The sequence below is a fragment of the Enterococcus sp. AZ067 genome (assembly GCF_051715005.1).
Classification (GTDB): domain Bacteria; phylum Bacillota; class Bacilli; order Lactobacillales; family Enterococcaceae; genus Enterococcus_D; species Enterococcus_D casseliflavus.
In genome coordinates this window covers 2,665,001-2,722,671 of the sequence record NZ_JBIOSY010000001.1, presented here as the reverse complement: position 1 = coordinate 2,722,671, position 57,671 = coordinate 2,665,001, and the positions used below count along the sequence as shown (strand labels likewise).

Here is a 57,671-nt window from a genome sequence, read left to right as displayed (position 1 = left end):
AAAAAGACCAATCCCAATTGCTTGATTGGGGGGAATATCCAAACGGTATTAGAGGAAACTTACGACGTGCTGCAAAAGAAAATCGAGCAAGAGATGAGCGCTATCTCGCTACAATCCATCATTGACGGCATTCAAGTAGAAGCCAATCATTAAAAGTGTCACATGGAAGGCTGTAAAAAAAGAACTTTCACCTGCTAGGCAAATTCTTGACAGGGAAGAAAGTTTCTTTTATACTCTAGTTGTAACTTAATTAGTAACAACTGATTTTGAAAAAAACAAAAGTAGGAAGGATGATCATTATGAAAATCGGTATTATTGGCGCAACAGGGAATGCAGGTTCAGCAATTTATCAAGAAGCAGTACAGAGAGGACACGAAGTGACTGCTATCGTGAGAAATGAAGCGAAGGCCAAAGAACAACTTGGTGAGACGGTCAAAACACTTACAAAGGATGCTTTTTCTCTCACAGAAGAAGAGCTCAGTGACTTTGATGTGCTTGTTGACGCGTTTGCGACAAGTCCTGACAAAGCTTACTTGCATGTGGATCTGGCAGCAAAATTAGTGCACCTGTTTCGAGAAAAAAACACTCGTTTGTTCTTCATCTTAGGAGCCGGCAGTTTATTCAATGAAGCTGGGGAACGTAATCTCTCTGAGTTGAAAAAAGCACCAGGAAGCGAAAGTTGGATTGCGATTCCAGAAAATCAGCTAGACGAATATCTCTTTTTAGAAACAGTCAAAAATGTCCCTTGGGTGGGGATTTCTCCTGGGAATGTCTTTCAAGAAGGACCAGCTAAACCAGCGATTTTAGGGAAAGATCACTTACTATTCAACGAACAAAAGCAATCGGTGACATCTAGCGGTACGTTAGCTAAGGCAATTATCGATGAGATCGAAACAGTACAACATGAAAACACCCGCTTTACTGTGATTGATGCCTAGTAAGTTTTCAAAGACGACTGAGAAGGAAATGCCATGAGTAGCGTTGACTATTGGTACGAGTGGATGGATAGGCTATTTTAGGCAACAGTTCTTTTTTCACATTATTGTTTCCCATACTCAGTAATTTAGACAAGACAAATCCTCTGTCTTTGCTTATAATCAAGGACAGAGGTGAGAAAATGAATAAAAAAATCGAAGCGTATGAATTGATGCTTCTGCAATTAAAAGGATTACTAGAAGCAGAGAGTAATTGGATCGCTAATCTAGCAAACTCTTCTGCTTTATTAAATGAAACATTGGAAGATACGGTGTTTGCCGGCTACTATTTGTTTGAAGAAGGCGAACTGATCTTAGGCCCGTTCCAAGGAAGAGTATCTTGCACCAGAATCACTATGGGCAAAGGGGTTTGTGGAGAGTCAGCGGCAAAACAAACGACATTGATCGTCCCGAATGTCAAAGAACATGAGAACTATATCTCTTGTGACTCGGCAGCTATGTCTGAAATCGTTGTTCCTATGATAGCTGATGATCAATTGATTGGTGTGTTGGATATCGATAGTGGCAAAACGAACAGCTATGATGAGATCGATCAGAAATATCTTGAAGAATTTGCGGCGATCCTAGTAGCGAGTCGTAAATAAATCGTCATTTCTTAATAATTAGCAAAAAACAATATAACGTTTACAAAGCAAGTGTTCATTGAATAATGGGCACTTTTTTCATTTTTGTTTTAAATAGACATGCATATCGCTTTATTTTATTAGAATTAGATGATAAGATGATAATACAATTAGAGAAACGAGTAGTAAGGAGCGCATTATGGAAGCAGAAACAATTGTATTAGGTAAAGCATATGAATGTAAACCAGTCGGCTTAGAAAGCCGCGTTATCGGAGAAGTGGTCAGAAAAATGGAACGTTGTGCCGTTTTGCATGTGATCCGTTATGAAGAGACTGATCATGACGAGCTTGAAGAACGTTGTGGAAGAGTTGTGGCAAAATACAATGAGATCTATCAACCAGCATTGGTTGAATGCTTTTCTAGCTAAGGGTTAATCCCAATCAAACGAAGCCATGCACGTAAACCAATTCCCTTAACAAAGGGGCTGTTTCTTGGAAGCAGCCTCTTTTTTTGATTCTTGGACACCGCTGCGTAGAAAAATACATGCTATAATGGGCGAGAAACTAGCAGAAAGCAGGGAGCGAAATGGAATTAGAAAAAACGGTCATTGATGACAAACAGATGCTTTTTGAATTGCCGAAGGAAGCAGGGCAACTGCAAATTGTTAAAGGAAAACTTATTGAAACAAAAGACAATACCGTCCTTTTAGCCATAAAAGAAGGCCAATTACTATCAGTTGCAGATGAGAAAACATTTGATAACAAGCAAGAATATGATCGCTTAATGATCCTTACACCACCTTGGGAGATCATGGCGCCATACTTAGCAGCCTATTATCAAGAGAAATATCAACTGTCCAATGCTTCCAACGCACCTATCGTGATTCCACAGGAACTGCAACAAGGGGTCGCTATTTGTGCGGAACCATTTGATTGCTTGATCGATTTTCTGGGTTATGTATCTACCAGCAAAAAGGAAACGAAAGCTGTGAAAAAAGGGGGTAAGCCTCGTCATAAATGGTCAAAAGAATTACAAGATGAACCCTTTATGGTGGATTATCAAGGAAGTACAGCAACGGTCTATTGGCAGAAACGCAACGAGGTTCGAATTGAAAAAGGCGCTACCTTGCGTCAAGAGGTTCCTTTGAACAAAGACGGCTCGGTGGGCTTTTCAGCTCGATTAGCAGAAAAGATACGGCAAGAGAATCAATCAGCGATCAAAGAGGGACGAACGATTAAAGACGTCGTATTAAAAAGTGTCAATGAGGTCGGCATGTTTCTTTACTATGGGGGAACCAATGGCTGGCTTCAATTAAAAGATCAGCAAGGAAGAACCCTGAACGAGCGAACGGTGGTATAGAAAAGAAAGACACTGAAAAAGAAAGCGATCCACCAAAGCGAACAGAATCAGCTTTGGTGGATCGCTCGTATAGGTTAACTAGGAGTAGGCTCTTCATCGATCAAGACAAATTCTTGACCTGTTTTGGACAAAACAAGGCTCGGTTTTGCAGTTCCTTCCTTTTCTGCTCGATACGCCTCTCGGTGCTTTTGCAGATGTTCGGGGCGTTTTAACCAAGCTTGAAATGCTTTTTTCTCAGTCCATTTTGACACCAACTGGAAAACGAGGCGGTCTTTTGATTCTGAAAACCAAGCTTCAGCAGAGTGACAGCCAGCAAATGTTTTCATTGAGGCGGTATCTTTTTTCATTTTAGCAAGAAAGATGTCTTTGCCTTCTGGAATGACTTCAAATGCGACGGTACGGATATACATGAAATTCCTCCTTTGACTGTGAGTGATTTCATTTAGTATAGCGCTAATTGAGAATCATTGTCAATTAGCGTAAGGAATTTGTACGTTTTTATCGATTTTCACTTTTTGATTAAATCATTCAAAAGCCTTGAACAAATGAAAAAAGTACGTATAATTAATATACGTACTGAAGAGTCCGAAGAGTATTGGAGAAAATGGATACTTGGGGAAGTCTTTCTTTTCTCACGTGCAGTACTCTTCGTTTGTTTAGTGTACCACTCACATTTTAAAATAGATACGTTTTTTTTACTTTCTGAGGAGATTTCTTTTATTCCTTGAGTTGAAAGGCAAAAAAGTGGGAAGGCTCTGAGAAAGCGCTATGAAGACGAAATTTATGTCTTCTTTTTTTGTGTGAAAGGGAAGGAAAATTAAGAAAGTTTTTTTATCCATTTTACCTGCGAAATGATGTATAAGAAAGTATCAAAAGTTCTGATTACTAGAAGATCAGGACTTTTTTGTATGCTTTCTTGGCACGACTCCTTTCAACGATATTCAGTATAAAGTCGCTCTTTTCTACTTTTTACATTCAGAAGAGCGCTTCTGACACAACCGTGTAACCTCTTACATTTTTTGGTCGTGTTAAATTGACAGGCTGCATAAACATGCGGTAAACTCGGTACAACAAACAGAATTTTTTGAATTATCTGAATGTTAGAAGGAGATGAGTAAAAATGGGGAAACGTAGCAAATATGCAGTATCGCTTGTGTTACTAGGCAGCTTATTTTTAGCAGCTTGTCAAAATGGCAATGAAGATAACGAGACGGATTCATCAGCCGCTTCTTCTGCAGAGCAAGTGATCAATGTGCAATTTTCGGCAGAGATGGGCAGTGCAGATATTTCTTTAGCAACCGACTCTTACAGCTTTATCACGTTAAACAACGCCTATGAAGGTCTTTATCGCTTAGATGAAAACAATGTTCCTGTGATCGCTGGTGCAAGCGAAAACGCTGAAGTTAGTGAAGATGGGCTTTCTTACACCATTTCACTGCGGGAAGAGGCAAAATGGTCCAATGGCGATCCAGTTACTGCAGCTGATTATGTTTTTAGCTGGCAACGCACCGTTGATCCAGCCACTGCTTCCAATTATGCTTATATGCTGGCACCAGTTAAAAACGCTGCCGCTATTTCAGATGGTACGCTAGATAAAAGCGAGTTAGGGATCGAAGCAGTCAATGATCATGAATTGAAAATCACGTTAGAAAAACCGACGCCTTACTTTTTATCTTTACTGGCTTTTCCAACTTTCTTCCCGCAAAACGAGCGTGTCGTGGAAGAGTTCGGTGACCAATATGCCTTAACCAGTGAAAACGCGGCGTACAATGGACCATTCCTATTGACCAATTATGCTGGACCAGGCACCGACATCCAATGGACATTGGCGAAAAATCCCGATTATTGGGATGCCGATTCGGTCAAACTTGAAACAATTAACTTTGATGTCGTGAAAGACTCATCGACCGCTTATAACTTGTACGAAAGCGGACAAGCCGATGACATTATTTTAAGCGGTGAATTGGCGATGCAGAATGTGAATCATCCTGATTACATTGTTCAGCCTAGTGCAACCACTCAGTATTTAGAAATGAATCAAGCACCAGAAGATTCGCCTTTTCGAAATGCAAATCTGCGCCAAGCCATTTCGTATAGTATGAATCGACAACAAATCGTTGACAATATTTTAGGCAACGGCTCCTTACCGGCGGTCGGTTTTGTTCCTTCTGACCTAGCGTTTAATCCAGAGACAAAGGCTGATTTTGTCGAGGATGCGGCAACCACGTTAGCCTTTGACGAAGAAAAAGCCCAAGAATATTGGGAAAAGGCAAAAGCTGAACTGGGTATCGATACATTGTCTTTTGAACTGTTGACATCAGATACCGATCAATCGAAAAAAATGGCAGAATACATTCAAGGCACCTTGCAGCAAACACTGGATGGGCTGACTGTCGAAGTCACAAACGTTCCATTTTCTGTGCGCTTGGATCGTTCAAATAGCGGCGATTTTGAGATGGTCATGAACAACTGGATCGGGGATTATGCAGACCCAATCAACTTTTTGGAATTGTTCAAAAAAGACAGTTCCTATAATCGTGGAAAATGGCTAAATGATGACTACAATCAGTTGATCGAACAAGCCTCCAATGAAAATGCTAACGATCCAGAAGCCCGTTGGGAAAATATGGTAGCAGCAGAAAAAATCTTAAACGACGACTTAGGCGTTATTCCACTCTTCCAAAGTGCTGAAGCACATCTACGGTCGCCAAAAATCAAAGGCCTCATCGTTCATAGTGTTGGCGCGGCCTATGATTATAAAAATGTCTTTGTCGAAGAATAAGGAGAAAAAAGCTCCTTTTGTCTATTCATTGTCTGACTTCGCCAAAGAGGGCAGCAGACGAGAAAAACGTTACTAGAATGTTTAGCAACTTGATAACAAGGAATAAAGCAGTTCTTTTTCTAGCAGCGAACAATGACGTATTCATTTTAGCTAGATAAGAACTGCTTTTCTTTTTGGGAGGAACACCAATGAAAATCACAGCAGTTGAAACCAAACGAATTCCGATCCAGCTGAATGCACCCTTTAAAACGGCGCTCAGAGAAGTGCACGCCGTCGAAGTGATTCGAGTGCTGCTTTTTTTTGATAATGGGATCGTTGGCATCGGAGAAGCAGCACCTACCGAAGTGATCACCGGTGATACAAAAGAAAGTATTTTAAAAGATATCGAAACGGTCTTTGCCCCGTTCCTGTTAGGCAGAAAGGTAGATGCCCAATTGCTAGTAATGGATGAGCTTCATGCGCTAATCCAGCATCATACGAGCCCTAAAGCGGCGATTGATATCGCGTTGCATGATGCACTGGCAAAAGCGGCCAACTTGCCTCTTTACCGCTATTTAGGTGGTTCTGCCAATACACTGACAACCGACTATACGATCAGTGTTGGCTCACAGGAGCAGATGCTGCATGATGCCCAAGCGAAAGTCCAGGCGGGATTTCGCTCCTTGAAAATCAAACTAGGGGCAGGAACGATCGAAGAGGAAGTTGCGAAAATTCGCCGCATCAATGAACGCTTGGCAGGAAAGATTCCCTTTCGAATTGATGCGAATCAAGGCTGGACCAAAGAAGAAGCGGTGCAGATTTTAGACCAATGGCAAGACATTCCGATCGAGTTTGTTGAACAGCCAGTAAAAGCCCATGATTTTGCTGGACTCAGCTATGTGACTGCTCGTACGACGATTCCAATCATGGCTGATGAAAGTCTTTTTTCCTATGAGGATGCCAAGCGTTTGATTGCTGAAAACTGCTGCAATTATTTGAACATTAAATTGATGAAAAGCGGCGGGATCAAAGAGGGACAAAAAATTTATCACTTGGCAAAAGAGCATCAAATGCCAGTGATGGTCGGTTCGATGATTGAAGGGTATGGGGGAATGGCGGCAGCCGCCCATTTTGCCTTGGGGATGGCCGACGTCCAATTTTATGATCTGGACGTTCCTTTTATGTGGGAGACCCAAACGACTTCCCCTGAAATGCAAGGGATTCTTCAGCGTCCAGGAAGTTTGAGAGTCACCGAACGCATCGGTCTAGGAATCAACGAATAAATAGTTATGAGAGGAGCAAAGATGAAACAAATTGTTCAGGCTGGCTCTTCCTTCTTATGGAAGGAACCCAAAGAAAACAAAGTACTAGCAAAAATCAAAGCATTTCCTTTGGAAGCGCTGCACACTTTTTTGACTGATGAAGATACGATGCGGCTTTATCAGGAAAGCTTAGTGGACTCCGAAGTATTATATGGGACGATAGTAGAAGTCTTCACCCAAACGGATGGTTGGTCCCATGTGATCGTCTTGGATCAAAAAAGCAATAAACACCCACTCGGGTATCCCGGTTATCTGCCGAACGAGGTATTGAAGCCATTGCCACCAGATTATGCACCAGCTAAAAGAAGGATTGGGGTGATTGCAAAAGAAGCCGTGCTTGTTTTTGACTCGACCACACGACTTGTTTCTTTTGGAACAGTTTTACCACTTGTTGGGGAAACCGCAGATTCCTATCAAGTGGCTACGCCTAATGGACCAGCAACGATCGCTAAAGCTTTTGCTCACGTCCTATCGGACACATGGGCAAAGCTCCCAGAAAAAATAATAGCCTTAGCAGAACAATTTATAAACCAGCCCTATGTCTGGGCAGGCATTAGCGGCAGTGGCTTTGATTGTTCTGGATTCATGTATTCGCTGCATCGACTTCATGGTATTTTAATCCCCCGAGATACGATCGAGCAAGCACAACAAGCAAACATCGTACCTTACAGTCAGGCACAACCAGGGGATCTGCTGCTGTTTGCTTATGAAGAAGGAAAAGGCGAAGTCCATCATGTCGGTCTATATTTGGGGGATGACGAAATGATTCATTCAAGAACACCTGGGTCACGGGTCATGAAAACCAAAATCACTGGCTCTAATTATGAACCAGAACTCGCAGTTGTGGCGCGTTATTGGCAAAACCAGCCGAATGCATCACAGGAATGCTCATGAACATTCTTTTCATGATCGTAAGGAAAGGGGCATTTGATGGGAAAAGATGACTTGCGTGTAGCAATTAAGCCTATCCTAAAAAACTATCAGACAACCTTGGAAATGGGTTTATGGATCGGTACGCCAACGGAATGTCTCATTGACTATCAGAGTCAAAAGTCGTTTTCGGCAGCGAGTATCAGTAAGCTTGTTTTGTATGCCTATTATCTTGAACAGATTATCGAAGAAAAAATCGATCCGCAACAGCTGATCGGTGTGAACGCCGTTGATCTGACAGAGGGTGCTGGGGTGATCCGTCTTTTTCCTCAGAAGAAAGGTTGGACCATCAGTGAGCTTCTCACGGCGATGATCGCCGTATCTGATAATACTGCGACCAATGTACTATTGGACTTAGTAGGGTTGCCCACGCTTCAGGCCTGGATTCAGGAGCCAGAGATTCAATTTGAACGGTATATGATGCGACCGATCAAAGACAAAGAGAACCGCTTGACCCCCTCGGCGGCTGCTAAACTACTACTAAGGTGTGTTAAACGAGAAGAAGCTGCACTAGGGTTTTCACCCTTAAATCAGCAGCAATTTCAAGAAGGATTAGCGGGAAATTTTGCGGAAACTGCGTATCCTGCTTGCCGCATTTTTAATAAGACAGGCCGTCTTGACCGCATCGAACACGATGTAGCGTATTTACAAGCCAATGAAACGACGATCATCATTGCGGCATTTTCCTATGATAAAACCGGTAGTGGTCAAGGGATCAGTTGGCTAAGAGAAATTGGTCAAACAGTCTATCAGCAATATTTTTAAGTAAAATGCGCTGCGTATCGCTCCTCACTCAGAGGCACTTGATCCGCAGCGTATTAATTATTTACAACAATAAAATCCCCCATATCATAGCGGTGCCGTGATTGGGAAAATTCAAAAGGCGTCCCATCGCCGAGGTAAACTGTTTGCTCAACTTCTAAAATGGGATCGGTGGCAGCACAAGCTAAGTATTGCTGGTCATAGGTGTCTGCACGATCCGCTTTGATACGACGGACAGATGTTCCAATCGAGGAGTGGAGTTGGTTCGTGATGTAGCTATAGACTGAAGAGGATAAGACTTCTTCGGTAATGCCAGGAATGACATGAAGCGGCATGATGGTATACTCTAAAACAACGGGTACATCGTCAAATAGACGCAGACGAACGATATCATAAATTTGCTGGTCACTGCGAATTTTTAGTTTTTCTTGTTCTTTCTCATCGGGAAAAAGAATGGCAAAAGAAATGATCTTGCTGGTGATTTTTCCTGTCTCTCCAAGGCGCTTCGTCAGCCCGCGATTGATCTTGGCGTTGTAATCGAAGGTTGAATAGGAATCACTGATAAACGTACCCGTGCCTTTTTTACCGTAAATAATGCCTTCCATTTGTAAAATATTCAATGCTTTTTGAATCGTCACGCGGCTCGTTTGATAATCCGCAGCCAGTTCGGATTGCTTCGGCAATTTTTTCTCTTCTTCGTAAAACCCGTGATTGATTTTGCTCCGTAAATCGGCAGCGATGTCATGGTAGTTCGCCATTTGCTTCACCTCAAAATAATAATAAATGATAAAACGAAGTATGTAAACTTGGAGCTTTACATACCCTGTTTTGAAGGCTTTTCCTGCGTTTACATTCTTCAGCAAATGAATTACATTTGTAATGTAATCGTTTTCTAAAAATTGAAGAATAGGGGTATAGGAGGGAGTTTTATGCAAGGATTTATGGATCGACTCGCTGACGTTTTAGGAAAGTTTGCCAATAGGATCAACAATTTACGCTACATCATGGTCATTAAAAATGCCTTTGCTGCTTTGATTCCAGTAATCATTACAGGGGCATTTGGTACATTGTTTTCAGCAATGGTTTTTGATGCTGAAAATGGATTGGCACAAATCGAGGCACTGCGCTTTTTAGAAAGTTTAAAACCGATCTCATCTGCGGTCAGTTATGTGACGTTGAGTTTCTTAACGATCTATGCAGTGTTTCTGATTGGGATTGAGCTAGCAAAATTAAATAAGATTTCTGGGGTCTTTCCAGGAATCATCGCAGTGATGTCTTATCTTTCTGTTAATCCAATGATCTTTGAATTTTTGCACGAAGATGCGACGGTGGTTGCCGAAAACGTGCTGGCTAAGCAATATACTGACACGAAAGGCCTATTTTTAGGCATGTTCGTTGCGATCGTTTCCATCGAGCTTTATGCGTGGTTAGGAAGACAAAAACGGCTGCAGATCACGATGCCTGATAGTGTTCCAGGGAATGTTTCGGCAAGTTTTTCGGCATTGTTTCCAACGATTTTCACCGTGACCATCATCGCCACCGCTGGTTTTGCTATCAAAGCACTCACAGGGATGTATGCTTACGATATCATCTACAATGTCGTCCAACGACCACTGGAAGGGATCGTCCAAGGATTACCAGGTATCTTGTTGTTGATGTTTATCGCACAAGTTTTTTGGGTCATCGGGATTCATGGGAACCAGATGGTCAAACCCATTCGCGAACCATTGTTGCTGGCAGCGATCGCTGTTAATACGGAAGCTTTTGAAGCTGGAAAAGAAGTACCCAATATTATTACGATGCCGTTTTGGGATATGTATATGAGTATGGGCGGCTCTGGGGTTACGATTGGGTTGCTGATTGCGATTTTGATCGTCGGCAAGCGGGAGGACATGCGCCAAATCACTAAATTGTCATTAGCACCTGGGATTTTCAATATCAATGAGCCAGTGATCTTCGGAATGCCAATTATGCTGAATCCCATTTTGGCGATTCCCTTTATCCTGACACCGTTAGTAACAGGAACGATTGGGTACGTGGCGACAAGTCTAGGCTTTGCCGCTAAAGCGGTGGTAATGGTCCCATGGCCGATGCCACCGATCGTCAATGCTTATCTAGCTACTGCTGGGGATATCGGGGCTGTGATCACGCAAGTGATCTGTATTGTCGTGGCAATTTTGATCTATCTACCTTTTGTTTTGGTAATGAATCGTACGACCAATGAAGTTGCATAAAGGAGTTTTAAAAAAATGGTAAAAATACCTGAAACATTTATTTTAGGGGCTGCTTCGTCTGCTTGGCAGACAGAAGGCTGGCAAGGAAAGAAAGAAGGGCAAGATTCGTATCTCGACCGCTGGTACAAAGAAGAACGCTTTGTCTGGCATAATGGCTACGGGCCGGCTGTTGCGACGAATTTTATGGAAAAGTTTTCAGAGGATGTTCAACTGATGCAGGAGGTTCATTTGACCCATTACCGAACATCAATCAACTGGGCGCGCTTCTTTACCGACCATGAACAGCTGATCGTTGATGAGGATTATGCTGCTCATATCGATCAGCTTATCGACCAATTGCTTGCGGCTGGGGTCGAACCGATGCTTTGTTTGGAACATTATGAACTGCCAGCTAGTTTGATGGATGCCTATGATGGCTGGAGCTCGCGGAAAGTGGTCGATCTATATACTCGTTATGCCGAAATCGCCTTCGAGCGTTACGGTGATCGAGTCAAACAGTGGTTTACCTTCAATGAGCCGATCGTTATTCAGACTCGTTGCTATCTCGATGCGATCCGCTGGCCCCATGAGCAAAACACAAAAAAATGGATGCTTTGGAATTATCACAAAGTATTGGCATCCGCCCAAGCGGTGGCTGTCTATCATGAAAAAGGCTATGAGGGGCGCATCGGTTGTGTGCTAAATCCAGAAATGGTTTACGCACGATCTTCCTCACCAGAGGATCAAAACGCGCAAAAAATGTACGATCTTTTTTTCAACCGAATCTTTTTTGATCCAATGGTTAAGGGGCATTATCCAGATGAACTTATCACACTTTGCCAAACCTATGACATCTACTTTGATCCGACAGAAGAAGATTTGGAAACGATCCGCACCCATACGGTGGATTTCTTAGGTGTCAATCAGTACTACCCGAAACGCGTGCGGACACCACGATATCAATGGCATTCGGATACACCATTTCATCCAGAAATGTTTTATGAGACCTTTGATTTGCCAGGAAAACAAATGAATAACTCCCGTGGCTGGGAAATCTATCCGAAGGTCATGTACGATATGGCAAATTATCTTAAGGAGAATTATGGCAATATTCCATGGCTGATCACTGAAAATGGTATGGGGCGGGAAAATGAAGAACAGTATATGGATGCCACAGGTCAAGTCCAAGATGACTATCGGATTCAGTTTATTACCGAACATCTTTACTGGCTGCTAAAAGCCGTCGAGGAAGGCGCCAACTGCGAAGGCTATATGCTTTGGGCATTTACCGATTGTGTTTCACCTATGAATGCGTTCAAAAACCGCTATGGTCTTGTACGAGTCGAGCTAAATGAAGAACGGACTCGGTCATTAAAAAAATCAGCCGCTTGGTATCGTTCCCTGATTGATGAACGGTGGCTTCCATTTGAAGAAAAACCATTGATTCTGTAATAAAAACCCACGCCGATTTCCTCATCCTAAAGGAAATCAGCGTGGGTTTTCAGTTAAAAGGGTTGTTTATGAGGAGCAAGTTTCTCCCAGTCAAAGGTGACGCCAATCCCTGGTTCTTCTGGTGCAATCGCACAGCCATCGGATGGATCGATCACTAACGGTCTCGTGGTGTATTGATCGATTGGGAAACTGTGCATTTCGAGATACCCAGCATTAGGCATCGCTGCTAGTAGACTAACGTGCAATTCTTGCATGCCATGTGTAGAAACAGATAAGTTACTTGTTTGTGTTAAGGCAGCAATTTTCAACCAGCCGGTGATCCCACCGCAATTGGAAGCGTCGGGTTGCGGAAAATCGACATTGCCATATTTGATCATATGAGCAAATTCGATAGGGGTGCGCAAGTTTTCTCCGCCTGCCACCGCAATTTGCCCTTCTTTAGCGATACGAGCGTAGCCTTCGTAATCTTCGGGGATCGTTGGTTCTTCAAGGAACAAAATGTCATAAGGCGCCATCAGTTTGGCGGCTTTGATCGCTTTTTCAACAGACCAGCTCATGTTGGCATCCACCATAAAGACAACATCGGGACCAATCAATTCTCTGACCGCTTTTATTCGAGCAATATCTTCGGCAAGTGTTTTTTGTCCCAATTTGATTTTGACCGCTTTTAATCCCATGTCTAAATATTTTTGATTATTGGCTAAGAGTTTTTCAAGAGGAAAGTTTAGATCAATCGCACCACCATAGCATTTTACTTTGTTGCTTGCGCCGCCTAAAAGTTTGTAGAGGGGTTCTTGTGCTTTTTTCGCACGTAAGTCCCACAAGGCGATATCACAAGCCGCAATGGCGAAACTTGCTAAACCGCCTCTGGCAACATAGTGGATGCCCCAGTTCATCTGATCCCACAAGGCTTCCACACATGCTGGATCTTTCCCTAAAAGGATCGCTTTTAGTTCTTTATCGATCAGTTTGGCGATCGATTCGCCACCGAAGCCACCAGTATACGTATAGCCGACCCCTTCACGTCCATCATCAGTAACGATCTTGACGATAGGCACTTCAAAGTGGGAGTGTAGGCCATGCTTCGCATCTTCCATGATTTCTGGAAGAGGTATCCGATAATACGCTGTTTGTACATCTGTAATTTTTGCCATTAAAAATCCTCCTCAAATTAATGTTCACGTGTGCATTTTAATGTTAACGTTTGCATAATCATGGTAGCATGGGAAGGCGAGATTGACAAGGCTGAATTTTCTCAAATTCAAAACTTTAAAAGAAGGAGGATCGCTATCGAAGGAATCGCATCTCATCAACTGATGCTTCATGGAACCATTTAGAATATAAACAGATATAGGGAATATTAGCTAGAAATGAAGTGAAACCCCTATAAATTGTCACAAAATAGCATTTTGTTTATTTTTAAAGCATAGTTATTGAATAAAAATCATTTTTGTATTATGATTATCTTAACAACGAGCAATGAAGAGTACTGGGGCAAATGAAAGCTTGGGGAAGTCTTTTATTTGGGATACCCAGTACTCTTATCTTTGTTAAACGACAAGTGAAATACAAAAGAACGACTGAACTTCTTTGGTTCAGTCGTTCTTTTGTATTTCATAAAGCGAGCGAGAGTAACTTATCGTAAGGAAGAACAAGTTTTTCTCAATTGACAAAGGAATAATCATTGGCGGTTAAAACAGTACGAGCTTGTTCTACCTGATGTTCCTTGATTAAAATATAATCAGTATTGAAGGTAGAAACAGCAAAAATACTGATTGACTCCTCGGCTAGAAGGGAAGAGATTTTTGCAATAATGCCAATTAAGCTAAAATCCAGCACACCAATTATTTTCATCGCTTTCCATCCATCTTCTCTGTTTAGTGTTTCAGCTGGAACCTTTGCCGTTGGTAACACCAAAGAAAGTTCTTCTGACGTATGGGCAAAAAATAGAGGAACGATCTTCAGTATCGAAGGATCAATACGCTCTACTTGGATGACAGAAAAAGAGGGTGCCAATAAGGTCAGTTTCATTTAATCACGTCCTTCGTTTGATGCAATCATCATATCAAAGGATAAGAAAGAAGGGAAGGCGATTATCATTTGATCACGTATGATTCTAAGCGTTGTGTCGTTTCTGCGAGACGTAACAGACGGGTAGATTCTATACAGAAGAAAATAAGCGGTTAAAACTGATGGGTATACCTTTGTTTCTGGAGAAGAAGAAATATCAATTGGATCCGCAATCTATGCTGAATCAGATTTGAAATCAATCGAGTTAATAGAAGATAAATAGCACTCAATCATAAATCAATGGTTGAGTACTATTATTGTACATAAAATTATGGTGGACAGAGGAATGGAATATAAATCACTAATTGTTTGATTGGAAGAAAAATTGATACTGAGGATCATAAAGAGAAGAAGGAACATGCTAAATTTTACGAAGACCTTACAAGATTCAAGGAGAAGGTAAAGAACGCTCTGTAATATTTTGATAAACTTTAGTCAAGGAGGTGTGATAAATGGATAAATTTTTCAACTTTATTGAAAAAGGACTTTCCGAAGAAATTAATTTTTTTGTGTTTTCCATAGATTTGGAACATTATTTAGTCGATCACTACGAGGAAATGTATACCGAAAACAAAGAAGCTACATTGTACCTGAATGATTTACTTCCTGATGAGGCTCAGAAAATGGAACCTGGAATGAATCCAGATAGTTTTTGTGAACGAGTAAAGGAAATTGTAGAGAAATCGAAATCACTTTAATTAGCACTTTTTTTGCTGAGGCAGAGTCAGATCAAGCCAGCAACGAACTATCATAGATTGTTGATGATCAAGCAGATTATGAAACTTACATCAAGCTTTGATGATAAGAAACATCTTCAAAAAATTTCATGCGATGAGGCAGGGAAAATAACTATTCTAGAAGCAAAGAAAGCCGTTGAGAACGCAAAACAGGAGTGAAAAAAAGTGTATCTAAAGATACTAAGGAGTAAAAAGCCTTAAATCAAAAATAGAGTAAAAAAATCAGCCCAAGAAAAACTCGCAAAAAAGAGATTCGTATACAATTTGGTGAAAAGGTACGCCATTGAAGAGCATTGATTGCTTAAAAAAAGCATCTGACTTCACTTGAACAATTAATGTAGGTTCAATCGGTATAAGAAATACAATCTAAGAAAAGCGAGGAATAGCACATCGGTTTAAAGCTGATAATTAACCACCATTTGACTACCAAACAAGAAAACTACGAAAAACATTGTGGAACTGAAAATACAAAAAAAGTGTTCAAAACCTCTTTAAATCAAGGCTTTGAACACTTAGGAAAAACTACGAAAATCTTCTCGATTTTAGTCTATGGAGATGGCGGGAGTCGAACCCGCGTCCAAACATATTGCTACCTAAAAATCTACGCTCATAGTCAACTCATTTGAAGGTTCGCTTTACAGCTTGCCGAGTGACAGGCAGTCTGTATCGCTAGTCTGATGCTCTCTTTTTTATCTTACAGACGGAAAGATAAAACGTATCCCACTTAGAATAGGACCCTTACTCGAGCACATGGGCGATGCCGAGAGGATCTACGCTAACTGTTTTTAGGCAGCTAAAGCGTAAGAGTTTTCGTTTTTAGCAGTTATATTTAACTGTAACGTTTTAACGTAGACGTAACCTACGAAGCGCAATTCAGGCTCAACTATGCCTGTCGAATCCGTAACATCCCCTTGATAAAAGGGGTATCGCTACCATTCATTAGTATACCATAGTTTTGCCTGTATGCAAAGAATCAGATTAAGTCAAAGTGTTTCAGGGCGTGCACGATCCCGCCTTCGGTATTTTTCAGGGTCACGAAGTCTGCCAACTCTTTCAACTCTTGAATTCCATTTCCCATTGCAATTTTGTGGTCGCAGGCTTCTAAAAGAGCGAAGTCGTTGCTGCCGTCACCAAAGCCGAAGGTAGGTACATCTTCTAGACCCAACAATTCTACCAAGGTTTTTACGCCCGTCCCTTTAGAGGTGCCAGATTTTACGACATCGATGGAAAAGGGGGTATTACGATAAAAAGTTAATTCTGGAAAACGCTCATGATAATAAGCATCGTTGCCGACACCTAAAACCAACAACATATTGGTCCGATCTGTTTCATAATGCAGAGGATCGATTTCTGGTAAAGGGCTGCGGACATAGTTGTACGCACCAATCATTTCCTCGGTATGTCCAGTCGCCCAATAGCCTTTCTCATTGTAATAGCACAGTTCATCACCATTGTCTTTGACTGCTTGGAACATCCGTGCGCAAAGTTCAGGTTCAAGGGTATCGGAAAAAACTTCTTTGCCGTCAATACGGATAAAGGCGCCGTTCATGACGATGTTCGAGGTGATCCCAGCTGCTTCACGAATGGCGGTAACTTCAGGTTCGGTTCTTCCTGTTGCAATGATCGGCAGTACTTGGTTTTTTCGCAACATCGCCATCGCTTCAGCGATTTCGGATGTGATTTGCGAGTGTTCATCTAAAAGCGTACCGTCAAGATCAAAAAAAGTTAATGCTTTATAGGTCATGTATCTTACTCCTAAGGTTTATAGTCATAGTCCACTCACAATCTTATCAAAGATTGAAAAAAAGGCAAACCTTTATGAATAATCGGTGAAGTTGTTGGTAGAAGAAAGAAATTCGAGTATACTATAGGAAGAATGGAGTGAAACGATGATTTTTTTAGTAATTGGCATCATTTTTTTCTTGATTGGTCTCACTTTTTTTCTTTTTCCATCAAAAAAAATGAACCTTATTTATGGCTACCGTTCCTATTTAGCAAAACAAAATGAACGCAACTGGCGGCATGCTCAGAAACTATGCGCCCGTTATTTTCTGCTTTTTGGCGGAATCATGGCGGTCATTGGGTTTGTCTTGAAATGGCAAGAATGGACCAATTTTTTCCTAGTTGAAATGATCGCGATCCCTTGGTTCATCGTGCCGATCTTTGGCCTGATCGAAGAGAATCTGCAACGATTTGATAAAGAACATAGAGGTGAAGAAAATGAATATATTAATGATTGAAGACAACGAATCTGTTTCTGAAATGATGCAAATGTTTTTCTTGAATGAAGGATGGGAAGCGGCTTTTAAGTACGACGGCAAAGAAGGGCTGGAAGCCTTTGCTGCTGAACCAGACAAATGGGACATGATCACCCTTGACTTGAACCTTCCTTCCATGGATGGCATGATGGTGGCGCGCGAAATTCGCAAAATCTCCAGTACAGTACCTATTATTATGTTGACAGCCCGTGATTCAGAAAGCGATCAAGTCATCGGGTTGGAGATGGGGGCAGATGACTATGTGACGAAACCATTTAGTCCACTGACCTTGATCGCGCGGATCAAAGCCTTACACCGCCGCAGTGAATTGGTTGAAAAAACAACGCCTGAAGCTTCCGATGCAACTTTTGATGTTGTGACCGATCATTTCAAAATGAACACAAAAACACGGGAAGCCTATTTAAATGGCAAACCCATCGATGGGTTGACGCCGAAGGAATTTGATTTGCTTTATACGTTAGCGAAAAAACCGCGGCAAGTCTTTTCACGAGAGCAATTGTTAGAACTAGTTTGGGATTACCAATATTTTGGTGATGAACGGACGGTTGATGCGCATATCAAAAAACTAAGACAAAAAATAGAAAAAGTGGGACCTCAGATCATTCAAACCGTCTGGGGTGTGGGGTATAAATTTGACGATGCAGGTGCTGCTTAATGCGCTACTTGTATCAACAGCTGATTGCGTTTTTTGTTGTGATTTTCGTGATTTTGATGACGATTGGTATTGCGTTTACACAAATGACGCGCCAAACGTTACAAGAACGAAATTATGAGCAGTTAATGGGGTATGCTTCGTCGGTCGCGACGATTTCGCAAATCAGCGATTCAGAATATTTGCAGCAAAATATGACGCGAGATGGCTATCTGCAATATTCTCTGCATTTGGCTGAAAATATTTTGAGCAACCAAGACATTTCTTTTGCTTTCTTTAAAAGTCCTGATGACATTATTTATCCGTTAGACACTGCTCGTGCGGTGGATTTTCCAATTTCTGAAAAAGACTGGCAATCCTTAGAAAACGGGGCGCGTCTGCAACTGACGTCGCCTACGAATCTATATGGGGAAAAAGAACTGACTTCCTATGTTTTGATTCCTTTTTCTGTCAACCGAACGGATTTTTACGGGGTGATGGTGGTTTCGCAATCGGCAAGCAGCATCTTGAATCTTGTCAGTGCTTTTAACCAAAACTTGTTTAAAGTATGTTTGATCTCGATCGTCGTTTCCTTATTGATCAGTTACCTATTTGCTACGTTCCAAGTAAGGCGGATCAATCGCATGAAACGAGCAACCAAGGAGATCACCAATGGCAATTTTGATATCTTCTTGCCAGTGCATAATCGGGATGAATTTGATGAGTTAGCCGAAGATTTTAATTTAATGACGAAATCCTTAAAAGAGTCGCAAGAGGAAATTGAACGACAAGAAGAACGTCGTCGACAATTTATGGCAGACGCTTCGCATGAGATGCGTACGCCTTTGACGACCATCAATGGCTTATTGGAAGGGTTAGAGTACAACGCGATTCCTGAAAATCAAAAGGACAATGCGATCCGTTTGATGAAAAATGAAACCAATCGCTTGATTCGATTAGTCAACGAAAACCTTGACTACGAAAAAATCCGAACCAATCAAATCTCGATGGTCATCAAAAAATTCGATGCAACGCAAACCATTAAAAATCTGCTGACGCAACTTGAGAGCAAGGCAGAAATCGCCAAAGATGTGTTGATTTTAGAAACAACAGAGCCAATTGACGTCTATGCCGACTACGATCGTTTCGTCCAAATCATGGTCAATATTTTACAAAATGCGATCCAGTTTACGGAAGATGGAGAAATTCGGGTTCGAATCGAAAAAGGCTACTTGGAAACGATCATCGAAATCAGTGATACGGGAATCGGCATGTCTGAAGAACAAGTCAAGAATATTTGGGATCGTTACTACAAAGTCGATCCTTCCCGTAAAAACCGTCAATTTGGTGAATCAGGTTTGGGCCTATCGATTGTTGAACAGCTCGTACGCCTGCACAAAGGAAAGATCAGTGTAGAAAGTGAACTTGGCAAAGGCACGACGTTTAAAATCTCTTTTCCTGATATCGACTTAAATGAAGAATAGCAATCGACCGGCAGCAATTCGCTTAGCCGGTCGATTTTTTTTGCGGTTCAGTGGCAGCAGACCAAACAAAAAGACCTGCTTTTGCAAGCAAGCCTTCTTGTTTGGGGGCTATGTAAACTATAGATAAGTAGTATAAGGGGTATGGGCAAAGCATTCGTCTTCATGAATCAAATAGATGGCAACAGCAAATTGTTCGGCGATTTCTTGACACAAGGGCAACAGGGTTTGAACCTCGTTCGTTGTTAATGTGCTCAAGACATTTTCGATTAAAAGGGTTTCTCTTTCTGAAAGTAAAGCTAAGAGCAGTTGAATTTTGAGCTCCTCAAAGGGTGTTAACTCTGTTCGATCTTTTTTCAAAGCCGATAAGGGAAGCTGTACATAAGGTAGCACTTCCTCTAAATCGCCCCCTTTTTTATTTGCAAGAGATACATTGTCCATGACCGATAAAAAGGGGACGGAGGGCCACTGTGCGCGAATCAAGATTGCTTTTTTTTGTGAAAGCAGCAAACTTAATTCAGATGTTTTTGTTTCATTGTCTTTCGCAACATAAAAGAAACCAATTGATTTCGTTAGCTGAGTTGGTTTTTCCATTGTTTTTTCCTCCAATACAGACTATGTCCGCTAGCAATCAGACCAGTAAAGCTGGTAACAGCGGCAAGCAATACGATAAGTGTGTGGCGCGTACTTTCAAATAAAATAGCCAGCCAGGTGGTGCTGTTCAAGTCAACATTTTGGACAAGAATTTGACTGTTTTGTGGGATCGTAATGGCGAATTCTTGACCAGGAAGACTTTGAACAGCCTCCCAAAAGTGATCCGAAGCACGCTCACGATCAAGAGCGATGATATGCCCGCTAAGCAATTCTCGCTGGAAATAAGGCTGGAAGAGCAGCAATAACACAAAGGCGATCACGGCAGCTGCTAAAAGCGGCAAGAGCATTTCAAGCAACTGCATCGCCACCCATTGCCTGGTGGTGGCACCACTTGCTAACCAGGCAGTGTATTCTGAGCGTTTCGATAATTGGTAATAAACTTGAAAGCCGATAAAGACCAGTGTAAAGGCGCTAAAAATCAAATAGAACAGTTGATGATAGATCGTCGTGACTGGTTGGATCTCTTCCGCTACTTTCGTTTGCAAATCTTCTGTTGTTAAGAGATCTCTGGTTTGAGCGATCACTTGATCCATTGAGTAGATCAAGGCGAAGGTCACGATCAAGCCAATCACGGCAAAGAAGGATACAAGCGTATAAAGCACCATGGCTTTTTTATGATAAAATATGCTGGCAATCGCAAAATGTATAGTTTTCATCTAGTTCACCTCATCCTATTTCATAGTATAAAAGGGGAGTTTGAATAAAGTATGAAGTTCTTGTAGTAAAATATCGAAGCTAAAAAAGCAATAGAAAAAATCGGGTTTTTACGAACAAAACAGCCGAAAAAAATCCAGCAAAGCATCCGCCTTGCTGGATCGATCTTGTAGTACTTATAGGTTATTCTCCGCTATCTTGTTCCGTCATCTGCTGGTATTCTTGGAAGGTTTTTGTTTGGTACAGATCGACGGTCGATTGATTGCCGTTTTGAGAAAAGGCGCTGGTTGAATCACTGCCTAGATTCTTTTCAATGTCCATCATTTGCTGAAGGGCGTCTTTGTAATTATAGGTCGAAGGATCGACTTCTTCTAAACCGCTCTTCGCGTAGAAACGTAAGAGATCACCATTGTTGATCTGATCAGAAACTGACAGCTGTTTGTCAACTTTGGCTTTCCACTCATCGACTTTCGCTTGCAGTTCATCGGATGGATCGTTGATCGGCATGCCGGTACGATTGTCATACAATGTACTGCTGTAGTAGGTGTAGTCTGGTGTCACAAAGTCGCCATCGCGGAAGGCAACCAGTTGTTCGTTTTGATCAGAGAATAAATCTTGTCCTAATTGGATATAGTTTGATGTATCCACACCCAGTAAGTGCAATAGGGTTGGCAAGGCATCGACTTGGCCACCATACGTATGATTGATGCCGCCGTTTGATTGTCCTGGAATATGAATCATATAAGGCACACGTTGTAACGAGGCATTGTCAAAGTTTGTCCATGTAGAACTTGTTTTTCCAAGCAATTCTGCTAAGTTACGGTTACGAGAATTGGAAATTCCGTAATGGTCACCATATAAAACGATGACTGAGTTTTCGTACAAGCCGCTTTCTTTCAAGTAATTAAAGAACTCTTCTACGGCTTTATCTAAATAATTCGCGGTTGCGAAATACCCATTGATCGTTTGATCAGAAGTGTTCGCTAGCGGGAAGCCGCCTTCTTCATTGGTAAATTCAGAATATGGGTAGTGGTTAGAAACTGCAATGAATTTTGAATAGAACGGTTGTTGCAGACGTTCTAAGTATTGTACCGATTGTTCAAAGAACGGTTTGTCATGTAAACCGTATTGGAATGAATTTTCATCATTGACATCATAATACGATGCGTCGAAGAAATAATCATAGCCAAACCGTTTGTAGGTTTCATTTCGGTTCCAGAAGGTACCCGTATTTCCGTGGAAAACCGCACTGGTATAGCCTTGGGTTTGACCTAAAATATCTGGTGCTGCCTCAAAGGTATTTTTCCCACCCAGTTGAGTGAATAATGCCCCCTGATTCAATCCAAACAAGGAATTTTCGAATAACGTTTCCGCATCACTGGTCTTCCCAGCTTTTACTTGATGGAAGAAGTTATCGAAACTAAAGGTGCTATCGCTATGATACAAACTATTGATAAATGGCATAACTTCATGTTCAACACCATCTTCATCTTTTAATTTATAATCGATCAAGAATTGCTGAACACTTTCTAAGTGAATATAAATGACGTTCTTGCCTTTTGCGATACCGAACAGATCGTCATTCGGTTCCGCGTAATGTTCTCTGACATAGCTTTCTACTTCGTTCATGTCGTTGGGACTTGCTTCGGCACGTACTTGCGAAGCTTGATAGGTTTGCACGCCATCATAAACCGTAAAGGCGTTGATCCCAAGGTATTTCACTAAATAGTCACGAGAAAACGTTCGAGTAAGCAGTTCAGGACGATCCGCTTCTGCTAAGAAAAGATTGGCAGAAAAGACCATGACAGCTAAGGTTGAGATCGCAAAAGCCATCCGTGCCCGCACAGGACGAGTGTCCATTTTGATTTTTTTCATTGAAAAGGCTGCAATCAGCACGATAAAGTCAATGAAGTACAACACATCGTAGGGACGGAACAAGCGAATTGCGCTTTCTCCTAGACCACTTGCTACTTTTCCTACACCGAGCATCGTGTTGATGGTGATAAAGTCAGTGAATTCTCGATAGTACGAAACATTAGAGAACAACAGCAGAGTCATCAAGAAATAGATCACAAGCATCGTGATATAAGCTGCTTTGGTTCTTCTTACGTACAATGCGATCGACAGCAACAACAAAGTCGTTGCGATCGGATTGATGAATAAGATGAAGTACTGAATGCTGCTTTCAATACCTAGGTGGAAGTCCACCATATAGGCAAAGATATTTTTTAGCCAAAATAATAGGGCTAATAGGAAAAAAAAGCCCATTCTTGTATTCACAAAGGTGGATACTTTATTTTTTATCAAAGGAATCGTCCTCTCTTTTTCCAGTATAACCGGTAAATTACGATTTTACATCACAGTACATTTTACTAGGCTGTGAAAGACGTGTCAAATGAATTCCTTGTCATGACGCGGAATTAAGTATTTCTTTACTTTCAAGGATACAGACAATACAGTCGCTTTTTGCTATACTAAAAAGGAGAATGAATGGAGCAGATGAACATGAAAATAAAACTAACGAAGCAAGGATCAGCGAAGCTTCGCAAAAAGAATCCGTTGATCCAACGAGAAGATCTTCAACAAGCAATCGAGACGAAGGAGTGGGTCACCTTTATTGATCAGGCCAACCATTTCTTAGGTGTCGGCTATCTTGGGGAACAAAATAAAGGGATCGGATGGGTCGTATCCTTTGAAGAAACAGTGATCGACCAAGCATTCTTTGCGCAACGCTTTGCGAAAGCAAAAGGCAAACGCAGTGCTTACTATCAAGATGACCTGACAGATGCCTTTCGTCTGTTTAATGGCGAGGGGGATCAATTGGGGGGACTTACCGTAGATTTGTATGGCGAGTATGTCGTTTTTTCATGGTACAATGCCACCCTTTATCAACATAAAAAAGCGATCGTGGCGGCTTTTCGTCAAATCTTTCCCGAGATCAAAGGGGCATATGAAAAAATCCGCTTTACGTCTGATCTGCCTGAATCAGCATGGGTCTATGGAAAAACGGCACCTGAACCCTTACTGGTGAAGGAAAATGGCGTCACGTATGCGACGTATTTGAACGAAGGATTAATGACGGGCATCTTTTTGGATCAAAAAGAAGTTCGTGGGCAACTTGTTGATGGCTTGGCAGCTGGCAAGACGGTTTTAAATATGTTCAGTTATACGGGGGCGTTTTCTGTCGCTGCTGCTGTCGGTGGCGCTGCTCAAACAACGAGCGTCGATTTGGCAAAACGCAGTCTAGAAAAGACCCGCGAACAATTTGCAGTCAACGGCATTGATCCAGATACCCAGCGTATCCATGTCATGGATGTTTTCAATTACTTCAATTATGCCAGCAAAAAAAACTTGCGCTTTGATGTGATCGTTTTAGATCCGCCGAGTTTTGCCCGCAACAAGAAAAAGGTCTTCTCGGTTGCGAAAAATTATGGCGACTTAGTCACTGATAGTTTGGCGATTTTAGCGCCTGATGGCTTGTTGATCGCCTCAACGAATGCGGCCAATCTTTCACCGAGGAAGTTTCAAGAAATGATCGAAGCATCCTTAGAGAAAGCACACGTTGCTTATGAATGTATTCAAAGTTATCGTCTACCAGCTGATTTTGCGGTAGATAAGCATTTTTCCGAAGGGAACTATCTGAAAGTATTCTTTTATCAAATGAAAAAGGAGTGAAGTAGATGAGCCGATCAAAACCAGTAACGTTAGACGGGAAAACACCGTTGATTTGTGTGCCATTGATTGGGAAAACCAATGAAGAGATCTTGAAACAAGCCATTGCTGCTGAGGAATCAGAGGCACAGATCGTCGAATGGCGTGTTGATCATTACAAACATGTCGAAGACCAGCAAGCGGTCTTAGATGCGTTATCACATATTCGCACGACATTAAAGCACAAAGAGCTGCTCTTCACTTTTCGAACCTTGGAAGAAGGGGGCGAGCGGGCGTTCACATTGACCCAGTACAAAGAATTGTGTTTAGCTGCTGCTGATTCAGGCTTGATCGATTGGATCGATGTCGAATTAGAGAAAGCTGAATTTTTAGGTCGAGCCTTTATTCAAGAAATCAAAAAGGCACAGGTAAAGCTGATATTGAGCAATCATGATTTTGAGAAAACGCCAGAAGATGCTGTGTTGATTTTAAAGATCGGCGTAATGAATCAATTTGGTGCCGATGTTGGCAAGTTAGCGATGATGCCCAAGCAAGTCCAAGATGTTTTACGTTTGATGGGGATCATTACTAAAGCGCGTGGCTTCAACCAACTGCCGTTGGCGATCATGTCGATGGGGGAGCTGGGGAAAATCAGCCGGGTTAGTGGGGCATTGACTGGTTCGGTCTTTACTTTTGCTTCGTTGCAAGGTGCTTCAGCACCTGGACAAATACCGATCGAACGAATGACCAACTACTTACAAGAATTTTCACTCAATGAGTAAGACCAGCCAAGGCCTTCTCTTAAAAGAAACCAAACAAAAGAGGGATAAAATGGCGAAGAAGAAACAAAAAACCAATGCGATCCGTCAAGTAGAACAACAGAAAATCGCTTATAACGAATACACCTATGAGTGGTCGGAAGACCATCTCGATGCGCAATCCGTCGCTGTGCAACTAGCACGCCCGCAAGCCATCTACAAAACGCTGGTGGCAGTGGGCAACAAAACAGGTCCGCTGGTGGCTGTGATTCCTGGAAACAGAGAAGTGGATCTGAAAAAGTTAGCCAAAGTCAGTGGAAACAAAAAAGTAGAGATGCTGCATCTGAGAGATTTAGAAGAAACGACTGGCTATATTCGCGGCGGCTGTTCGCCGATCGGGATGAAAAAGCTCTTTCCTACTTATATTGATCATAAGGCAGAGACACTGGAAGAAATCGTGGTTTCTGCAGGAAAGCGCGGGTTGCAGATGGGGCTTGCCCCACAAGCGTTGCAACAATTGACTAGGGCGGTCTTTGCCGATTTGTTGGCACCTGAACACGAATAAAAAATCCCCGTGAACCATCTTGAAATGCCGTTCACGGGGATTATTTTGTACTATTTTATTCCATTACTTCAATATCGAAAACCTCAATATTTTCTAAACCACCATAAAAGTCAAACCATGGAGTGGCATATTGTTTTAGAATGGCGTTTAATTCTTCAACATTTTCTTTCCCTTGGGTGTCCAGCCATTCCAGTAATGCTTTGGCGCCTTGCTTCCCATAGATTTCCACACTATCGCGCCAAGTTGCTCGTCCACCTAAGATTCCTGAGAATTTAGCACCATGTTGACCAGCAAAGGTCAATTCATCGCGAAAGACATTCGCTGGGACACCCGCACTCAAATAGATAAATGGTCGCGTCGCAGCGTCACTAGCTTCTTTGAAGTAATTGGCGGCTTCTTCTTGCGTATAGACGGCCTCTAAGCCTTCTTTTTGGAAACCTTCAACTAAGTCGAACTGAACCGGTACTTCGACTTTCAAAATATCGATATGGTAGTGATCTTTCGTCAGTTCCTGAATGGTTCGGATGACCTTGCTCGGTTTGATCTTGGCAAAAGCAGGTGATTTGTCATCTGTGATCTCATCGTCGTAAACGATTGGCTCTACAAATAACGGAATATCGGCCGCTTGTGCCTCCGTACCTAAACGTTCTAAAAACGCATGTTTGGTATCTAAAATCTCTTGCGGTTCATCTGGATTATAATAAACCAAGACTTTCGCAGCATCTGCCCCTTTTTTCACTAAGCGCTGCAGCGATTCATTGGGTAGAATTTCTGGCAAACGACCCGGCGTATTGACATCATACCCTGTTTTTTCATAGGAAAGGATCAAGCCAGCGTTGGGATTCTTTGCTTCGATCCCTAAGAAGCCATATTCCTCGTCTAACAAAATACTGCTGACATATTTGGTCAATTCTTGGGAAACCAACTGCTTGAATTCATAAATGTGTTCCATCGTAAAGTCATCCGGTCCAGTTGCCGCCTTCATCATTTTTTTCATGGAACCACGTTGGTCGATCGCTAGTGCGGCAATCACACCATCCTCATTTGAAAGTTTTTGCATTCGTTCAAATTTACCTCTTGAAATTCGTTTCATTAAAAAAACCTCCCTCGATCTTGCTATCTTTAGTCTACGCCTACTTTGAGAAAAACCCAACTAATAAGCAAAAAGAGAGGAGACCCAGATGTTGGTAGCAACGGCAAGGATATTGCTGCCAACACCTGGGTCATCGATCAATAACTGAAATAACTAGCTGTTTCTGCTGCGTTTTTCCCTGAAACATGTCCAGTACAAAACGCTGCTGTAATGTTGAAACCACCTGTATACCCATTGATATCCAATAATTCACCAGCAAAATACAAGCCGTTGATTTTCTTGCTCTCCATGGTTTTTGGATTGATTTCTTTCAGATGGACCCCGCCACCAGTCACGAAAGACTTTTCTAACGGGAACGTGCGAACGATAGTGACTGAAAAGCCTTTGATCAAGGAAGCGAGCGCAGCCAACTGTTCTGGTGAGGCTTTTTCAGCAACCAGCTCATGCAGGTCTAGCTGCTGCAAAAAGAAGGTCATCAAGCGCTCAGGCAAAAAGCCAGCTAAAGCATTCGGCAATTGTTTCTTCGAAGCCGCAGACTGAATCAATTCCTGGGTCAAGGCTTCATGGGATTTTGCTGGCAGACAATCCAGAACAACCGTCACGGGTTGTTGCTTTTTCAATTCTTGGTTCACAAAAGAGGAACAGCGTAAAGCAGCTGGACCAGATAACCCAAAGTGGGTAAACAAAAGATCCATGGTATGGGCGACGATGGGCTTTCCTTTTTGATCCAAGACACTCAACGTGATGTCTTGCAAGGAAATGCCTTGCAACGTCCGCTCTTGAATAAAGGAGTCTTCTGAAACAAGCGGCGATTCGGTTGGATAAAGTGGCGTAATGGTATGGCCGACTTTTTTTGCCATCTTATAGCCGTCCCCCGTTGCGCCCGTGGAAGGATAGGTGCGGCCACCTGTCGTCAAAATCACACTAGGGGCAGAGAACTCATCGGTTTCGGTTCGCACGCCGCGAATTTGACTGCCGTCATGGATCAGCTTTGTGACGACCGTGTTCGTCAATAGGGTGACGTGATGATCGTTGATTGCTTGAAGCAACGCTTCGACGATGGTTTTTGATTTGTTCGTCACAGGGAACATCCGTCCGTGGTCTTCTTCTTTTAAGACGACACCTAAGTCTGCGAAAAACGCCATTACATCATAATTATTGAATTGAGAAAACGTGCTATACAAAAACTTGCCGTTTCCTGGAATATGAGCAACTAAATCATCTACCGGCCGATTATTGGTTACATTGCAGCGTCCGCCGCCAGTCATCAATAATTTCTTGCCGATTTTTTTGTTTTTTTCGATTAATAACACCCGCGCACCTTGTTTGGCAGCAGTGATCGCAGCCATCATGCCGCTCGTACCTGCACCAACAACAATGACATCATAGGTTTTTTCCATTCTTTTCACCTCTTTGGGATTGTAACACATCGGCTATGAGTGCTGAAAGGATTGGTCGATTTTTTTCGAATAATAAAAAATTCTGACAATTCTAAAAAAAAGCGTGCAATTTCAGAAAATTTCTTTAAAATAGAAAATATCTTAAAGGAGGTAATGCACTATGACCAAAGCTTCAGCTTACGTGAAAGAAATTCAAGCGAAGATTCATGAGAAAGACCAACACCAACCGGAATTTCTTCAAGCAATTGATGAATTTTTACCTACGATCGTTCCCTTTTTAGAGGAGCATCCAGAATATATTGAATCAAATATCCTTGCACTCTTAACTGAACCAGAACGTTTTATCCAATTCAGAGTCCCGTGGCAAGATGATCAAGGCAACTGGCAAGTAAACCGTGGCTATCGGATTCAATTCAACTCGGCAATGGGGCCTTACAAAGGCGGCTTGCGTTTTCACCCAAGTGTAAACTTGAGTATCTTGAAGTTTTTGGCGTTTGAGCAAATCTTCAAAAACAGCTTGACAGGTCTGCCGATCGGCGGCGGCAAAGGCGGAAGTGATTTTGATCCAAAAGGCAAATCCGATGCCGAAGTGATGCGTTTTTGCCAAAGCTTTATGACGGAGCTGTCAAAACATATCGGACCTGACTTAGATGTTCCTGCTGGCGACATTGGTGTCGGAGGCCGAGAAATCGGCTATTTGTTTGGTGCCTACAAACGATTGAAACAATACGATGCTGGTATTTTAACTGGTAAGCCATTAGACTTCTGGGGCAGTAAAAACCGCACAGAAGCAACGGGTTATGGCGCCGTGTATTTCGTTAAGCATTTATTGACAGACCTAGGTGAAACCTTTGCAGGCAAAAAAGCGATCGTTTCTGGAAGCGGCAATGTTGCGATCTATGCAATTGAGAAATTGCAAGAATTAGGTGCGATCCCTGTCACGTGTTCTGATTCCTCTGGCTTTATCTATGACAAAGACGGCATTGATCTGGCCTTGTTAAAAGAGATCAAAGAAGTGAAGCGTGAACGGTTGACGGCTTACGCCAAGGAACGTTCATCAGCCGAATATCATGAAGGGGCATCTGTCTGGGATTTTGATACACCAGCGGAATTAGCCTTTCCTTGCGCGACCCAAAACGAGATTGATCTCTCACAAGCCAAACGTGCAAAAGCCAATGGTGTCCGGGTCGTTTCTGAAGGCGCGAATATGCCTAGCTCATTAGAAGCAGCAGAATATTTTATTGAAGAAGGAATTTTCTACTGCCCAGGAAAAGCAGCCAATGCTGGCGGCGTAGCCGTTTCTGCTTTAGAAATGAGTCAAAACTCCCAACGATTGCAATGGGAAAAAGCCGAAGTCGATGCCAAATTGGATGATATCATGAAGTCGATCTATGAAGCATGCCGTGATACAGCTGAAACCTTCGATCAAAAAAATAATTTTATGTTAGGTGCGAACGTCGCAGGCTTTGAAAAAGTTGCTAAAGCAATGTTTGCTCAAGGACTTGTCTAAAATCACCTGACAGGCTATCTATCAGGAATTACTTGAAAAAAGTTGGAAAAAAACGTAAAGTAGGTAGTGTATGAAAAACTATTTTTTCAAGGAGGACAAATCATGTCACACATCAAGTTTGACTATTCGAAAGTAGCACCATTCGTGAACGAATACGAATTGAGCTACATGCAAAGTCAAGTTACAGCAGCAGACAAACAATTACGCGAAGGAACAGGTGCTGGTAGCGACTTTTTAGGTTGGATCGACCTTCCTAAAAATTATGACAAAGATGAATTTGCGCGTATCAAAAAAGCGGCTGAAAAAATTCAATCTGATTCTGAAGTACTAGTCGTGATCGGGATCGGCGGATCTTATTTAGGAGCGAAAGCAGCGATTGATTTCTTAAATCATTCTTTCTTTAACTTGTTACCAAATGAAGAACGCAAAGCACCACAAATCTTTTTTGCCGGTAATTCGATTTCTTCAACTTACTTAGCAGATTTGATCGAAATCATTGGTGACCGTGACTTCTCTGTGAATGTGATCTCAAAATCAGGAACAACTACTGAGCCAGCGATCGCTTTCCGTGTTTTCAAAGAACGTTTGATTGAAAAATACGGCAAAGAAGAAGCCAACAAACGGATCTACGCAACAACGGATAAAGCGAAAGGTGCAGTAAAAGTTGAAGCAGATGCCGAAAACTGGGAAACCTTCGTTATTCCAGATGACGTCGGCGGCCGTTTTTCTGTATTGACTGCTGTTGGTTTATTGCCAATCGCTGCCAGCGGAGCGGATATCGATGCCTTGATGCAAGGGGCAGCGGATGCTAGCGATGCTTACGCAAGTGACGACCTTGAAAAAAATGAAGCGTATCAATATGCAGCAATGCGTAACATCCTTTATCGCAAAGGCAAAGTAACGGAATTGCTGATCAACTACGAACCAGGCATGCAATACTTTTCAGAATGGTGGAAACAATTATTCGGCGAGTCAGAAGGAAAAGACCAAAAAGGGATCTATCCTTCAAGCGCAAACTTCTCAACAGATTTGCATTCTCTTGGTCAATACATCCAAGAAGGCCGTCGCAATATCTTTGAAACTGTCGTAAAAGTTGAAAAACCACGCAAATCAATTGCGATCCCTACACAAGAAGCAGATCTTGATGGTCTTGGCTACTTAGAAGGAAAAGAAGTTGATTTTGTTAATACGAAAGCCTTTGAAGGAACGTTACTTGCCCATACAGATGGGGATGTACCTAATCTGTTAGTAAAAATTCCTACAATGGATGCGTACACGTTAGGTTACACGATGTACTTCTTTGAGATCGCTGTAGGTATCTCTGGTTACTTAAACGGGGTGAACCCATTTGACCAACCAGGGGTTGAAGCGTACAAGAAAAACATGTTCGCCTTACTTGGCAAACCAGGTTTTGAAGATCTTGCAAAAGAATTGAACGAACGTCTATAATTCGACAAAGAAACGCCTTGTGCCAGTTCTGATTGGCACAAGGCGTTGTTTTATTTTCGCGTTTGTTGTGTTACTCGATAGTTGATCCAAAAAATCAGCGGTCTTCTTTTAATCCCCAAAGCAACGCAGCAGACAATAGTCCAAAGATACAGGTTTGAATAATTGGCATTTGACTCATCTCCTTTTGATTTCCTTTAGTATAAAATGCTTTTTAAGAAGTGGCACGAACAAACCAGTGTGTTTCAACGAACGAAACTGTCATTTCTTGGTGACAAATGCGTGATGAATTGAAATAAAACGTTTTCAATTTGATGCTTTTTTGTTATTATATCTTTAAGAAAGAAAACGGTTGAGGTGAGGATATGGAGAATATTACGATCGGTGAAAAATATGTCTGCCAACCTGTCGGGGCGAGCAAGCCTGTGATTGGTGTGGTTGAAAAACTATACGTAAATACGGCGTTGATCGTCGTTTCAAGTTATGAAGAAGAAGATCAAGCACAAGTAGAAGCTTGTAATCGTCGGATGATCGTCAGTTTCAATAAAATTTGTACGCAAACGAACGTTGCCTAACCAACTAGCAAAAAATGCTGCTCAACGGAACACCGTGAGCAGCATTTTTCTTCGTGTGAGATCAGCCAACGCCGATCACAAAATTCAATAGTTTGTCTGAATAAGTCATATCTTCTTCCGTCACACTCAACTCTTCATTTAAGATCTCCATCTGGTCAGTAATGATCCCGTCCACCCCGTAAAAACGCATCCGGCTGATAGTATCCGCATCATTGGGGGTCCAAACGAACACTTCCTTGCCATCGGTTCGGGCAGAAGCGATGAAGTTGCGGTTGATCGTACTGTATTCCATCGTCAGAAAATCAGCACTGGTCAGTGGTGGCCCCACGACATTGAAGGGCATGATGTATCCTGAAATCAATTGAGGCGCCTGCGCCTTTAACTCCTCAACAACTGTATAGGAGAGGCTTTGCATAATATGACCATTTGCAAGGAGGTCCTCTTGATATCTTGCTAAAAAGGCATTTACAAGTTCCGCGGTATCTTTTCGCTGCGTTTTGATCTCCACCAGCAGTTTTTGGTCCAATTGGTTGGCAAGTGCCAAGTACTCATCAAAGGTTGGAATACGAGCTGTCTGGTTGTTTTCCGAAACTGTCAGTGATTCGGCGTAACTCAAAGGCAATTGCTCTGGTTTGCCCTGACCACCTGTCAATGGACGGTATGAAAAATCATGATAGACAATAAAATGACCATCACTGGTTTGCTGGACGTCCATTTCAACATAATCTGGGTGGTACTTCTCGCTAGTCAAGCGTAGTGCTTCAAGAGAATTTTGGACCCCTTGTCCGTCGCTGACCCCTCGATGGGAGATCGTTACCGGATGGATCGAAGCAGCTGAAGTCAGATAGTTCATATTATATAGACTAACACCGACACCGAAAAGCACCGTTACCAAGGTAAACAACGAACTTTTTAGACCTAAGAAATGACGCTGGTTCAATGGCTCTTGGTGGAACCATGAAGGAATCTCTGGTAAAAAGCCTTCATCATCCATGAAATCAACGATGATGTAAAAAATGGCTACCGTCGATAAAATGACATTCAGTAACAAGATAAACTGTAAGAAAGTCATAATAAAAACAGCACTATACAACGCATAGTCCGGTGTAACAACTTCAATCACCGCCTGAATGGTAATCAGCAAAGTGAAGCCCAGTGTCGAAATCAACAAGATGCTGCCACCGATAAAGACAAATTGTCCAACGATGGCAAAAAAACGGCGTTTTGTTACTTGGAGGCTTTCTTTGATCGCTTTTCGAAAGGGCAGATCACGTAATATCATTTCTGGCAAGGCAAAGATCACGCGAATCCCCAAGTAAATCAACAAAACATAAACCAACAGCACTGCCCCGATGATCAAGACACGGTTGGCAAAAATGAAATCCATGATAAATGCGGGAATTTTGATTTTTGCGAGTAAATCAGAATTAAAACTCAACCCACCGATCGGTAAAATCAGTAAGAAGTAAAACAGGAAAAATAAAAAGGTCATCGGCCGTAATTTACGCAACTGCAAAACAGTCATCCGTAACAATTGCCGCAAGCTGATCGGCTGTTTCTTTTTAATAAAATAGACACTTAGCAGTAAAAAAGTAAACTCAAAAAAGACGGCTAATAAAATCAAAAGTAAAATCAGTGTTAATGAGAGCAGCACGACTGGGTGGTCGGTAAAGATACTGCCAATATTATCAAAAGAAAGGTAAGGCAAGCCCCCACGTTTTAAGACGAACTTGGTGGAAGCCGATAAGATTGGGATCACTAAGAACAACAAAGCACCGTGCATCAGTAACACATCACGGAAGTAGGCGTTGCTGTCTTTCAAAAAATCCCAAGTGTTGACTAAGCTGTTTTTTAAATAATTCATGGTCGTCATCCTAACAAAAGTAAGTATTTTGGTTCCTATTTATTCTAAAAAGGCGGAAAAAAAGAGTCGAACAGTTTCAGAAGCACATTCGCCACAGGTATAGATCCCTGTATGAAAAGCAGCTCCTTCATGTTCGGCTCAATGAATTGATCGTTTTTCTTACCTATTTTTCTTATCCGCCTAACAAACCAGTTAAGAATGTTCCACCATAAATCAAAGCCATGCTGTACAAGAAAATTGAAGCAGGTTTTGCCAACAAAATAATCAGCGTAAATTTCTTCACTGTCATGTTGGTCAAGCCAGCCATTAGACAAAGGGCATCATCTGGGGCGACTGGTAGAAAGATTGCAAGGGCGAAAAGTTTTTCAAATCGGCTTTGGTTATCTAACCAGCCAATATATTTATCGTAAGTTTTGTCACTGATCATACTTAAAATGAATGGTTTACCGTATCGTCGGCCTAGCAGGAAAATAATGACAGAACCAATACTGATTCCTACATAGTTATAAACGAATCCTAGATAAGGACCGAAAATCAAAACACCTGCAGCGCTGGAGACACCACCGGGAATGATCGGGATCACTACTTGCAAGATCTGCAAAAGGATAAAGACGATTGGTCCTAAGATAACGGAATTTCCAACTAGACCTCGCAGTGCATTAATGTCTTTGAAAACACCTAGATTGATAAAATAGATCGTTAATGCGATAGATAAACCTAAGCCAATAATAGAAATCGTATTAATGATACGACGAGAAGTTGCTATGCTCACAGGACTTCATCTCCTTTATGTTTCATAATCCCACTATACGGGGTGAGACCAGAAAAATCCAGTAAAACAAATGACAAACGTCAAACAGTTTTGTAAGGTATGCCTTTATTATAAAAGAAGTCCGAAAAGAAAACATTGTACTAAAGTCTGAAATAAGAAAAATTTATAGTTTCTGCGCACCAATAGTTTCAGGAGATTTTTTTATCTGAGGGATGTTTTTTCGTTCGCTTCATTTGCCAACGATTAACGATCTTTTCAACCACACTCGTCATCATGAAGCCTCCAGCGATCGCCCCAGCGGTGATGACAACGATCATCAGATTTTCAAAGCCGACAAAGTTGTCGCCCAAAGCGAATTCTCGAACGGCTTTGTAGGCAGGACCACCCGGTACGAGAGGAACGAGGCTAGGAATGTTAAAAATGATCATGGGCATTTTTTTTCTGCGGGAAAAAAAGATGCTGACGCAACCGACGGCAAATGCGGCTAAGAAGTTGGCGCTTCCTAGACCGTAGCCAATCGTTTTCAATGACCAATAGATCATCCAGCCAACCGTTCCAGCGATGCCTGTTGCAACTAAGGCTCTTTTAGGAATATTGGTCAAGATACCAAAGGTCACGGTGCTTAAAAAGCTAAAGGAAAGGTGAATAAAAATCGTCATGAGATCCCTCCAAATAAGGTGAAGACCGTGGCGATGCCAACACCGATCGCGGCAGCTGTGAAAATAGCTTCAGTTCCCCGAGCAGTCCCACTGATGAGATGGCCTGCCAAAATATCCCGAAAGGAATTGGTGATCGCTACACCAGGAACTAAGGGCATGACGGCACCGATAATCAAATTATCGACGTTTTGTGCGACATGAAGAGAGACCGCTAGAAGAGACAAAGTACCGATCAGTAAAGAGGCGCAAAACATATCCAAAAAGCGGATATCGATGACTTTTTTGACCCAATAGGCGCATAAAAATCCCAGACAGCCAATGACAAACGTTGCTAGAAAATCAAACCAAGCACCGCCGAAAATAATCATTAAAGTACTGCTGACCACGCCCGCACTAAACACCTGCAGCCAATAAGGAAAACTTGGTGTCGTTGGATTGACCTTTTTTAATGCCTCGTGCAGTTCCACTAACGAGATTTTTTTTTCAGCATAGGCACGGGACAATCCGTTGACGGCAACAATTTTTTCGAGATTGATGACTCGATCATGAACATTTTCTACTTGTGCATAGTGGCTACTGCGTAAGCCCATAAAAAGTCCAGTTGCTGTTACATAACTAATGCTGCCTTGCTCTCCGGCATTTGCTGCAATTCGATTCATTGTATCTTCCACTCGATAGACTTCCGAGCCGTTTTCCATCATGATTTTTCCTGCCAACAAACAGGTCTCCAATAATAGCTCTTTTGATTCAGCCATTTCCAAACTCCTTTTTCAATCGAATTTGCGCACTACATTCTTAGTGTACAATTTCAGCGAGTTTTCAACAAGGAAGAAAAGTAGATTTGAAAAATAACTAGCAGCCAATGCGTAGGATTTTTTGTGATAAATGAAAGGAGAAGCACTTCTTTTAATTAGTAAACATTCGTTTTTAATGAACAAAGTGAATAGAAATAAGATAACGGATGGAGTGTTTTATTTTAAAAAAATGAATATCTCGGTTACAATTAAATAAATATAAAAAGGGGGATTTATTGATGCGAAGGAAGGTCTATACAAGAGAACACATTTTGAAGGCCGCTTATGAACTGATCAATAGAGAAGGTTTTGGCAATTTTACGGCCCGGAATATCGCTAAGCACATGGGAATTTCTACTCAACCGATTTATCTTGAGTTCGAAAATATGCAGGACTTAAAAAATACCTTGGTGGAGGCTGTTTTCAAAGATTTATCGGAAAATGTTTTTCCAGTTGTTCGAACAGGAGACAAACTTGTTGATTTAGGCCTGAATTATATACGCTTCGCTCAAGAGCAGCACAATCTCTACATCGCCCTTTTTATCGACGACTATGGCGGTGGGAAATTGATGCATGATTTTTCATCGACCTATTTCAAATCCTTGATCAAATCAGAAGAAAAATATGCGGATCTTTCAGAAGATGCGGTAAATGCACTACATAATGGCGCATGGATCGTTGTGACTGGTTTGGCTTCCTTAATGTCGGCGGGTATCATCACACCCACTGATGACCAGATCATCAAAATCATCAACGAGACCATTGAAGGCGTAATCGAAAAGAAAGATAGCTACATCTTCGATTAAAGAACAAAAAATCTGCATCCCATTACTTATTGGGTGCAGATTTTTCTTGACATTTTTAATAAAACTAGCGAAAATAACTGTTATGGAGAGTTGGCAGAGTGGTAATGCAGCGGACTCGAAATCCGCCGACCCGGTTCATCCCGGCGCGCAGGTTCAAATCCTGTACTCTCCTTATATCAACGCTTTGGAGCGTTTAGCCTATCTTTTGAGATAGGCTTTTTTGTTTGTTGTGGGCAGAAAAATGGGCCGAGAAGCTAACTGACTGCCGAGTTTGCTCGATGACCATCTGAAAAACCCTCAGCTTACACTCAATCGGGAAATCAACAGAAATGTACGCCAATTCGCTGGACCCTTTTTTCTTGTGGTGCGGCAACAAACGAAAAGAATCAATCGGGCAAACGCGCTAAGGCGTATTCAATTTGTTCAGAAGTAAAGCCTTCATAGGAAAGTTGGTTCGCTACACGCTCATCTGATAAGGATAAATTTTGCGAGTAGCGAATTGCTTTTTTCAAAGCTTGCTCGTTCCAATCGGCATCCACGGTGGCTACGGCAAAGTCTGCTGCGCTCTCAGAAAAATCTTCATAGAGTAATTGACGTTTCAAGCTCGACTGAGAAAACGCATTGCTGGATAAGTATCTTTCTGCACGATTCAGTGCATTTCTTTCTTCACGAGAAAGTTGAGGTGTATGTTGCTCATTGTTTGCGGGTTCTTCTTGTTGCGCGCTGCTTGCTTCGTTGTTGCCAGCTGTTTGTTCTCCTTGTGGTTGTTCCATGGAAGCAGTGGCATCGCCAAAGGATTCATTTTTCCTTGCTTCGTTACGTAAAGAAAGGCTTAATTGGGCAATGATGCTATCGAAAGACGTCACATCTTGGTAGAAGGACAAGCCACCATACGAAAACAAGACAATAAAGGCGGAAGCGACAATGAGAAAAACATTTCGATCTCGTTTGTTTTTTTGAGTTATCAACCCAATATAAAATAAGATAATGCCAAAAATGAAACCGATCAAACCGATAAAAAACAAACCAGCGAAAAATGTAGCCATAAGCATCCCTCCTAAGAAAACAGTTTCCTAAAGTTAATAGTACTATGTCTGGAATCAGAAAACAGATTTGTCTTTTCATGAATAGAGGAAAAGAATGATTTGACAAATGTAACGTGTATGCTATTAATGGATCATTCATATGTATTAAAGAAGTGACGCTCAAGAATTACTGGTAAAATCGCTAGTAAACGAAATGAAAGTACAGTTGTATCAGTAGGAGGGAAGAAGATGGATTTTCAAGAAAAAGATTACTTTATGCGTTACACAAAAGTTGCGGCACAGGGATTGAGCAAATTTATTACGCAAGGATCTGTTGATGAAATCTTACAGCTAGATGAACAGCAAAGTGGACAGAAGCAAGAAGCGGATACTGCAAAAGACAAAAGCGAGCCAAAAAACAAGAAAGCACCTAGCTAATTTTTTCCTTAGCGAGGTGCTTTCAGTACGAATCGGTATCCTTCATTTGGATAAACTCCTTATGCAGTTTTTTTCAATTCTTGTACAGCTTGCTCGATCGTAATTCCAGTCGCAAAATGATTCGCATCTTTTTTATCGAAAACGATAAATAAATTCAATTTGGTATCCAGAGTTACACGATATTGTAGATCTGTGTTATAGAATGTCATAGTCATTCTCCTTTCTTAAAACTTGTCATTGAAAGGCAACGGTTAGTTGATAACGAAATTCCATAGTTAGAATAACACTTTTTTTCACATTCGTCCAATAAAACTATCAAACGAACGAATCTGACTGATCCTTTTCAAGAAATCAATGCCTGAGAATGGCAGCCAAAGAAGTTTCCTGGAGTCAGTAAATTCGGGAAAAGTATCTTTGTATATTTTCAGAAAAATAGAATTCATAAAAAATTTCTTAAGAATTTTGAGGATAGCTATTTTCTTAGATAACAAATTTGTAAGATTGAGAGTATGAGATGGTTGGAAACCTTGATATCATAAGGTTTGTCTCCAAATTATGTTTTGTGCAAAAATATATTGATTGTATTTTTTTGAAAAAGAGATCGTATCTCTTGAATTCTATGGTATGATTTACTTTAGAAAAATGAAAATGGATTATGAAAACGGATGTGAAAATATGTGCGGAATTGTCGGCTTTGTCAATTCAAAAGACCAAAAAGAAATCATTATTGAACGCATGATGGACCGGATCGTTCATCGCGGACCAAACAGTTCAGGAAAATTTACCGACGACCAAGTAGCGTTAGGGTTTCGTCGTTTATCGATCATCGACTTAGAAGGTGGCTCACAACCGATTTTTAACGAGGATCGAACAAAAGTCATTATTTTTAATGGGGAAATCTATAATTTTCAAGTGTTGCGGGAAGAATTGATCCAAGCGGGTCATGTTTTTTCTACCCATGCGGATACCGAAGTAGTCTTACATGGCTATGAGGAGTGGGGCATTGATGTTTTGCAGCGCCTGCGGGGAATGTTTGCTTTTGCCATCTGGGATACTCAAAAACAAGAGCTTTTCGGCGCACGGGATCACTTTGGGATCAAACCATATTACTATGCGCAAATGAATGGCAGTTTTATGTTTGGTTCTGAAATCAAGAGCTTTTTGCCTCATCCAGATTTCAAGAAAGAGTTGAACCAAGAGGCGTTGAAACCTTATTTGACGTTTCAATACTCGCCTTTGAACGGAGAAACCTTCTTTAAAGGCGTTCATCGTTTGCAAGAAGGGCATTATTATTTGTTTAATGAACAGGGATTGACGATCAAGCAGTATTGGGATGCAGATTTTTCAGTGAAAGAAAATCATTCAAGAGAAGAATGGGTCGACAAAATCGATCAAGCAGTCCAGGAATCAATTGCCGCTCATCAAATCAGTGATGTTGAAGTCGGCTCATTTTTATCCAGTGGTGTCGATTCAAGTTACGTAGCTTCTGTCTTGCGACCAGATCGCTCGTTTTCAATCGGGTTCGATGACAAAACCTACAACGAAGCGATCGAGGCCCGCAAATTGACGGAAAAACTTGGTTTGAACAACACAGCAGCGGTCATCGATGGTGAAATGTCCTTTGAGGCATTCCCGTTGATTCAGTATCACTTGGACGAACCAGATTCTAACCCAAGCTGTGTCCCTTTGTACTTTTTAGCCAATCTGGCAGCACAGCAAGTGCGAGTCGTTCAATCTGGGGAAGGGGCAGATGAATTATTTGCCGGTTATGCTGCTTATGGCTTCCACACAAACTCTAAAGCGGTGCGCGTTTTTGCCCAAGGGTTGAAAAAATTGCCACAAAACATCCGCTTTCGTTTGGGACGTCAAATCGGCAAAATGAAAAACTTCCATGGTCGAATCCATCTTTATGAAGCCACGGCACCTGCCCAAGACTTCTTTATCGGGCAAGCACTGGTCTTTGAAGAAGAGGAAGCATTGCAGCTTTTAAAACCAACGTATCAAAAAGGACCCTCTGTTGCTGAAATCGTTGCGCCTCATTACGAGAAAGTCAATGGTCTCAAAGACGAGGTCAATAAGATGCAATATTTAGATCTTCATCAGTGGATGCCGAAGGATATCTTGTTAAAAGCAGACAAAATGTCCATGGCGAGTTCCTTGGAATTACGTGTTCCTTTATTGGATATCGAGATGCAGAAGTTGTCGCAAACGATCCCGACGAAATATTTGATCAATCAAAACAACACCAAAGATGTGTTTCGACAAGCGTCAAACCGTCATTTGCCAAAAGAGTGGGCAAACCGTGAAAAACTCGGCTTTCCTGTACCTATCAAGGCATGGCTGAAAGAAGGAACAGGGTATGAAGCAGTCAAGAGCCTTTTTGAGTCAGACTTTGCGGCAACCTTCTTCGATCAAACAGCAATTTTACAAATGCTTGAAGACCATCGCCAAGGAAAACCGAATCTTCAGCGAAAAATCTGGACGATCTTTACGTTCTTGACCTGGTATAAAGTATTCTTTATTGATGAATCGATTCCAGAAGCCAAAGAAATCGTTTATGAAACACTTTGATTTGAATATGGCAGCAAAAAAAAAGCTGATGCGGACATCCCGCATCGGCTTTTTTTATAGACCTAAATATTTTTCCAAGTAATCGACCATGCCATCTTCCGCATTGGTTTTGTCGGTAACATCATTGGCGATCGATTTTAATTGTTGCGTGCCATTCGCCATGGCAACGCCCCAGCCCGCATAATCTAGCATCTCCAAATCGTTGTGTTCATCACCAAAAGCGATGATATCTTGTCGATCCAAAGACAAAGAATCCGCGATCACCGAAAGACCAAGTGCTTTATGGACCCCTTTTGGTACGATCTCTAAGATAGCTTGAGGTCCGCCCCATGTTCGAACATCGACCGCATCGTCGAATTGATCCTTGATACGTAAAGAAACAGATTCTGCTAATTCATTTTCGGTTTTCACCAGTAATGAAGTGGGGTCCGTTTTTAAATTTGCTAATAGATTTTTTTCGGAAGCATTGCCCGAAAAGAAAAAGTGCTGATCAAATCCGCTTAGGTCGTCAATGAAAAAGGTTTCGCGATTTTCTGCTGCCACAAACGTCAGCCCCAGCTGCTCTTTTTGCGCCATGAGCTCAAACGCAATTTCTCGAGAGATCGAGTGCTCCATTTCATTTGCCCAGACTTGTCGAGGTTTATGGACTAACCCACCGTTAAAATTGACCATTGGTGTTGTGAGCGCCAATTCTTTATAGAATTGATCGCTCATACGAAAAGGTCTTCCTGTAGCGATGGTAACAAAGTGTCCCGCTTTGGTGGCGCGAACCAGTACCTCACGTGTGCGAGGGGAAAGTTGGGATTCAGTATTTAAGGTTGTGCCATCTAAATCAATGGCGATGATTTTTGGTTTCAAAAGACTCGCTCCATTCTCTTATGGTAGTGGCTTAAGTGTAACATATTTCTGTCATTTCACAATACAAGTAAGTTTTCGATAAGTTTTCATAATATTTACAAAGCAAAACACGAACATTAAACGTTTTTGGTTCGTTTTATTCGGAAAAAGGTTTGAAAAGCGAAAGTTATTCCCTTATAATTTGTAATTGTTCGATGAAAAGCGCAATTATTCATTTTTTCTTTTCATAGAAACGATTAAAGTTCAGGAGTGAAACATAACATGGAAAAGTTTTTCAAATTAAAGGAGAATAAAACGACGGTTTCCACAGAAGTGATGGCTGGGGTCACCACCTTTTTCGCGATGAGTTATATTTTGTTTGTGAATCCGACGATTTTATCTGCTGCAGGCATGCCGTTTCAAGCTGTTTTCTTAGCAACGATCATCGCTTCAGTGATTGGTACCCTGATCATGGGCTTATTTGCAAATGTGCCTTACGCGCAAGCACCTGGAATGGGCCTTAATGCATTCTTCACCTTTACCGTCGTTTTTGGTTTGGGGTATACGTGGCAGCAAGCATTAGCGATGGTTTTCATCTGCGGCTTGATCAACATTTTTATCACGGTCACTCGTATCAGAAAAATGATCATCCATGCGATTCCAGAAAGCATGCAGCATGCAATTGGCGGCGGGATCGGGATCTTTGTGGCTTATGTAGGGATCAAAAATGCCAACTTGCTAAACTTCAGTGCAGACACTGCCGCAGTGACTGGTTCAGTTGTCGACGGTGAGACGATCGTGAGTGCCAATTTTAATGGGGGGATCGTCCCAGCTTTGGCGAATTTCAATAATGCACCTGTTTTGTTAGCAGTGATTGGTTTAGTAGTGACTACTTTATTAGTGGTGAAAAATGTTCGTGGGGCAATTATTTTTGGTATTTTAGGAACGACGATCATCGGTATTTTGATGGGTGTGGTGGATTTAAGTGCCATTGATTGGCACGGGAATTCATTAGGAAGTTCCATCAGCGAACTAGGCATCACATTTGGCGCTGCGTTTGGCTCTGAAGGAATGGGCTCACTATTCAGTGATTCTGCCAAAATCCCTCAAGTAATTATGACGATTTTAGCGTTTAGCTTATCAGATGTCTTTGATACGATCGGTACCTTTATCGGGACTGGACGTCGTACAGGGATCTTTTCGAAAAAAGATGAAGAAGCGGTTGAAAACAGTAACGGGTTGAACACGAAGATGGATAAAGCCCTTTTTGCAGATGCCGTAGCCACTTCTGTAGGTGCCATCGTAGGGACCTCAAACACAACGACTTATGTGGAATCAGCAGCTGGTATCGGTGCTGGTGGACGCACGGGCTTGACTTCTGTTGTAGTGGCAGCACTCTTTGCGATCAGCAGTATCTTTTCTCCACTGATCTCCATCGTTCCCGCACAAGCGACAGCACCAGCGTTGATCTTAGTTGGGGTAATGATGATGGCTTCGTTTGCAGACATCAAGTGGACCGATCTAGAAGAAGCAGTTCCCGCTTTCTTCGCGTCTATTTTTATGGGCTTGTCTTACAGTATTTCCAATGGGATCGCTGTTGGTTTCATTTTCTACGCATTAGTGAAAGTAGTGAAAGGAAAAGCCAACGAAGTGTCTCCGATCATCTGGGTCGTCAATGCGTTGTTTATCCTAAACTTTGTCATTTTGGCTTTGATCAGTTAAGTTTAATGAAGAAAATCTTTCTGTATGTTACCTGCAGAAAGATTTTTTTATTTGATTATTACGCACGATACGGTATAGTATTTGTGAAAGAAGGTTTGTAAATGAAGATTGATTGGAAACGAAATCTACTGATTTCATGGGTAGGTTGTTTTTTTACGGGTGCCAGTTTTAGTCTTGTCATGCCATTCATTCCCTTATATATAGAAGAGTTAGGCGCTCCAGAGAGTCAAATTGAGTTGTTTTCTGGATTAGCAATCTCAGTAACGGCGTTTGCGGCGGCTATCATTGCTCCAGTATGGGGAAATCTAGCAGATCAAAAAGGTCGTCGCTTAATGATGATTCGCGCGGCTGCGGGGATGACAGTGACGATGGGGTCTTTGGCTTTTGTACCGAATGTCTATTGGTTGTTGATCATGCGTTTCTTTACCGGAATTTTATCGGGGTATATTCCCAATGCGACTGCATTGATTGCTTCGCAGGCGCCTCGAGAAAAAAGCGGTTGGGCGCTTGGGACATTGGCTACAGGAGCCATCGCAGGGAATTTGATCGGTCCATCGATGGGTGGGGCGTTGGCGCAATGGTTCGGCATGAAAAATGTTTTTATCATTACTGGTGTTGTGCTGCTAATTACGCTCTTGCTTACGATTTTTCTCGTTCAAGAAGATTTTGAGCCGGTTGAAAAGGGCGATTTGCTGTCCATCAAAGAAATTTTTGGTCAAATCAAAAATATGCAGTTGCTTGTCGGTTTGTTTATTACGTCACTGATTTTACAGCTAGGTGTAACGAGTATCAGCCCGATCCTTACATTGTATATTCGTGATCTAAGCGGGAACAGTGGCAATATTTTGTTTGTCAGCGGATTGATCGTCTCTGTTGCTGGTGTTTCGGCAATCATCTCTTCGCCATTTTTAGGCAAAATCGGTGATCGTTACGGCAATCACAAAGTATTGTTAGGCGGTTTATTGCTGTCATTTTTATGTTTCATTCCGATGGGCTTTGTCTCCACACCGTTTCAGTTGGGCGTGCTGCGCTTCTTGCTTGGTTTTTCGACAGGTGCGTTGATGCCGTCGATCAACACACTGATCAGCAAGATCACCCCGATGGAAGGGGTCAGCCGCATCTACAGCTACAACCAAATGTTCTCTAACTTTGGACAAGTGTTAGGTCCGATGGTCGGCTCAACGGTGGCAGCTGGCTTTGGTTATCCCGCCGTCTTTTGGGTAACTAGCGGGTTTGTACTGATCAATATTTTTATCTCAGGATTTAATTTCCGTAAAAGCTTGCGTAAAACGGACATCAGTGAATAGTTGAAAAGAAAAAAAAACCAGTTACAATAAAGGTAACTGGTTTTTTTTTAATGGCTTGTCTTTTCAGGCGCTGGTGCGATAATACCAACAAGAATGATCACCACACCTGTGACCAAAGAGATGATTGAAGTTAATTGAAAATCATAAGTTGCTCCAGCAAGTGAGCTGCCTAGATAGCCAACGACTTGACCTAATACAAAAGTCCAAAATAAAGTGACTAAGTAACGCATGACGACACCTCTTTTCTGCGTATCTTCCATTTCGACTTTAGTTTATCACAAAAATATTTATTGTAAAGATTTTCACTTTTTCATTTTGTTTTTCAAATCTAATTACTAGCAGAAAGAAAGAGAATTTTCATTTTTGGAGGGATTTCAATGTATTCACAGCTCACCACCTTAAGCGCCTATTCGTTGCTGCAAAGTACGATCAAAATTCCTCACTATATAGAGCAAGCCAAAAAGATGGGCTATCAGACGTTGGGTCTGACCGATCATAATGTTCTCTATGGCGCGGTCGAGTTTTATCAGCAATGCCTAGCACAGGGCATCAAGCCGATTTTTGGCGCTTTGTTCGACTGTACCTTCGGAGAGGGATCAATGTCCTTTCCGTTGTACGTATTTGCAAAAAACCTCAAGGGCTATCAAACCTTGATGCGTTTATCAAGTGAAAAAATGATCACCGAGCAGTTGAATTTGGCTGCTTGTGATTCTTTGCAGGACCTCTTTGGTTTGCTGCCTGAAGGCGAGGGATTTCTGCCTTCTCAGCACGATGATCTAGAAGCCAATCAAGAAGCACTGCGAGCAATCAGCCATAAATTTGATTCTGAGAGCTTGTTTTTAGGTATTACTAGCAAAGGGTTAGATCCAGAAACGATCGCTTGGTTTAACGAGCAAAACATTGCACCATGTGCGTATCAACCAATCGCGGCTTTAGCACAAGAAGAAGCCTTTGCAGTCAAAGTGATGACGCATATCAAAGAGGGCTCGCAAATTGAAGACTTTCGTCAGGCTAAAGAGCAAGGGGCTGCGCAGCTTTTTCTACAACCAGCAGACCAACTGACCGCGGCATTTGAAGAATGGTCGCAGGCATTGATGAATAATCAGCGGATTGCAGCTGAATGCGCCGTCGAGCTGCCGCTGCATCAGCGGCTGTTGCCTCATTACCCGCTACCAGCCGAAGAAAGCGCTGCGGACTATTTGCGGAAAATTTGTTTTGAGCGTCTGCCTCAGCGTGTTGCCCACGTTACATCGGCGTACGAACAGCGTTTGGATTATGAGTTGTCCGTCATCCATAAGATGGGCTTTGATGACTATTTCTTGATTATTTGGGACGTCATGGACTTTGCCCACCAACAAGAGATCGTTACCGGCGCTGGACGGGGATCGGCTGCTGGCGCACTGGTGGCATATGTTTTATCGATCACCGACGTAGATCCAATCAAATACGATCTTTTGTTTGAACGATTCTTGAATCCAGAACGTTACACGATGCCTGATATTGATTTAGACATTCCTGACAATCGCAGAGACGAGATTTTACAGTATGTGCGCCAAAAATACGGGCAAGAATATATGGCACAGATTGCGACGTTTGGCACCATGGCGGCCAAAATGGTTCTGCGAGATGTTTCTCGTGTCTTTGGTCTTTCGCAAAGTGAAGCCAATCGCTGGTCAAAAGCCATCCCCAGTGCCTTGAAAATGACCTTAGATCTTGCTTATGAACAATCCAATCAGCTGCGAGAATTGGTGTCGTTTAATGAGCGAAACCAAGTAATGTTTCAAGTCGCCAAAATTTTAGAAGGCTTGCCACGTCACGTATCGACTCATGCCGCTGGTGTGGTGATCAGTGACAAGAATTTGCTTGATCTGGTTCCCTTACAAGAAGGCAGCGATGGGATCTGGCTGACCCAATTTACCATGAATGACGTAGAAGCCATCGGCCTATTGAAGATGGACTTTTTAGGCTTGAGAAACTTATCGATCATTGATAATACCTTGAAAGGCATTAAACGAATCAGCCAACAAATCGTTACCCAAAAGGAGATTCCTCTTGATGATCCAGCAACATTGCGCTTGTTTCAAAAAGGCGAGACCGCAGGGATCTTCCAATTTGAATCAGCGGGGATACGCAATGTGCTGCGTAAGTTAGGACCAGAAAGCATCGAGGATATTGCCGCAGTCAATGCCTTGTATCGTCCAGGACCGATGCAAAATATCGATACCTTTATTAAGCGGAAAAAAGGACAAGAGCGTGTCTCTTATCCAGATGACAGCTTGATTCCGATTTTGCAAAACACTTACGGAATCATTGTCTACCAAGAGCAGATCATGCAGGTAGCTTCCAAAATGGCTGGTTTCAGCTTAGGACAAGCAGATATTTTGCGTCGAGCAATCAGTAAAAAGAAAAAAGACGTCTTGGATGAGGAACGTCGTCATTTTGTGCAAGGCGCCTTAGCCAATCAGTACGATGAAAAGACCGCCAATTTGGTCTATGACTATATCGAGCGGTTCGCCAATTATGGGTTTAATCGATCCCATGCGTTTGCCTATTCCTTTATCGGCTTTCAAATGGCCTATCTGAAGGTACACTATCCCGCACCATTTTTTGCTTCGATCCTACACTCGGTACGCAACACCGCCAGCAAAATGAAAGAATATTTAAATGAAGCCGCACGTTATGGCGTAGAAGTACTGCCGCCTTCGATCAATGCCAGTGGGTTTAGTTTTCAACTGCAAAATGAAAAACAAATTCGTTTTGGTTTCAGCAGTATCAAAGGAATCCGACGCGACATGATCCAAGACATTTTGGCAGAAAGAAAAGAGCATGGTAATTTCACGTCTATGGATCAATTTTTACTTCGCTTGAATCAGCGGAACAGCAAGTGGTTAAAGTTGGACTATTTATTGCCGCTTTTGAGCATCGGTGTATTCGATGTGATTGCGCCTAATCGAAAACAAGCATTGATCCAACTAGAAGGGAAAATCCAAAATATTACTTATAGTGGCGGCAGTTTGGATCTCTTAGAAACCATGGCTTTAAAAGAAGAAGCCGTTGCCGATTACAAACTGGAAGAGAAACTGGCTTTGGAAGAAGAATACTTAGGTGTTTATTTGTCTGGCCATCCCGTAGAACAGTTTCAAAAATTGCATCAATTAAAACAAATCACCGATATTGCCGATCTGGTTCCGAATGAACGGGTCCGCATCCTTTTGTATGTCCGCAAGATTCGGGAGATACGTACAAAAAAAGGCGAACAGATGGCATTTGTTGAAGGAACGGATGCTAGCAAAGAAGTTTCAGTAACGATTTTTCCCATCGTTTATCGACAAGTGCGTTCCTTGATCGAAGAAAATGCTGTTCTCTATATTGAAGGAAAGGTCGAGGTAAGTCGTTACAATGGTGAAATCCAACTCATTGCTGATAAAATAGACTTAGCAGAAAACGTTCAAAATAAAATTGCGCCACAAACTTGCTACTTAAAGATTTCTGCTGAAGCCGAAACGTCGCACCTGCAAGCATTGTCGAAGGAAATGAAGCAGCATCAAGGAAATATTCCAGTGGTGATGTTTTATGAAAGTAGTGGCAAAAAAGTGTTATTAGCAGAAGAAAACTGGGTAACGGATGAGCCGAACTTTGTCACACAACTGAAGGCATTATTAGGAAATGGAAATGTAATTTTCAAGTAATTTTCCGAAAACGATAATTCAACTTACACTTTTTTCAACTTTTTCCCACTATTTCAAGACATTTTCATGGAATAATGGTAGAATATGTCTCGTGGTTATTACTTGAAAACTAGCAAACAGGGGCTTCCCTAAACAAAATCTTTTGATGAGGTGAAAGAATAATGAAACGCATTGGAATTCTAACCAGTGGCGGCGATGCACCAGGAATGAACGCAGCGATTCGCGCAGTTGTCAGAAAGGGTATTTTTGACGGACTTGAAGTATATGGAATCAACTATGGCTATGCCGGACTAGTCGCAGGCGACATTCGTCGCTTAGATGTTGCTGATGTTGGTGACAAAATTCAACGTGGTGGAACATTCTTATATTCAGCACGTTATCCAGAATTTGCGACACAAGAAGGGCAATTAAAAGGAATCGAGCAATTAAAGAAATTTGGCATCGAAGGGCTAGTCGTGATTGGTGGAGATGGATCTTACCATGGTGCGATGGCACTTACTCGCCACGGTTTCCCAGCAATCGGGATTCCAGGAACGATCGATAACGACATTCCAGGAACAGATTTCACGATTGGTTTTGATACAGCGATCAATACTGTCTTAGAATCGATTGACCGTATCCGTGATACAGCGACATCACATGTCCGCACATTTGTGATCGAAGTAATGGGACGTGGTGCTGGCGATATCGCTTTATGGTCAGGTGTGGCCGGTGGTGCGGATGAAATCATCATCCCAGAACATGATTTTGACATGCAAGTTGTTGCTGATCGTATCCGTGAAGGACGCGACCGCGGGAAAAAACATTGCTTGATCGTTTTAGCCGAAGGCGTGATGGGCGGAAATGATTTTGCTGACAAACTTTCTGAATACGGCGATTTCCATACCCGTGTATCAATTCTAGGACACGTTGTCCGTGGTGGTTCACCAAGCGCTCGTGACCGTGTGTTAGCAAGTAAATTTGGTTCATATGCCGTTGAATTATTGCAACAAGGCAAAGGCGGTCTATGTATCGGTATCGAAAACAATGAAATGATTGCTTCTGATATTATCGAAACCCTTGAAAACAATCGTCACAAGCCAGATCTTAGCTTGTATAACTTGAACAAAGAAATCTCATTTTAAAGAGATTTTTTAGAGCAACGCAACAGTAATTTTGTAAAAAAAGCTTATTAGCTATTTTAAATAAATGAATAGGAGCGTTTAGTAATGAAAAAAACAAAGATCGTAAGTACATTAGGACCAGCAAGTAACAGTGTGGAAATTATTTCTCAACTGATTGAAGCCGGTGCGAATGTCTTCCGCTTTAACTTCTCTCATGGAGATCATGAAGAACAATTAGCGCGTATGACAATGGTTCGTGAAGCCGTGAAGAAAACTGGTAAAGATGTCGGTATCCTTTTAGATACAAAAGGTGCTGAAATCCGTACAACTGTACAAAATACGACAGAAGCTGACTTTGGTCGTGCTGGATACATCCAATTTAACGTTGGCGATGAAACACGCATTTCAATGGATCCAGAACACAAAGGAACAAAAGAAAAAATTGCTGTAACTTATCCTGGTTTATTTGAAGATGTTCATGTGGGCGGACACATCTTGTTTGATGATGGTTTGATCGACATGGAAATCAAAGAAAAAGACGAAGCAACCCGCGAATTAGTGGTTGTTGTTAAAAATGCTGGAATGTTAGGATCACGTAAAGGGGTCAACGCTCCTGGTGTATCAATCAGCTTACCTGGTATTACTGAAAAAGATGCAGAAGATATCCGTTTTGGTCTTGATAACGATATCGACTTCATTGCCGCTTCATTTGTACGTAAAGCGCAAGACGTTTTAGAGATTCGTGAAATTTTAGAAGAAAAAGACATGACTCATGTGCAAATCTTCTCTAAAATCGAATCACAAGAAGGTATCGATAATATCGATGAAATCATCAAAGTTTCTGATGGTATCATGGTTGCCCGTGGTGACATGGGTGTTGAGATCCCTGCTGAAGAAGTACCAATGGTTCAAAAGAGCATCATTAAAAAATGTAACGCTGCTGGTAAATCAGTTATCACAGCAACACAAATGTTAGAGTCAATGCAACAAAACCCACGTCCAACCCGTGCAGAAGCTTCTGACGTTGCCAATGCTGTCTTTGATGGTACCGATGCAACAATGCTTTCTGGTGAATCAGCAAACGGTGACTACCCTGTTGAGGCAGTAGCAACAATGGCACGGATCGACATTGAAGCTGAAAAAGCTTTATCAGAAAACAGCACATTCCAAATCAACCAATTCGATAAAACAGATGTAACAGAAACAATCGGTTTATCTGTTGCTCGTGCGGCGAAAAACCTAGGGGTAAAAACAATCGTTGCAGCGACTGAATCTGGCTACACTGCAAAAATGATCTCTAAATATCGTCCAGATGCTGACATTTTAGCTGTTACATTTGACGAACGTACAAAACGTGGCTTGATGCTTAACTGGGGTGTCTACCCAACCGTTGCTGAAAAACCATCAACAACTGATGAAATGTTTGAATTAGCAGCAAAACAAGCAGTTGATTTAGGTTTTGCTAAAGAAGGCGATCTAATCTTGATCACAGCCGGTGTTCCTGTTGGTGAACGCGGAACAACCAACGTCATGAAGATCCAATTGATCGGTTCAAAATTGCTTGAAGCGCAAGGGATTGGTGAAAAATCAGTTGTTGCCAATGCCGTGATCGCTCACAGTGCCGAAGAAGCAATTGCGAAAGCAAAAGATGGCATGATTTTAGTTGTACCAACAACAGATAAAGAATATATGCCAGCAATCGAAAAAGCAGCAGCTTTAGTTGTTGAAGATGGCGGCTTGACTTCTCATGCAGCAGTTGTCGGAATCGCGAAAGATCTACCAGTCATCGTTGGTGCCAAAGACGCAACAACAACCATCAAAGATGGCGAATTGGTTACTCTTGATTCTCGTCGCGGTATCGTTTATCGTGGAGAAACAACAGCGATCTAATGATTTTTAACGATTGATCAAGCAACAGGCAAGTGCACGTTGTGCGCTTCCTGTTGTTTTTTTGAGAGGGTCGAAATCCCTTGAGAAAGGGCATTAAAATGACACGATCAAAAATGAAAAAGGTGTCAAGAAAATTTCATTGACAAAGCCTCAGAAGCCCTGTATAATTGCTTTTGTTGCTTAGGGGTGATAAAAATGAAATGGTCTTTATTGGAATTAAAAAAATACCAAGAGACACCGCTGATGTTTGAAGAAACACTTGACTTAAAGAGTCAACTGATAAAACGCGATGGACAGATCATTGATTTGTCTCCTGTAAAAGTAAAAGGGCTGATGAGTGTTGATAAGCAAGGATACTTGCTGCACTATCAAGTAGAAACGACGATGACATTGCCATCTACTCGTTCTTTGACACCTGTAGCGATTCCTTTTGATTTTTCAGTGGATGAACACTTCATGACACCAGAGCAATTTCAGCGTCGCGATGAAATGATCGTCGAAGAAGAAGTTTTGATCGTTGAAGGTCAAACCATCAGCTTAGATGAATCTGTCGCTGATAACCTATTACTTGCGATTCCTTTGCAAGTCCTGACAGAAGAAGAAAAGCAAGGTTCAGCAATGCCATCTGGCAACGATTGGGCTGTTTTGTCAGAAGAAGACTTTGCAAATCAAAAAGAAGCGCAAGCTCAACAAGTTGATCCTCGTCTTGCAAAATTATCCGAATTATTCACTGAATCAGATGACGATAACGCGTAGGATTGGAATAAATTGCAGCCTCAAGGTTGCGTTCATTAACAAGGAGGTGTAGCAAAATGGCAGTACCAGCTAGAAAAACTTCGAAAGCGAAGAAAGCAAAACGTCGTACACATTACAAATTGACAATCAACGGTTTGAACGAATGTGCAAACTGTGGTGAAATGAAAAAAAGCCACCATGTCTGCTCAAACTGTGGTCATTACGATGGCAAAGACGTAGCAACAAAAGAAGCATAATTCCTTTTTTTCAGAAAGAGGATTCTAAAACCTTAGGCTAACCATGGAGCCTGAGGTTTTTTTGTTTTTTTGACGAATATGGAACTTTTCAGAAATATTTTTTGTCCAGCGAAAGAGAATAGTTCAAAAGCAGGTACATTTGCGCTATAATGAAAAAGATAATTGAATCTTAGGAGGATGAAAGATGACAAAACAACAAATCGGCGTTGTCGGTATGGCTGTTATGGGCAAAAACTTAGCGTTGAACATCGAAAGCCGCGGTTATTCAGTTGCCTTATTTAACCGTACTGGTTCAAAGACAGAAGAAGTAGTAAAAGAACATCCAGATAAAAATTTTAAAGCAACCTATACGATAGAAGAATTTGTTCAATCTATTGAAAAACCACGTCGTATTTTATTAATGGTAAAAGCAGGATTTGCGACAGATGCAACGATCCAAGAATTATTGCCTCATCTAGACAAAGGCGATATTTTGATCGATGGCGGAAATACCTTCTTTAAAGATACGGTTCGTCGTAACGAAGAGTTGGCAAACTCAGGAATCAACTTTATCGGTACAGGTGTATCTGGTGGGGAAGAGGGCGCCTTGAAAGGTCCTTCGATCATGCCAGGAGGACAAAAAGAAGCGTATGAATTGGTTGCGCCAATCTTGGAACAAATTTCTGCAAAAGCCGAAGATGGAACACCTTGTGTGACTTATATTGGACCAAACGGTGCAGGCCATTACGTAAAAATGGTTCATAATGGGATCGAGTATGGCGACATGCAGCTGATTGCGGAGTCTTATGACTTGATGCAAAACATTTTAGGTCTATCTGTTGATGAAATGGCTGATATCTTTGCCGAATGGAATAAAGGTGAATTGGATAGCTACCTAATTGAGATCACAGCGGATATCTTGACACGTAAAGATGATCAAGGAACAGGCAAACCGATCGTTGATGTGATCTTAGATGCTGCAGGCAATAAAGGAACTGGGAAATGGACGAGCCAAAGTGCCTTAGATCTAGGTGTTCCATTGCCATTGATCACTGAATCTGTTTTTGCTCGCTATATCTCAGCTTACAAAGAAGAACGGGTCAATGCCAGCAAAGTATTACCGAAACCAGAAGCGGTTGCTTTTGAAGGAAACAAAGAAGAATTTATCAATAAGATCCGTGAAGCCTTATACTTCAGTAAAATCATGAGCTATGCACAAGGCTTCGCGCAATTACGTACAGCATCAAAAGAGTACGATTGGGATCTTCCTTTTGGTGAGATTGCCAAAATTTGGCGTGCAGGCTGTATCATCCGTGCGCAATTTTTACAAAAAATCACGGATGCTTATGACAAGAACGCTGACATCGAAAACTTATTATTAGATGATTACTTCAAAGACATCACCAAACGCTATCAATCTTCTGTACGTGAAGTAGTTGCGCTAGCTGTCCAAGCGGGTGTCCCTGTGCCGACGTTCTCTTCTGCGATCGCGTACTTTGATTCGTATCGTTCTGATCGTTTGCCAGCGAACTTGATCCAAGCACAACGGGATTACTTCGGCGCGCATACGTATGAACGGACAGATAAAGAGGGAATTTTCCATTATTCATGGTATGACGAAGCGTAAGCTTCAAGAGAATTCAAAAGAGAAAGGCCGAAAGTGAGAACTTTCGGTCAATCTCTTTTTTATTTTTTAGATACATGATAAAATAAGACAGATAATGTCTATTTTAAAGGCAGAATAATCAATAAAGGGGCTATCAATAATGAGTAATATTCTAATCATTGAAGATGAAAAGAACTTAGCTCGATTTGTGGAATTAGAATTGAAGCATGAAGGGTATAATACCGAAGTTCATTACAACGGACGGACGGGACTGGATGCTGCGCTGAATAATGAATGGGATGCAATCTTATTGGATCTAATGCTTCCAGAGCTAAATGGGTTAGAAGTTTGCCGACGTGTGCGTCAATCGAAGAACACCCCGATCATCATGATGACCGCGAGAGATTCTGTGATTGATCGAGTATCAGGTTTGGATCATGGTGCTGATGATTATATTGTGAAGCCTTTTGCAATTGAAGAATTGCTGGCACGCTTACGTGCGTTGCTTCGCCGTATCGATATCGAAGGGGACAAAAACGTCGCAAAACAAACCACGATCACTTACCGCGATCTAACGATTGAAAAAGAAAACCGTGTCGTTCGACGTGGAACAGATGTCATTGAACTAACAAAACGCGAATATGAGCTATTGTTGACTTTAATGGAAAACGTCAATGTCGTTTTAGCCAGAGATGTTTTATTAAACAAAGTCTGGGGCTATGAGACAGAAGTTGAAACCAACGTTGTCGATGTTTACATCCGCTACTTACGAAATAAAATTGATGTGCCAGGGGAGGAAAGCTATATCCAAACCGTTCGTGGTACAGGTTATGTGATGCGGTCGTGAACCTTAAAAAAAGAATGAAAAAATTAAAAGAACTGAAGGGGCCTTCTTTAACTGTAAAGTGGGCCTTCGCAAGTTCTTTCTTTATATTCGTCGTATTTACGATCTTTGCTGTGATCACCTATAAAACGTCGGTGAATTTGATCGTCGCTAAAGAAGAAAACAATGTGGAGCGAACGATGTCAGAGGTCGCTTCTCGTTTAGCCAATTCGGATCAAGAACTAACATTGGTTCGAACATATCGTAATTTAACCAAAAATGATGCGGGGACGACGAGCATTTATGATCGCACTTCAACGATCGATGGCAACTTAATGAAAATCGATTCCTTTATTTCGGAATTAGGCCAAGCGCCGTTGAGCTTGTTTGTTTATAATTTGAATGAGGATCTTGTGTTTAAAACCCATGAAAATGATTTAGCACTGATCGACACGCAGCGCAAAGCCCCAACCATCGTAACGCTGGATGGTATCACAGGCTTTCTCTCGATCCAACCCATCTATTCAAAAGGCACCAGAGAGCGGATTGGCTATGCACAAACATTTTATGAATTGACTTCTTTTTACGAAATACGCAGCAAACTGCTGCTGACTTTGATTATCTTAGAAGTCGTTTCTCTGATTCTTAGTAGTGTGCTTGGGTTCTTTTTATCAGCGTATTTCCTTCAGCCGTTAAAGGTCTTGCGAGATACGATGGAAACCGTTCGGAAAAACCCACAGTCAACGGTGCATATGCCAGAATTAAATACGAACGATGAACTGTCTGATTTAGCAGATATCTTTAACGAAATGCTGGATCGCATGCGCCTATACATTGAACAGCAAGAGCGATTCGTCGAAGACGTTTCTCATGAGTTGCGAACGCCTGTGGCGATCATTGAAGGACATATGAATCTGTTGCAGCGTTGGGGAAAAGACGATCCAGAGATTTTGGATGAGTCTCTGGCAGCCAGTATGCAAGAGATCAGTCGGATGAAGACGCTAGTACAGGAAATGTTGGATCTCTCAAGAGCGGAACAAGTGGATGTTCATTATGCAAATGAAACAACCAATGCAAAAGAAGTTGTCTATCAAGTCTTCAATAACTTTAAAATACTGTATCCGGATTTTGTTTTTACATTGGATGATGACTTATACCATGAGTTGAAGCTGAAAATCTATCGCAATCATTTTGAACAGATCATTATTATTGTCTTGGATAACGCAGTGAAATATTCCACTGATCGAAAAGAAGTTCATCTATCCATTTCGTTGGATCGGCAATCCTTTGAAATTGCCATTCAAGACTTTGGTGAGGGAATCTCCAAAGAAGACCTCGACAAGATCTTTAATCGTTTCTATCGGGTAGATAAAGCCCGTGCTAGAACCAAAGGCGGAAACGGGCTAGGGCTCTCTATTGCGAAACAGTTATTGGAAAGCTATAAAGGAAAAATTTCAGCAGAGAGTGTCATCGGTCAAGGAACGATCTTTCGAATCTATATACCGATCGTTCAATCAGAAGATCGGACGAAAAGAGAACGTTAGGCGAAAAGCTTAAGTTCTCTTTTTTTATCCATTAATGATAGATTTAGCCGCAAAATACTTCTTATAAACGAACGTTCGAATCGTTTGACAATGAATAATTCGCTTATAAAAATAGTTGCCAAAAAGCCTATTTTTTTAGTTGATTTTTCCTTTAAGAATTGCTATATTATTACTTGTCCTTGTTAAGGCATTTGTAACAAACACTGATTGATCTTTTTTGAAATTAGTTGTTGACGAAACATTTTACAAGTGTTATTATAACAAAGTCGAAAAAATATCATCTCTGAAAAACCTAATAAATCAAAAAAACTTTTCAAAAAAGTGTTTGACATATAACGGTTGAGATGGTAAGATAAAAAAGTCGCTGAGGTTAAGAAAGAAGTTAAATAACAACTTCTTGAAAAAAACTTTTAAAAAAGAGTTGACAAACAAACGTCGCTCTGGTATGATATAAAAGTTGCTAACACAGCACGGTAGACCTTTGAAAACTGAACAAAGCAAGCAAACGAACCAATGTGTAGGACGTTTCAATTTATTGAAACAAATACATGCAAGCAATAGCTAGCAAAGTTAATTTTTATGAGCTTAATGACCGTATGGTCATTCAAACAAATCATTATGAGAGTTTGATCCTGGCTCAGGACGAACGCTGGCGGCGTGCCTAATACATGCAAGTCGAACGCTTTTTCTTTCACCGGAGCTTGCTCCACCGAAAGAAAAAGAGTGGCGAACGGGTGAGTAACACGTGGGTAACCTGCCCATCAGAAGGGGATAACACTTGGAAACAGGTGCTAATACCGTATAACACTATTTTCCGCATGGAAGAAAGTTGAAAGGCGCTTTTGCGTCACTGATGGATGGACCCGCGGTGCATTAGCTAGTTGGTGAGGTAACGGCTCACCAAGGCAACGATGCATAGCCGACCTGAGAGGGTGATCGGCCACACTGGGACTGAGACACGGCCCAGACTCCTACGGGAGGCAGCAGTAGGGAATCTTCGGCAATGGACGAAAGTCTGACCGAGCAACGCCGCGTGAGTGAAGAAGGTTTTCGGATCGTAAAACTCTGTTGTTAGAGAAGAACAAGGATGAGAATAAAATGTTCATCCCTTGACGGTATCTAACCAGAAAGCCACGGCTAACTACGTGCCAGCAGCCGCGGTAATACGTAGGTGGCAAGCGTTGTCCGGATTTATTGGGCGTAAAGCGAGCGCAGGCGGTTTCTTAAGTCTGATGTGAAAGCCCCCGGCTCAACCGGGGAGGGTCATTGGAAACTGGGAGACTTGAGTGCAGAAGAGGAGAGTGGAATTCCATGTGTAGCGGTGAAATGCGTAGATATATGGAGGAACACCAGTGGCGAAGGCGGCTCTCTGGTCTGTAACTGACGCTG

The 57,671-nt window shown here is 41.8% G+C and carries 52 protein-coding genes, 1 tRNA gene, 1 rRNA gene and 1 other RNA gene (2 of these 55 running past the window's edge); 36 read left to right on the top strand and 19 right to left on the bottom strand.

The window, feature by feature from the left end:
• The 5 genes from IGI82_RS12935 to IGI82_RS12915 form a co-directional block, all read left to right on the top strand.
• Positions 1–153 carry the 3' portion of an Rrf2 family transcriptional regulator gene (locus tag IGI82_RS12935; RefSeq protein WP_005229076.1) on the top strand. 273 nt of this gene lie to the left of the window's left edge, so only the last 153 of its 426 coding nucleotides appear in the window; its start codon lies off the left edge, out of view; its stop codon occupies positions 151–153.
• Positions 154–290: 137 nt separating this feature from the next.
• Complete coding sequence (locus IGI82_RS12930; protein WP_005229078.1) at positions 291–938, top strand: NAD(P)H-binding protein; 648 nt, start codon at positions 291–293, stop codon at positions 936–938.
• 179 nt (positions 939–1,117) lie between these two features.
• On the top strand, positions 1,118–1,579 hold the full coding sequence (locus IGI82_RS12925) for a GAF domain-containing protein (protein WP_015510123.1): 462 nt from the start codon (positions 1,118–1,120) through the stop codon (positions 1,577–1,579).
• A 178-nt stretch (positions 1,580–1,757) separates the two neighbouring features.
• The gene (locus IGI82_RS12920) at positions 1,758–1,985 is read left to right on the top strand and encodes a hypothetical protein (protein WP_005229082.1); all 228 of its coding nucleotides are present in this window, start codon (positions 1,758–1,760) and stop codon (positions 1,983–1,985) included.
• 158 nt (positions 1,986–2,143) lie between these two features.
• Positions 2,144–2,917, top strand: coding sequence for a hypothetical protein (locus tag IGI82_RS12915; RefSeq protein ID WP_087627801.1), 774 nt, complete (start codon positions 2,144–2,146; stop codon positions 2,915–2,917).
• Between the two features lie 74 nt (positions 2,918–2,991).
• On the opposite strand, the gene IGI82_RS12910 is transcribed toward IGI82_RS12915, so the two are convergent.
• A complete protein-coding gene (locus tag IGI82_RS12910; RefSeq protein ID WP_005229087.1) occupies positions 2,992–3,327 on the bottom strand; it encodes an antibiotic biosynthesis monooxygenase family protein in 336 nt (111 codons plus the stop codon).
• A 710-nt stretch (positions 3,328–4,037) separates the two neighbouring features.
• On the opposite strand from IGI82_RS12910, the gene IGI82_RS12905 reads away from it, so the two are divergent.
• From IGI82_RS12905 to IGI82_RS12890, 4 genes are all read left to right on the top strand, one after another.
• Entirely contained in the window at positions 4,038–5,699 is a 1,662-nt protein-coding gene (locus IGI82_RS12905; protein WP_438842307.1) for a peptide ABC transporter substrate-binding protein, read from the top strand.
• A gap of 188 nt (positions 5,700–5,887) precedes the next feature.
• Complete coding sequence (locus IGI82_RS12900; RefSeq protein WP_060792528.1) at positions 5,888–6,961, top strand: dipeptide epimerase; 1,074 nt, start codon at positions 5,888–5,890, stop codon at positions 6,959–6,961.
• A 21-nt stretch (positions 6,962–6,982) separates the two neighbouring features.
• Positions 6,983–7,894, top strand: coding sequence for a C40 family peptidase (locus tag IGI82_RS12895; RefSeq protein ID WP_170927538.1), 912 nt, complete (start codon positions 6,983–6,985; stop codon positions 7,892–7,894).
• 36 nt (positions 7,895–7,930) lie between these two features.
• Positions 7,931–8,695 (top strand): serine hydrolase, encoded by a 765-nt coding sequence (locus IGI82_RS12890; protein WP_087627799.1) that lies wholly within the window; start codon positions 7,931–7,933, stop codon positions 8,693–8,695.
• 53 nt (positions 8,696–8,748) lie between these two features.
• Here the strand turns inward: IGI82_RS12890 and IGI82_RS12885 are convergent, their stop codons facing one another.
• The gene (locus IGI82_RS12885; RefSeq protein ID WP_010749712.1) at positions 8,749–9,450 is read right to left on the bottom strand and encodes a GntR family transcriptional regulator; all 702 of its coding nucleotides are present in this window, start codon (positions 9,448–9,450) and stop codon (positions 8,749–8,751) included.
• Positions 9,451–9,621: 171 nt separating this feature from the next.
• Between IGI82_RS12885 and IGI82_RS12880 the strand changes: the two genes are divergently transcribed.
• Positions 9,622–10,926, top strand: coding sequence for a PTS sugar transporter subunit IIC (locus tag IGI82_RS12880; RefSeq protein WP_015510115.1), 1,305 nt, complete (start codon positions 9,622–9,624; stop codon positions 10,924–10,926).
• A gap of 15 nt (positions 10,927–10,941) precedes the next feature.
• Positions 10,942–12,357 (top strand): glycoside hydrolase family 1 protein, encoded by a 1,416-nt coding sequence (locus IGI82_RS12875; RefSeq protein WP_438842306.1) that lies wholly within the window; start codon positions 10,942–10,944, stop codon positions 12,355–12,357.
• Positions 12,358–12,410: 53 nt separating this feature from the next.
• Here the strand turns inward: IGI82_RS12875 and IGI82_RS12870 are convergent, their stop codons facing one another.
• Together IGI82_RS12870 and IGI82_RS12865 are read right to left on the bottom strand one after the other, a co-directional pair.
• On the bottom strand, positions 12,411–13,511 hold the full coding sequence (locus IGI82_RS12870) for a mandelate racemase/muconate lactonizing enzyme family protein (protein ID WP_438842305.1): 1,101 nt from the start codon (positions 13,509–13,511) through the stop codon (positions 12,411–12,413).
• 508 nt (positions 13,512–14,019) lie between these two features.
• On the bottom strand, positions 14,020–14,388 hold the full coding sequence (locus IGI82_RS12865; protein ID WP_010749708.1) for an ACT domain-containing protein: 369 nt from the start codon (positions 14,386–14,388) through the stop codon (positions 14,020–14,022).
• A gap of 491 nt (positions 14,389–14,879) precedes the next feature.
• Between IGI82_RS12865 and IGI82_RS12860 the strand changes: the two genes are divergently transcribed.
• Positions 14,880–15,125, top strand: coding sequence for a nitrogenase subunit molybdenum-iron protein alpha (locus IGI82_RS12860; RefSeq protein ID WP_438842304.1), 246 nt, complete (start codon positions 14,880–14,882; stop codon positions 15,123–15,125).
• A 586-nt stretch (positions 15,126–15,711) separates the two neighbouring features.
• Here the strand turns inward: IGI82_RS12860 and ssrA are convergent.
• Positions 15,712–16,075, bottom strand: a transfer-messenger RNA (tmRNA) gene (gene ssrA, locus IGI82_RS12855).
• A gap of 62 nt (positions 16,076–16,137) precedes the next feature.
• Complete coding sequence (locus IGI82_RS12850; protein WP_005231883.1) at positions 16,138–16,908, bottom strand: Cof-type HAD-IIB family hydrolase; 771 nt, start codon at positions 16,906–16,908, stop codon at positions 16,138–16,140.
• 145 nt (positions 16,909–17,053) lie between these two features.
• On the opposite strand from IGI82_RS12850, the gene IGI82_RS12845 reads away from it, so the two are divergent.
• Genes IGI82_RS12845 through IGI82_RS12835 form a run of 3 tightly spaced genes read left to right on the top strand, consistent with a single transcriptional unit; the run spans position 17,054 to position 19,558 of the window.
• Positions 17,054–17,404: an SdpI family protein gene (locus IGI82_RS12845; RefSeq protein ID WP_015510109.1), complete on the top strand. Its 351-nt coding sequence runs from the start codon at positions 17,054–17,056 to the stop codon at positions 17,402–17,404.
• Positions 17,385–18,098, top strand: a complete 714-nt coding sequence (locus IGI82_RS12840; protein WP_010749704.1) for a response regulator transcription factor — start codon at positions 17,385–17,387, stop codon at positions 18,096–18,098. Before IGI82_RS12845 ends, IGI82_RS12840 begins: the two co-directional genes overlap by 20 nt.
• Positions 18,098–19,558 (top strand): ATP-binding protein, encoded by a 1,461-nt coding sequence (locus IGI82_RS12835; protein ID WP_438842303.1) that lies wholly within the window; start codon positions 18,098–18,100, stop codon positions 19,556–19,558. Before IGI82_RS12840 ends, IGI82_RS12835 begins: the two co-directional genes overlap by 1 nt.
• Positions 19,559–19,675: 117 nt before the next feature.
• Here IGI82_RS12835 and IGI82_RS12830 read toward each other — a convergent pair whose 3' ends face one another.
• From IGI82_RS12830 to IGI82_RS12820, 3 genes are all read right to left on the bottom strand, one after another.
• Entirely contained in the window at positions 19,676–20,149 is a 474-nt protein-coding gene (locus IGI82_RS12830) for a hypothetical protein (RefSeq protein WP_005229123.1), read from the bottom strand.
• On the bottom strand, positions 20,128–20,865 hold the full coding sequence (locus tag IGI82_RS12825; protein ID WP_005229124.1) for a hypothetical protein: 738 nt from the start codon (positions 20,863–20,865) through the stop codon (positions 20,128–20,130). Before IGI82_RS12825 ends, IGI82_RS12830 begins: the two co-directional genes overlap by 22 nt.
• A gap of 181 nt (positions 20,866–21,046) precedes the next feature.
• Complete coding sequence (locus IGI82_RS12820) at positions 21,047–23,131, bottom strand: LTA synthase family protein (RefSeq protein WP_074933621.1); 2,085 nt, start codon at positions 23,129–23,131, stop codon at positions 21,047–21,049.
• Between the two features lie 237 nt (positions 23,132–23,368).
• Between IGI82_RS12820 and IGI82_RS12815 the strand changes: the two genes are divergently transcribed.
• Genes IGI82_RS12815 through ybaK form a run of 3 tightly spaced genes read left to right on the top strand, consistent with a single transcriptional unit; the run spans position 23,369 to position 25,837 of the window.
• Positions 23,369–24,538: a class I SAM-dependent rRNA methyltransferase gene (locus IGI82_RS12815; protein ID WP_181409211.1), complete on the top strand. Its 1,170-nt coding sequence runs from the start codon at positions 23,369–23,371 to the stop codon at positions 24,536–24,538.
• A gap of 5 nt (positions 24,539–24,543) precedes the next feature.
• Positions 24,544–25,296 (top strand): type I 3-dehydroquinate dehydratase, encoded by a 753-nt coding sequence (aroD, locus tag IGI82_RS12810; protein ID WP_005229128.1) that lies wholly within the window; start codon positions 24,544–24,546, stop codon positions 25,294–25,296.
• 49 nt (positions 25,297–25,345) lie between these two features.
• Positions 25,346–25,837 carry a Cys-tRNA(Pro) deacylase gene (gene ybaK, locus IGI82_RS12805; protein WP_010749699.1) on the top strand — a complete coding sequence of 164 codons (492 nt, stop codon included), beginning with the start codon at positions 25,346–25,348 and terminating at the stop codon, positions 25,835–25,837.
• Between the two features lie 55 nt (positions 25,838–25,892).
• Here the strand turns inward: ybaK and IGI82_RS12800 are convergent, their stop codons facing one another.
• Together IGI82_RS12800 and IGI82_RS12795 are read right to left on the bottom strand one after the other, a co-directional pair.
• A complete protein-coding gene (locus IGI82_RS12800) occupies positions 25,893–26,930 on the bottom strand; it encodes a tagatose 1,6-diphosphate aldolase (protein WP_005237193.1) in 1,038 nt (345 codons plus the stop codon).
• 137 nt (positions 26,931–27,067) lie between these two features.
• The gene (locus IGI82_RS12795; protein WP_010749698.1) at positions 27,068–28,330 is read right to left on the bottom strand and encodes an NAD(P)/FAD-dependent oxidoreductase; all 1,263 of its coding nucleotides are present in this window, start codon (positions 28,328–28,330) and stop codon (positions 27,068–27,070) included.
• 160 nt (positions 28,331–28,490) lie between these two features.
• Here IGI82_RS12795 and gdhA point away from each other — a divergent pair, with 160 nt between their 5' ends.
• From gdhA to IGI82_RS12780, 3 genes are all read left to right on the top strand, one after another.
• Entirely contained in the window at positions 28,491–29,840 is a 1,350-nt protein-coding gene (gene gdhA / locus IGI82_RS12790; RefSeq protein WP_087627791.1) for an NADP-specific glutamate dehydrogenase, read from the top strand.
• Between the two features lie 102 nt (positions 29,841–29,942).
• Complete coding sequence (locus IGI82_RS12785; protein ID WP_005229134.1) at positions 29,943–31,289, top strand: glucose-6-phosphate isomerase; 1,347 nt, start codon at positions 29,943–29,945, stop codon at positions 31,287–31,289.
• Positions 31,290–31,651: 362 nt separating this feature from the next.
• Positions 31,652–31,861, top strand: coding sequence for a hypothetical protein (locus tag IGI82_RS12780; protein WP_005229136.1), 210 nt, complete (start codon positions 31,652–31,654; stop codon positions 31,859–31,861).
• 61 nt (positions 31,862–31,922) lie between these two features.
• On the opposite strand, the gene IGI82_RS12775 is transcribed toward IGI82_RS12780, so the two are convergent.
• The 4 genes from IGI82_RS12775 to IGI82_RS12760 all read right to left on the bottom strand — a co-directional run bounded on the left by IGI82_RS12775 (position 31,923) and on the right by IGI82_RS12760 (position 35,911).
• A complete protein-coding gene (locus tag IGI82_RS12775; RefSeq protein WP_087627790.1) occupies positions 31,923–33,725 on the bottom strand; it encodes a glycerophosphoryl diester phosphodiesterase membrane domain-containing protein in 1,803 nt (600 codons plus the stop codon).
• Positions 33,726–33,897: 172 nt separating this feature from the next.
• Positions 33,898–34,497 carry a TVP38/TMEM64 family protein gene (locus tag IGI82_RS12770; RefSeq protein WP_005229140.1) on the bottom strand — a complete coding sequence of 200 codons (600 nt, stop codon included), beginning with the start codon at positions 34,495–34,497 and terminating at the stop codon, positions 33,898–33,900.
• Positions 34,498–34,685: 188 nt separating this feature from the next.
• Complete coding sequence (locus tag IGI82_RS12765) at positions 34,686–35,156, bottom strand: threonine/serine exporter family protein (protein WP_016608602.1); 471 nt, start codon at positions 35,154–35,156, stop codon at positions 34,686–34,688.
• Complete coding sequence (locus tag IGI82_RS12760) at positions 35,153–35,911, bottom strand: threonine/serine exporter family protein (RefSeq protein WP_010749694.1); 759 nt, start codon at positions 35,909–35,911, stop codon at positions 35,153–35,155. Before IGI82_RS12760 ends, IGI82_RS12765 begins: the two co-directional genes overlap by 4 nt.
• A 278-nt stretch (positions 35,912–36,189) precedes the next feature.
• On the opposite strand from IGI82_RS12760, the gene IGI82_RS12755 reads away from it, so the two are divergent.
• Both IGI82_RS12755 and IGI82_RS12750 read left to right on the top strand, forming a co-directional pair.
• Positions 36,190–36,756: a TetR/AcrR family transcriptional regulator gene (locus tag IGI82_RS12755; RefSeq protein ID WP_010749693.1), complete on the top strand. Its 567-nt coding sequence runs from the start codon at positions 36,190–36,192 to the stop codon at positions 36,754–36,756.
• Positions 36,757–36,840: 84 nt separating this feature from the next.
• Positions 36,841–36,928: transfer RNA gene (locus tag IGI82_RS12750), tRNA-Ser, on the top strand.
• 214 nt (positions 36,929–37,142) lie between these two features.
• Here the strand turns inward: IGI82_RS12750 and IGI82_RS12745 are convergent.
• Positions 37,143–37,802 carry an Ltp family lipoprotein gene (locus IGI82_RS12745; protein WP_156237008.1) on the bottom strand — a complete coding sequence of 220 codons (660 nt, stop codon included), beginning with the start codon at positions 37,800–37,802 and terminating at the stop codon, positions 37,143–37,145.
• 228 nt (positions 37,803–38,030) lie between these two features.
• Here IGI82_RS12745 and IGI82_RS12740 point away from each other — a divergent pair, with 228 nt between their 5' ends.
• Positions 38,031–38,219: a hypothetical protein gene (locus tag IGI82_RS12740; RefSeq protein ID WP_005229151.1), complete on the top strand. Its 189-nt coding sequence runs from the start codon at positions 38,031–38,033 to the stop codon at positions 38,217–38,219.
• Between the two features lie 59 nt (positions 38,220–38,278).
• Here IGI82_RS12740 and IGI82_RS12735 read toward each other — a convergent pair whose 3' ends face one another.
• Positions 38,279–38,428 carry a hypothetical protein gene (locus IGI82_RS12735; protein ID WP_005229155.1) on the bottom strand — a complete coding sequence of 50 codons (150 nt, stop codon included), beginning with the start codon at positions 38,426–38,428 and terminating at the stop codon, positions 38,279–38,281.
• A 466-nt stretch (positions 38,429–38,894) separates the two neighbouring features.
• On the opposite strand from IGI82_RS12735, the gene asnB reads away from it, so the two are divergent.
• A complete protein-coding gene (gene asnB / locus IGI82_RS12730; RefSeq protein WP_010749664.1) occupies positions 38,895–40,790 on the top strand; it encodes an asparagine synthase (glutamine-hydrolyzing) in 1,896 nt (631 codons plus the stop codon).
• Between the two features lie 54 nt (positions 40,791–40,844).
• On the opposite strand, the gene IGI82_RS12725 is transcribed toward asnB, so the two are convergent.
• Entirely contained in the window at positions 40,845–41,648 is an 804-nt protein-coding gene (locus IGI82_RS12725) for a Cof-type HAD-IIB family hydrolase (protein WP_005229159.1), read from the bottom strand.
• 261 nt (positions 41,649–41,909) lie between these two features.
• Here IGI82_RS12725 and IGI82_RS12720 point away from each other — a divergent pair, with 261 nt between their 5' ends.
• Together IGI82_RS12720 and IGI82_RS12715 are read left to right on the top strand one after the other, a co-directional pair.
• Positions 41,910–43,349, top strand: a complete 1,440-nt coding sequence (locus IGI82_RS12720; protein ID WP_005237180.1) for an NCS2 family permease — start codon at positions 41,910–41,912, stop codon at positions 43,347–43,349.
• Between the two features lie 101 nt (positions 43,350–43,450).
• Positions 43,451–44,656 carry a multidrug efflux MFS transporter gene (locus IGI82_RS12715; RefSeq protein WP_438842302.1) on the top strand — a complete coding sequence of 402 codons (1,206 nt, stop codon included), beginning with the start codon at positions 43,451–43,453 and terminating at the stop codon, positions 44,654–44,656.
• A 47-nt stretch (positions 44,657–44,703) separates the two neighbouring features.
• Here IGI82_RS12715 and IGI82_RS12710 read toward each other — a convergent pair whose 3' ends face one another.
• The gene (locus IGI82_RS12710) at positions 44,704–44,886 is read right to left on the bottom strand and encodes a YjzD family protein (RefSeq protein WP_008377814.1); all 183 of its coding nucleotides are present in this window, start codon (positions 44,884–44,886) and stop codon (positions 44,704–44,706) included.
• Between the two features lie 147 nt (positions 44,887–45,033).
• Here IGI82_RS12710 and dnaE point away from each other — a divergent pair, with 147 nt between their 5' ends.
• From dnaE to IGI82_RS12665, 9 genes are all read left to right on the top strand, one after another.
• Complete coding sequence (dnaE, locus tag IGI82_RS12705) at positions 45,034–48,345, top strand: DNA polymerase III subunit alpha (protein ID WP_438842301.1); 3,312 nt, start codon at positions 45,034–45,036, stop codon at positions 48,343–48,345.
• A gap of 161 nt (positions 48,346–48,506) precedes the next feature.
• A complete protein-coding gene (gene pfkA, locus IGI82_RS12700; protein ID WP_005237177.1) occupies positions 48,507–49,469 on the top strand; it encodes a 6-phosphofructokinase in 963 nt (320 codons plus the stop codon).
• An 84-nt stretch (positions 49,470–49,553) separates the two neighbouring features.
• On the top strand, positions 49,554–51,338 hold the full coding sequence (gene pyk / locus IGI82_RS12695; protein ID WP_008377816.1) for a pyruvate kinase: 1,785 nt from the start codon (positions 49,554–49,556) through the stop codon (positions 51,336–51,338).
• Between the two features lie 195 nt (positions 51,339–51,533).
• The gene (locus IGI82_RS12690; RefSeq protein ID WP_016619881.1) at positions 51,534–52,094 is read left to right on the top strand and encodes a YceD family protein; all 561 of its coding nucleotides are present in this window, start codon (positions 51,534–51,536) and stop codon (positions 52,092–52,094) included.
• A gap of 56 nt (positions 52,095–52,150) precedes the next feature.
• Positions 52,151–52,330 (top strand): 50S ribosomal protein L32, encoded by a 180-nt coding sequence (gene rpmF / locus IGI82_RS12685; protein WP_005229191.1) that lies wholly within the window; start codon positions 52,151–52,153, stop codon positions 52,328–52,330.
• A gap of 184 nt (positions 52,331–52,514) precedes the next feature.
• Positions 52,515–53,936 (top strand): NADP-dependent phosphogluconate dehydrogenase, encoded by a 1,422-nt coding sequence (gene gndA, locus IGI82_RS12680; protein ID WP_005229192.1) that lies wholly within the window; start codon positions 52,515–52,517, stop codon positions 53,934–53,936.
• Positions 53,937–54,075: 139 nt separating this feature from the next.
• On the top strand, positions 54,076–54,762 hold the full coding sequence (locus tag IGI82_RS12675; RefSeq protein ID WP_005229193.1) for a response regulator transcription factor: 687 nt from the start codon (positions 54,076–54,078) through the stop codon (positions 54,760–54,762).
• Positions 54,763–54,776: 14 nt separating this feature from the next.
• Positions 54,777–56,282, top strand: a complete 1,506-nt coding sequence (locus IGI82_RS12670; protein ID WP_034696083.1) for a HAMP domain-containing sensor histidine kinase — start codon at positions 54,777–54,779, stop codon at positions 56,280–56,282.
• A gap of 614 nt (positions 56,283–56,896) precedes the next feature.
• Positions 56,897–57,671 (top strand): 16S ribosomal RNA (locus IGI82_RS12665); it runs 785 nt beyond the window's last position.

What these genes read in the sequence shown, in the direction of transcription:
- IGI82_RS12775 (WP_087627790.1), bottom strand. Translation starts at nt 33,725, where the DNA reads ATGAATTATTTAAAAAACAGCTTAGTCAACACTTGGGATTTTTTGAAA.
- aroD (WP_005229128.1), top strand. Translation starts at nt 24,544, where the DNA reads ATGAGCCGATCAAAACCAGTAACGTTAGACGGGAAAACACCGTTGATT.
- dnaE (WP_438842301.1), top strand. Translation starts at nt 45,034, where the DNA reads ATGTATTCACAGCTCACCACCTTAAGCGCCTATTCGTTGCTGCAAAGT.
- IGI82_RS12845 (WP_015510109.1), top strand. Translation starts at nt 17,054, where the DNA reads ATGATTTTTTTAGTAATTGGCATCATTTTTTTCTTGATTGGTCTCACT.
- pyk (WP_008377816.1), top strand. Translation starts at nt 49,554, where the DNA reads ATGAAAAAAACAAAGATCGTAAGTACATTAGGACCAGCAAGTAACAGT.
- IGI82_RS12785 (WP_005229134.1), top strand. Translation starts at nt 29,943, where the DNA reads ATGTCACACATCAAGTTTGACTATTCGAAAGTAGCACCATTCGTGAAC.
- IGI82_RS12745 (WP_156237008.1), bottom strand. Translation starts at nt 37,802, where the DNA reads ATGGCTACATTTTTCGCTGGTTTGTTTTTTATCGGTTTGATCGGTTTC.
- IGI82_RS12815 (WP_181409211.1), top strand. Translation starts at nt 23,369, where the DNA reads ATGAAAATAAAACTAACGAAGCAAGGATCAGCGAAGCTTCGCAAAAAG.
- asnB (WP_010749664.1), top strand. Translation starts at nt 38,895, where the DNA reads ATGTGCGGAATTGTCGGCTTTGTCAATTCAAAAGACCAAAAAGAAATC.
- IGI82_RS12670 (WP_034696083.1), top strand. Translation starts at nt 54,777, where the DNA reads ATGAAAAAATTAAAAGAACTGAAGGGGCCTTCTTTAACTGTAAAGTGG.
- IGI82_RS12890 (WP_087627799.1), top strand. Translation starts at nt 7,931, where the DNA reads ATGGGAAAAGATGACTTGCGTGTAGCAATTAAGCCTATCCTAAAAAAC.
- IGI82_RS12765 (WP_016608602.1), bottom strand. Translation starts at nt 35,156, where the DNA reads ATGACGATTTTTATTCACCTTTCCTTTAGCTTTTTAAGCACCGTGACC.
- gndA (WP_005229192.1), top strand. Translation starts at nt 52,515, where the DNA reads ATGACAAAACAACAAATCGGCGTTGTCGGTATGGCTGTTATGGGCAAA.
- IGI82_RS12675 (WP_005229193.1), top strand. Translation starts at nt 54,076, where the DNA reads ATGAGTAATATTCTAATCATTGAAGATGAAAAGAACTTAGCTCGATTT.
- IGI82_RS12840 (WP_010749704.1), top strand. Translation starts at nt 17,385, where the DNA reads ATGAATATATTAATGATTGAAGACAACGAATCTGTTTCTGAAATGATG.
- IGI82_RS12905 (WP_438842307.1), top strand. Translation starts at nt 4,038, where the DNA reads ATGGGGAAACGTAGCAAATATGCAGTATCGCTTGTGTTACTAGGCAGC.
- gdhA (WP_087627791.1), top strand. Translation starts at nt 28,491, where the DNA reads ATGACCAAAGCTTCAGCTTACGTGAAAGAAATTCAAGCGAAGATTCAT.
- IGI82_RS12755 (WP_010749693.1), top strand. Translation starts at nt 36,190, where the DNA reads ATGCGAAGGAAGGTCTATACAAGAGAACACATTTTGAAGGCCGCTTAT.
- rpmF (WP_005229191.1), top strand. Translation starts at nt 52,151, where the DNA reads ATGGCAGTACCAGCTAGAAAAACTTCGAAAGCGAAGAAAGCAAAACGT.
- IGI82_RS12740 (WP_005229151.1), top strand. Translation starts at nt 38,031, where the DNA reads ATGGATTTTCAAGAAAAAGATTACTTTATGCGTTACACAAAAGTTGCG.
- pfkA (WP_005237177.1), top strand. Translation starts at nt 48,507, where the DNA reads ATGAAACGCATTGGAATTCTAACCAGTGGCGGCGATGCACCAGGAATG.
- IGI82_RS12860 (WP_438842304.1), top strand. Translation starts at nt 14,880, where the DNA reads ATGGATAAATTTTTCAACTTTATTGAAAAAGGACTTTCCGAAGAAATT.
- IGI82_RS12895 (WP_170927538.1), top strand. Translation starts at nt 6,983, where the DNA reads ATGAAACAAATTGTTCAGGCTGGCTCTTCCTTCTTATGGAAGGAACCC.
- IGI82_RS12930 (WP_005229078.1), top strand. Translation starts at nt 291, where the DNA reads ATGATCATTATGAAAATCGGTATTATTGGCGCAACAGGGAATGCAGGT.
- IGI82_RS12710 (WP_008377814.1), bottom strand. Translation starts at nt 44,886, where the DNA reads ATGCGTTACTTAGTCACTTTATTTTGGACTTTTGTATTAGGTCAAGTC.
- IGI82_RS12910 (WP_005229087.1), bottom strand. Translation starts at nt 3,327, where the DNA reads ATGTATATCCGTACCGTCGCATTTGAAGTCATTCCAGAAGGCAAAGAC.
- ybaK (WP_010749699.1), top strand. Translation starts at nt 25,346, where the DNA reads ATGGCGAAGAAGAAACAAAAAACCAATGCGATCCGTCAAGTAGAACAA.
- IGI82_RS12865 (WP_010749708.1), bottom strand. Translation starts at nt 14,388, where the DNA reads ATGAAACTGACCTTATTGGCACCCTCTTTTTCTGTCATCCAAGTAGAG.
- IGI82_RS12880 (WP_015510115.1), top strand. Translation starts at nt 9,622, where the DNA reads ATGCAAGGATTTATGGATCGACTCGCTGACGTTTTAGGAAAGTTTGCC.
- IGI82_RS12795 (WP_010749698.1), bottom strand. Translation starts at nt 28,330, where the DNA reads ATGGAAAAAACCTATGATGTCATTGTTGTTGGTGCAGGTACGAGCGGC.
- IGI82_RS12830 (WP_005229123.1), bottom strand. Translation starts at nt 20,149, where the DNA reads ATGGAAAAACCAACTCAGCTAACGAAATCAATTGGTTTCTTTTATGTT.
- IGI82_RS12875 (WP_438842306.1), top strand. Translation starts at nt 10,942, where the DNA reads ATGGTAAAAATACCTGAAACATTTATTTTAGGGGCTGCTTCGTCTGCT.
- IGI82_RS12720 (WP_005237180.1), top strand. Translation starts at nt 41,910, where the DNA reads ATGGAAAAGTTTTTCAAATTAAAGGAGAATAAAACGACGGTTTCCACA.
- IGI82_RS12690 (WP_016619881.1), top strand. Translation starts at nt 51,534, where the DNA reads ATGAAATGGTCTTTATTGGAATTAAAAAAATACCAAGAGACACCGCTG.
- IGI82_RS12735 (WP_005229155.1), bottom strand. Translation starts at nt 38,428, where the DNA reads ATGACATTCTATAACACAGATCTACAATATCGTGTAACTCTGGATACC.
- IGI82_RS12760 (WP_010749694.1), bottom strand. Translation starts at nt 35,911, where the DNA reads ATGGCTGAATCAAAAGAGCTATTATTGGAGACCTGTTTGTTGGCAGGA.
- IGI82_RS12780 (WP_005229136.1), top strand. Translation starts at nt 31,652, where the DNA reads ATGGAGAATATTACGATCGGTGAAAAATATGTCTGCCAACCTGTCGGG.
- IGI82_RS12835 (WP_438842303.1), top strand. Translation starts at nt 18,098, where the DNA reads ATGCGCTACTTGTATCAACAGCTGATTGCGTTTTTTGTTGTGATTTTC.
- IGI82_RS12850 (WP_005231883.1), bottom strand. Translation starts at nt 16,908, where the DNA reads ATGACCTATAAAGCATTAACTTTTTTTGATCTTGACGGTACGCTTTTA.
- IGI82_RS12800 (WP_005237193.1), bottom strand. Translation starts at nt 26,930, where the DNA reads ATGAAACGAATTTCAAGAGGTAAATTTGAACGAATGCAAAAACTTTCA.
- IGI82_RS12820 (WP_074933621.1), bottom strand. Translation starts at nt 23,131, where the DNA reads ATGGGCTTTTTTTTCCTATTAGCCCTATTATTTTGGCTAAAAAATATC.
- IGI82_RS12715 (WP_438842302.1), top strand. Translation starts at nt 43,451, where the DNA reads ATGAAGATTGATTGGAAACGAAATCTACTGATTTCATGGGTAGGTTGT.
- IGI82_RS12825 (WP_005229124.1), bottom strand. Translation starts at nt 20,865, where the DNA reads ATGAAAACTATACATTTTGCGATTGCCAGCATATTTTATCATAAAAAA.
- IGI82_RS12885 (WP_010749712.1), bottom strand. Translation starts at nt 9,450, where the DNA reads ATGGCGAACTACCATGACATCGCTGCCGATTTACGGAGCAAAATCAAT.
- IGI82_RS12900 (WP_060792528.1), top strand. Translation starts at nt 5,888, where the DNA reads ATGAAAATCACAGCAGTTGAAACCAAACGAATTCCGATCCAGCTGAAT.
- IGI82_RS12870 (WP_438842305.1), bottom strand. Translation starts at nt 13,511, where the DNA reads ATGGCAAAAATTACAGATGTACAAACAGCGTATTATCGGATACCTCTT.
- IGI82_RS12925 (WP_015510123.1), top strand. Translation starts at nt 1,118, where the DNA reads ATGAATAAAAAAATCGAAGCGTATGAATTGATGCTTCTGCAATTAAAA.
- IGI82_RS12915 (WP_087627801.1), top strand. Translation starts at nt 2,144, where the DNA reads ATGGAATTAGAAAAAACGGTCATTGATGACAAACAGATGCTTTTTGAA.
- IGI82_RS12920 (WP_005229082.1), top strand. Translation starts at nt 1,758, where the DNA reads ATGGAAGCAGAAACAATTGTATTAGGTAAAGCATATGAATGTAAACCA.